At 42.0% G+C, this 40,566-nt stretch carries 40 protein-coding genes and 1 tRNA gene (1 of these 41 running past the window's edge); 22 read left to right on the top strand and 19 right to left on the bottom strand.

The genetic code is table 11. From position 1 onward, the window contains the following. From E3D00_RS10115 to rpmE, 6 genes are all read right to left on the bottom strand, one after another. Window positions 1-1,098, bottom strand: partial view of a 5-(carboxyamino)imidazole ribonucleotide synthase gene (locus E3D00_RS10115; protein WP_141462250.1) — the 5' portion only. The gene continues 27 nt to the left of window position 1, outside the view; the window shows 1,098 of its 1,125 coding nt (coding positions 1-1,098); its start codon is at window positions 1,096-1,098; its stop codon lies beyond the left edge, outside the window. After that, the gene (gene purE, locus E3D00_RS10120) at window positions 1,098-1,631 is read right to left on the bottom strand and encodes a 5-(carboxyamino)imidazole ribonucleotide mutase (RefSeq protein WP_141462252.1); all 534 of its coding nucleotides are present in this window, start codon (window positions 1,629-1,631) and stop codon (window positions 1,098-1,100) included. The genes E3D00_RS10115 and purE overlap by 1 nt, the downstream gene beginning before the upstream one ends. Continuing rightward, on the bottom strand, window positions 1,631-1,831 hold the full coding sequence (locus E3D00_RS10125; RefSeq protein ID WP_141462254.1) for a YdcH family protein: 201 nt from the start codon (window positions 1,829-1,831) through the stop codon (window positions 1,631-1,633). Before E3D00_RS10125 ends, purE begins: the two co-directional genes overlap by 1 nt. A 113-nt stretch (window positions 1,832-1,944) precedes the next feature. Continuing rightward, window positions 1,945-2,520: a DUF1013 domain-containing protein gene (locus E3D00_RS10130; RefSeq protein ID WP_141462256.1), complete on the bottom strand. Its 576-nt coding sequence runs from the start codon at window positions 2,518-2,520 to the stop codon at window positions 1,945-1,947. Window positions 2,521-2,745: 225 nt separating this feature from the next. Next, complete coding sequence (locus E3D00_RS10135; protein WP_141462258.1) at window positions 2,746-3,207, bottom strand: Hsp20 family protein; 462 nt, start codon at window positions 3,205-3,207, stop codon at window positions 2,746-2,748. Window positions 3,208-3,367: 160 nt separating this feature from the next. Next, window positions 3,368-3,595, bottom strand: coding sequence for a 50S ribosomal protein L31 (gene rpmE, locus E3D00_RS10140; protein ID WP_141462260.1), 228 nt, complete (start codon window positions 3,593-3,595; stop codon window positions 3,368-3,370). Between the two features lie 195 nt (window positions 3,596-3,790). Here rpmE and mscL point away from each other — a divergent pair, with 195 nt between their 5' ends. Together mscL and E3D00_RS10150 are read left to right on the top strand one after the other, a co-directional pair. Beyond that, entirely contained in the window at window positions 3,791-4,246 is a 456-nt protein-coding gene (mscL, locus tag E3D00_RS10145) for a large conductance mechanosensitive channel protein MscL (RefSeq protein ID WP_141462262.1), read from the top strand. 22 nt (window positions 4,247-4,268) lie between these two features. Further along, window positions 4,269-4,595, top strand: a complete 327-nt coding sequence (locus E3D00_RS10150) for a hypothetical protein (RefSeq protein ID WP_141462264.1) — start codon at window positions 4,269-4,271, stop codon at window positions 4,593-4,595. Between the two features lie 33 nt (window positions 4,596-4,628). Here E3D00_RS10150 and secF read toward each other — a convergent pair whose 3' ends face one another. Continuing rightward, entirely contained in the window at window positions 4,629-5,564 is a 936-nt protein-coding gene (gene secF, locus E3D00_RS10155; protein ID WP_141462467.1) for a protein translocase subunit SecF, read from the bottom strand. Between the two features lie 4 nt (window positions 5,565-5,568). After that, window positions 5,569-7,113: a protein translocase subunit SecD gene (gene secD, locus E3D00_RS10160; protein ID WP_456316389.1), complete on the bottom strand. Its 1,545-nt coding sequence runs from the start codon at window positions 7,111-7,113 to the stop codon at window positions 5,569-5,571. A gap of 143 nt (window positions 7,114-7,256) precedes the next feature. Between secD and E3D00_RS10165 the strand changes: the two genes are divergently transcribed. Further along, a complete protein-coding gene (locus E3D00_RS10165; protein WP_141462266.1) occupies window positions 7,257-8,240 on the top strand; it encodes a Gfo/Idh/MocA family protein in 984 nt (327 codons plus the stop codon). A 16-nt stretch (window positions 8,241-8,256) separates the two neighbouring features. Here E3D00_RS10165 and E3D00_RS10170 read toward each other — a convergent pair whose 3' ends face one another. Beyond that, a complete protein-coding gene (locus E3D00_RS10170) occupies window positions 8,257-10,065 on the bottom strand; it encodes an ABC-F family ATP-binding cassette domain-containing protein (RefSeq protein WP_141462268.1) in 1,809 nt (602 codons plus the stop codon). Between the two features lie 56 nt (window positions 10,066-10,121). After that, window positions 10,122-10,853 (bottom strand): PhyR family response regulator anti-anti-sigma factor, encoded by a 732-nt coding sequence (locus tag E3D00_RS10175; RefSeq protein WP_141462270.1) that lies wholly within the window; start codon window positions 10,851-10,853, stop codon window positions 10,122-10,124. A gap of 260 nt (window positions 10,854-11,113) precedes the next feature. On the opposite strand from E3D00_RS10175, the gene E3D00_RS10180 reads away from it, so the two are divergent. From E3D00_RS10180 to recQ, 8 genes are all read left to right on the top strand, one after another. After that, complete coding sequence (locus tag E3D00_RS10180) at window positions 11,114-11,566, top strand: sigma-70 family RNA polymerase sigma factor (RefSeq protein WP_246091436.1); 453 nt, start codon at window positions 11,114-11,116, stop codon at window positions 11,564-11,566. A gap of 86 nt (window positions 11,567-11,652) precedes the next feature. Then, window positions 11,653-12,228: a sigma-70 family RNA polymerase sigma factor gene (locus E3D00_RS10185; protein WP_141462274.1), complete on the top strand. Its 576-nt coding sequence runs from the start codon at window positions 11,653-11,655 to the stop codon at window positions 12,226-12,228. A 193-nt stretch (window positions 12,229-12,421) separates the two neighbouring features. Next, window positions 12,422-12,598: a NepR family anti-sigma factor gene (locus E3D00_RS10560; RefSeq protein ID WP_181441966.1), complete on the top strand. Its 177-nt coding sequence runs from the start codon at window positions 12,422-12,424 to the stop codon at window positions 12,596-12,598. An 89-nt stretch (window positions 12,599-12,687) separates the two neighbouring features. Continuing rightward, the gene (locus tag E3D00_RS10190) at window positions 12,688-14,445 is read left to right on the top strand and encodes a sensor histidine kinase (RefSeq protein ID WP_246091437.1); all 1,758 of its coding nucleotides are present in this window, start codon (window positions 12,688-12,690) and stop codon (window positions 14,443-14,445) included. Between the two features lie 99 nt (window positions 14,446-14,544). Continuing rightward, on the top strand, window positions 14,545-16,236 hold the full coding sequence (gene cydD, locus E3D00_RS10195; protein ID WP_246091438.1) for a thiol reductant ABC exporter subunit CydD: 1,692 nt from the start codon (window positions 14,545-14,547) through the stop codon (window positions 16,234-16,236). After that, entirely contained in the window at window positions 16,233-17,897 is a 1,665-nt protein-coding gene (cydC, locus tag E3D00_RS10200; RefSeq protein WP_141462278.1) for a thiol reductant ABC exporter subunit CydC, read from the top strand. The genes cydD and cydC overlap by 4 nt, the downstream gene beginning before the upstream one ends. A 55-nt stretch (window positions 17,898-17,952) precedes the next feature. Beyond that, window positions 17,953-18,366, top strand: a complete 414-nt coding sequence (locus tag E3D00_RS10205; RefSeq protein WP_141462280.1) for an OmpA family protein — start codon at window positions 17,953-17,955, stop codon at window positions 18,364-18,366. Between the two features lie 3 nt (window positions 18,367-18,369). After that, window positions 18,370-20,232: a DNA helicase RecQ gene (recQ, locus tag E3D00_RS10210; protein WP_141462282.1), complete on the top strand. Its 1,863-nt coding sequence runs from the start codon at window positions 18,370-18,372 to the stop codon at window positions 20,230-20,232. A gap of 12 nt (window positions 20,233-20,244) precedes the next feature. On the opposite strand, the gene E3D00_RS10215 is transcribed toward recQ, so the two are convergent. Then, complete coding sequence (locus E3D00_RS10215; protein ID WP_141462284.1) at window positions 20,245-20,694, bottom strand: copper chaperone PCu(A)C; 450 nt, start codon at window positions 20,692-20,694, stop codon at window positions 20,245-20,247. 102 nt (window positions 20,695-20,796) lie between these two features. Between E3D00_RS10215 and nrdR the strand changes: the two genes are divergently transcribed. The 3 genes from nrdR to thiL are packed head-to-tail and all read left to right on the top strand — an operon-like array spanning window position 20,797 to window position 22,738. Continuing rightward, window positions 20,797-21,252, top strand: a complete 456-nt coding sequence (gene nrdR / locus E3D00_RS10220) for a transcriptional regulator NrdR (protein WP_141462286.1) — start codon at window positions 20,797-20,799, stop codon at window positions 21,250-21,252. A gap of 40 nt (window positions 21,253-21,292) precedes the next feature. Then, window positions 21,293-21,775, top strand: a complete 483-nt coding sequence (nusB, locus tag E3D00_RS10225; protein ID WP_141462287.1) for a transcription antitermination factor NusB — start codon at window positions 21,293-21,295, stop codon at window positions 21,773-21,775. A gap of 3 nt (window positions 21,776-21,778) precedes the next feature. Further along, window positions 21,779-22,738: a thiamine-phosphate kinase gene (gene thiL, locus E3D00_RS10230; protein ID WP_141462288.1), complete on the top strand. Its 960-nt coding sequence runs from the start codon at window positions 21,779-21,781 to the stop codon at window positions 22,736-22,738. Here the strand turns inward: thiL and E3D00_RS10235 are convergent. Beyond that, complete coding sequence (locus E3D00_RS10235; protein WP_141462289.1) at window positions 22,735-23,904, bottom strand: hypothetical protein; 1,170 nt, start codon at window positions 23,902-23,904, stop codon at window positions 22,735-22,737. The two genes, thiL and E3D00_RS10235, sit on opposite strands and share 4 nt — an antisense overlap. A gap of 150 nt (window positions 23,905-24,054) precedes the next feature. Between E3D00_RS10235 and E3D00_RS10240 the strand changes: the two genes are divergently transcribed. Both E3D00_RS10240 and glk read left to right on the top strand, forming a co-directional pair. After that, window positions 24,055-24,864, top strand: a complete 810-nt coding sequence (locus tag E3D00_RS10240) for an SDR family NAD(P)-dependent oxidoreductase (RefSeq protein WP_181441967.1) — start codon at window positions 24,055-24,057, stop codon at window positions 24,862-24,864. 63 nt (window positions 24,865-24,927) lie between these two features. Beyond that, a complete protein-coding gene (glk, locus tag E3D00_RS10245; protein WP_141462291.1) occupies window positions 24,928-25,908 on the top strand; it encodes a glucokinase in 981 nt (326 codons plus the stop codon). A 22-nt stretch (window positions 25,909-25,930) separates the two neighbouring features. Here the strand turns inward: glk and E3D00_RS10250 are convergent. Further along, window positions 25,931-26,004: transfer RNA gene (locus E3D00_RS10250), tRNA-Cys, on the bottom strand. Window positions 26,005-26,158: 154 nt separating this feature from the next. On the opposite strand from E3D00_RS10250, the gene E3D00_RS10255 reads away from it, so the two are divergent. From E3D00_RS10255 to E3D00_RS10265, 3 genes are read left to right on the top strand one after another with little or no spacing between them, the layout of a single operon-like run. Further along, entirely contained in the window at window positions 26,159-27,649 is a 1,491-nt protein-coding gene (locus tag E3D00_RS10255) for a TolC family outer membrane protein (RefSeq protein WP_141462292.1), read from the top strand. Between the two features lie 35 nt (window positions 27,650-27,684). Next, entirely contained in the window at window positions 27,685-28,173 is a 489-nt protein-coding gene (locus E3D00_RS10260) for a DUF2497 domain-containing protein (RefSeq protein WP_141462293.1), read from the top strand. Window positions 28,174-28,220: 47 nt separating this feature from the next. Beyond that, a complete protein-coding gene (locus tag E3D00_RS10265) occupies window positions 28,221-30,887 on the top strand; it encodes a valine--tRNA ligase (RefSeq protein ID WP_141462294.1) in 2,667 nt (888 codons plus the stop codon). Window positions 30,888-30,944: 57 nt separating this feature from the next. On the opposite strand, the gene ilvD is transcribed toward E3D00_RS10265, so the two are convergent. Beyond that, the gene (ilvD, locus tag E3D00_RS10270; RefSeq protein ID WP_141462295.1) at window positions 30,945-32,801 is read right to left on the bottom strand and encodes a dihydroxy-acid dehydratase; all 1,857 of its coding nucleotides are present in this window, start codon (window positions 32,799-32,801) and stop codon (window positions 30,945-30,947) included. A gap of 144 nt (window positions 32,802-32,945) precedes the next feature. Here ilvD and msrA point away from each other — a divergent pair, with 144 nt between their 5' ends. After that, window positions 32,946-33,479, top strand: a complete 534-nt coding sequence (gene msrA, locus E3D00_RS10275) for a peptide-methionine (S)-S-oxide reductase MsrA (RefSeq protein ID WP_141462296.1) — start codon at window positions 32,946-32,948, stop codon at window positions 33,477-33,479. A gap of 21 nt (window positions 33,480-33,500) precedes the next feature. Here msrA and E3D00_RS10280 read toward each other — a convergent pair whose 3' ends face one another. The 5 genes from E3D00_RS10280 to E3D00_RS10300 form a co-directional block, all read right to left on the bottom strand. Then, complete coding sequence (locus E3D00_RS10280; RefSeq protein WP_141462297.1) at window positions 33,501-34,817, bottom strand: ABC transporter ATP-binding protein; 1,317 nt, start codon at window positions 34,815-34,817, stop codon at window positions 33,501-33,503. After that, window positions 34,814-36,445, bottom strand: a complete 1,632-nt coding sequence (locus E3D00_RS10285) for an ABC transporter permease subunit (protein ID WP_181441968.1) — start codon at window positions 36,443-36,445, stop codon at window positions 34,814-34,816. Before E3D00_RS10285 ends, E3D00_RS10280 begins: the two co-directional genes overlap by 4 nt. 80 nt (window positions 36,446-36,525) lie before the next feature. After that, window positions 36,526-36,978, bottom strand: a complete 453-nt coding sequence (dut, locus tag E3D00_RS10290) for a dUTP diphosphatase (RefSeq protein ID WP_141462299.1) — start codon at window positions 36,976-36,978, stop codon at window positions 36,526-36,528. A gap of 19 nt (window positions 36,979-36,997) precedes the next feature. Continuing rightward, a complete protein-coding gene (coaBC, locus tag E3D00_RS10295) occupies window positions 36,998-38,185 on the bottom strand; it encodes a bifunctional phosphopantothenoylcysteine decarboxylase/phosphopantothenate--cysteine ligase CoaBC (RefSeq protein ID WP_141462300.1) in 1,188 nt (395 codons plus the stop codon). A gap of 3 nt (window positions 38,186-38,188) precedes the next feature. Next, complete coding sequence (locus E3D00_RS10300; RefSeq protein WP_141462301.1) at window positions 38,189-38,977, bottom strand: class I SAM-dependent methyltransferase; 789 nt, start codon at window positions 38,975-38,977, stop codon at window positions 38,189-38,191. Window positions 38,978-39,007: 30 nt separating this feature from the next. Here E3D00_RS10300 and mutM point away from each other — a divergent pair, with 30 nt between their 5' ends. Both mutM and rpsT read left to right on the top strand, forming a co-directional pair. Next, complete coding sequence (mutM, locus tag E3D00_RS10305; RefSeq protein ID WP_141462469.1) at window positions 39,008-39,841, top strand: bifunctional DNA-formamidopyrimidine glycosylase/DNA-(apurinic or apyrimidinic site) lyase; 834 nt, start codon at window positions 39,008-39,010, stop codon at window positions 39,839-39,841. A 129-nt stretch (window positions 39,842-39,970) separates the two neighbouring features. Beyond that, on the top strand, window positions 39,971-40,240 hold the full coding sequence (rpsT, locus tag E3D00_RS10310) for a 30S ribosomal protein S20 (RefSeq protein ID WP_141462302.1): 270 nt from the start codon (window positions 39,971-39,973) through the stop codon (window positions 40,238-40,240). Window positions 40,241-40,566: the final 326 nt, after the last annotated feature.

A 40,566-nucleotide genomic window follows, 5' to 3' on the forward strand; every position in this document is an offset into this window, starting at 1 on the left:
AAGCCCTAATTCACCAGGGAGTGCCCCATACGGATAGATCGTATTAACGTGCCCCATCTTTCTTCTTGGACGCGCTTCTTTTTTCCCGTATAAATGAACCGAAACACCTTCTTTTTTAAGTAATGAAGGCACTTTTTCCATATCTTTGGGACCAATCAAATTATGCATAATCGCATCTGAATGACGGCGCGCTGTTGGTAAAAAAATGCCCGTTACTGCTCGAATGTGCATTTCAAATTGATCGATCAGGCAAGCATCCATGGTCCAATGACCAGAATTATGAGGCCGTGGAGCAATTTCATTTACTAATAAGTCACCCTTCGCGTCCTGAAAAAATTCAACCCCCAATATGCCAACAAGATCAAAACGTGTTGCAATCTTCGTAGCAATATCTTGAGCTCTCTGTGCGATCTCGGGTGTAACAGGCGCGGGGGCTAATGTAATATCTAATATTCCATCCCGATGCCTATTTTCAACAGCATCAAAACATCGAACGGTCCCGTCCACTCCACGCACAACCATAACACTTAACTCACGCTGAAAATCGATCTTTTTTTCAGCAATAAGTGGATAGGGTAAATCAGTTAACGCTCTTAACTCTTCAGCATTGTTAACGCGAAACTGTCCTTTCCCATCATAACCAAATCGTGTTGTTTTTAGAATAAGAGGAAATCCAATATCTTCCTCTAGTGCTAAAAGATTATGTGAAGAACTAACCTGTTTCCATGGAGCAACAGATACACCAATTCCCTCTAGTGACTGTTTCTCTAAAATACGATCTTGACTAATCTTCAAGACTTGCCCAGCCGGACGCACAGGCTTTAACCTCTCTAATAGCTCCAATCCTTGGGCACTAATATTCTCAAATTCAAATGTAATAACATCACACAAAGATGCAAACTCTTCTAGTGCAGCCTCATCATCAAAAGAGCCAACCGTAACAGATGCAGATACTTCAATAGCTGGACTTGAAGGAGCTGGATTTAAAATATGTACTCGATATCCTAATTTCGCAGCAGCCATGGCAGACATACGCCCAAGCTGACCGCCACCAATAATTCCAATAGTGCTACCAGGATAAAAAACTTGATTAGCCATTATGCTTCTTCACTCGGTCTATCTGCAACAGAAGCAGTTTGAGCTGCTCTCCAAGCTTCTAAACGTGTTGCTAGTTCCTTGTCATGCAGTGATAAGATAGAACCTGCTAAAAGAGCTGCATTCTTAGCACCAGCTTTGCCTATTGCTAACGTCCCTACTGGTACACCACCGGGCATCTGCACAATTGATAAGAGGCTATCTTGGCCTTTCAATGTCCGACTTTCTACAGGAACCCCTAAAACAGGTAATGTTGTCCAAGCCGCACACATCCCCGGAAGATGGGCCGCACCGCCAGCACCTGCAATAATAACATTTAATCCACGCGAACGCGCTGTCCGAGCATACTCCGCCAAGCGATCTGGTGTTCTGTGAGCGGAAACAATACGTTTTTCATAAGGGATACCTAGTTCATCTAGGATATCACAAGCATGCTTCATGGTTTGCCAGTCAGACTGACTACCCATAATAACACCTACACGCACAACAAAATCAGATTGAATCACATCAGAAGAAGTGGATAAAGTTTTGTTCATTAAGCTATGTCATCCGGAATAAGTTTTGTCTCGATTCGAGCAATCTCATCTTTCAACTGCAACTTCCTTTTTTTTAGTCGTTGCAATTGCAGCTGATTGATAGAATGGTTTGTTAAACGGCTAATTACCGTATCAAGATCACGATGCTCACTTCGTAACTCATGCAGACGTCTGAAGATAACATTATTATCAATCATCATTAGCGCATGCCCCAAAATGCTAGAAAGACATTATGGAAGAATGCAAACAGATCATCAATATAATTCAATGATCTGCTCCAAGCTTCGAGATTTTTACAACGACTGTTTAATTACTATGAGTTTTCTGCAACCACGAATGTACTCTCTGGTAAACTCTGCCCTTCACGAGCAAGTCTATCATTCGCCGCAGCAACAGCAGCATTTAAGTCAGTTTGTGTACACAATCCCAAAATAACTGGATCACGTGGCTTTATGTTTGCACTATTCCAATGCTGCCGATCCCGGACCTTAATAATAGTATCTTTAGTCGTCCCTAATAGCTTAACAATTTGTACTTCTGTTAATTGTGGATACTGCCGCAAAATAAAAGCGATCGCGTCAGGACGATCATTCCTTTTAGCAACAGGTGTGTAACGAGCACCCTTAGCACGTCGCTTAACCGGGCTAGGCGAGGGGGCTATCTTTAATTTTGCATTTGAATCAGCTTCACAACGCTTAATTTCAGCTTCAGAAAGCTGATGATTCTTTACCGGATCATAGCCATTAATTCCTGCAGCAACTTCACCGTCGGCAATAGCTTGTACTTCCAGTGGATGCATTCCACAGAATTCTGCGATTTGATTAAAAGTTAAGCCTGTTTTTTCAATCAACCAAACGGCTGTAGCTTTAGGCATTAGAGGCAGGGTCATATCAAATGCATTCCTTTGGGGGCGCAAAAGTGCCAACATACGCAGGCACCGATTGGCGTATCCAGAGAGGAAAATCCCACCGGGATATAATCGCAGCACCTGCTTGATGCTCGGCGATAATTAAATACGATATGAGGCAGAGCTTCTTCAAGGTCAAGATTAGAAACACCAAAGCTGCATAAAAAGCAGCTTCAATGCTTAGTTTATATCTAATTATTCCCTTAATTAGGCAGCTTGCTCGTTACTTGCTTGTCTTTGGCGATGTGACGCATCTGTTATAATAGGAATACGCCGAGGCTTTATCGCTTCAGGAAGGACTTGCTTCACAATAATAGTTAGCAAACCATTTAAAAGCTCTGCTTTTTCTATTTCAATATGATCTGCCAAAACAAAACGACGCTCAAAAGCGCGTGTTGCTATCCCTCGATAGAGCCACTCACGTGCACGAGCAGCTTCCGTTATATTCCCACGAATAACGAGCGTGTTATTTTCCTGCAAAACCTCAACTTCATCTGGAGAAAAACCAGCTAAAGCCATCGTTAAAGCATACTCAGTTTCTGCAGTTTTTTCTATATTATATGGTGGATAACTAGGAATAGCCTGTGCATTTGCCGCTTTTCCTGCAACATGCGCAAGACGATCAAATCCAATAGCACTCCGAAAAAGAGGAGTAAAATCATACCCCATAAGATACCTCCTTTAGGCAGGAATCATCTGTCTGGCTCCCAAATCTGGCGAACCCAATAAACAAAACTAAACACGACCCAAAGGCATCGTGTTATGTATTTACAGATGATTACTACCCGATGTTTTTTCAAGAGTTTGAAAAAACATCGGGAGGAGAAAACTACTTCTTGCGGCTACCAATACCGGCAAAACGTTTATTAAATTTAGCCACCTGACCACCAGTATCAAGCATCCGTTGAACACCTGTCCATGCTGGATGAGATTTTGGATCAACGTCAAGACGCAACGTTGCGCCAGGCTTTCCGTACGTCGAACGGGTTTTAAATTCCGTTCCATCCGTCATAACGACGGTAATTTCATGATATTCAGGATGAATTTCAGGCTTCATGAATAGTTCTCCAAAAAGAAGGCTCCGATACCGACCGGAGCGAATCATTACGCGGGGTATAAAGGAATACCTTAAATGATGAAAGGCCTAGACCTTAAATTACAAAGTGTTTTTTATATTTTTATCACTCAACAAAAAAGAAACATTTTTACTTCAAATTCGTTTTAAAGACTTCTAATACGAAAGGGAAACGAGATGAGCGGATCCAAACATACTCTTCACACCCCTACATGGGTTGGAGATTTCAAAAATTTCATCATGCGTGGCAATGTTATTGACCTTGCCGTCGGTGTCGTTATCGGTGCAGCTTTTACGGCAATCGTAAACAGCGCGGTAAAAGATCTTATTACCCCACTCATTGGACTTGTTACAGGCGGGGTTGATTTCTCAAATCTTTTTGTCACACTTAAAGGACCTCATCTTGCTACACTAGCTGAATCACAAAAAGCTGGTGCAGTCACTCTAAATGTGGGTATCTTCCTAAACGCCGTTATCCAGTTCTTAATTATTGCTTTCTTCATTTTCTGGGTCATTCGCTTAATCGGTAAATTACACCGCAAAGAAGAAGTCGTTGAAGCACCTCCAGCACCAACGAAAGAAGAAGTTCTTTTAACCGAGATCCGTGATCTGCTAGCAAGCAAACAGTCATAAAAATTATGAGGCTTCCTTTAAGATGCGCAGTTCTAATAAGAAAACAATACCTGCACTCATCTTAATAGGAAGCTTTCTCTCAGGGTGTATTACTCACCCTCAACGTACTGAAGGTGTACCACCTTCTCCAAATGCACGTTTATATACCTTCCTCATTGCACATGGGATGGTAAGAGGAGCCCTTATTACAGGGCGCATATCCCCTCAGAATATACAGAATGTCATTATCCTCGATCATGGTGCAGAACAGACTGCTCTTCAAGCAGCTCAAAAACAAACACCATCAGCCGTTAAAAAAGCAGATCTCAGTGTTGAGAAACTTTTAAATGTTATTTCAATCAATAAATAAAAAACCCGCCTAAAAGACGGGTCTTTCTTTATGTTAAACTTTTTCACTCTTTCTAAGGCGCTTATGCCCTAAAAGAAGCAATAACGGTGCTGCGATAAAAATAGACGAAGATGTCCCCACGACAATTCCAAACAGCATGACCGTAGCAAACCCAGTCAACGTACTTCCGCCAAATAACGCCAGTGGCAACGCAGCAAGAAATACGGTCATAGATGTACCCAATGTTCGGTTAAGTGTTTCATTAATCGATAAATTCAACAACTCTCTCAAAGGCATTGTCCGATATTTTCGTAAATTTTCACGAATTCTATCGTAAACAACAACTTTATCATTAGTAGAATACCCTAAAATAGTCAGTAGGGCTGCTACCATAACAAGGTCAAACTCAAATCGGGTTACAGCGAGAAATCCAACTGTCTTAGTCAAATCGAGTATTAAAGTTACAACAGCACTAATCGCAAACTCTCGTTCAAATCGTATCCAGATATAAACAAGAATCATTAAAAGGCTGCACCCAAGAGCCAGAACCCCATCCCGGAACAACTCAGACGATACAGAGGCGCCCACAGCATCTGCCCGCAGAACCTGTGTCCCTGGAAGCGCTTGAGCGATAGAACCTTTTACACCATCTACCAATTTTTGAGTTTGTGCTGCTTGGTTCACCCCTTCAGGAGCATTAATCGAAATACGTACATCTCGATCACTTCCAAAGGCTTGTATTGCATCAGGGTGAATATGAGCACGCTCTAACGCGGCTCGTATTACTCCAAAATCAGCTTTTTGAGGAGTTTGCGCTTCCACGACAACTCCCCCTCTAAAATCTAACCCAAGCTTCAAACCCGGATGAAAAAAAAGAATGATTGATGCAATCGACAAAACTGCCGAAACAATCAACCCCATGTAACGACCTCGCATAAAGTCAATGCGACTATCATCACGAACAAAACGAAAAAGAGGGCGAGACAACATGATGTTAAACCGGCAGTTTTTTAGGACGGGTACGGGCATACCACCTTACGATAAGCAACCGTGAAAGAAGCAAAGTCGTAAAAAGGGTAGTTACGATACCAATCGTGATTGTTAGAGCAAAATTACGAACGGGACCCGTTCCAAAAACGAACAGCATTACGTGCGCCAGAAAAGCTGTTGCATTACTATCAATAATCGTACCTGTTGCGCGCTCAAAGCCTGCTTGTAATGCTTGAAGAGGAGGGCGGCCTCTTTTCACTTCCTCGCGAATACGCTCGTTAATCAGAATGTTAGCATCCACCGCCATACCAAGGGTCAACAACATACCCGCCATACCAGGCAGCGTCAGAGTTGCTTGGAAAAGCGAAAGGATAGCTACCATAAGGATTAAGTTAGCAAACAAGGCTATATCAGCATATAAGCCAAAGCGCGCATAAAAGAGCGCCATAAACATTACGACCAGAACAAAACCAACTCCAAGGCTGATAATGCCTGCACGTATAGAAGCGGCCCCTAAACTTGGGCCAATTGTCCGCTGCTCTACTACAGCAAGCGGAGCGGGAAGGGCGCCGGCACGTAATAAGAGGGCTAAGTCAGATGCTGACCGGGCATTAAACCCTCCTGTAATCTGGCCACTCCCAGCTGTAATTGGATTGATAATGTTCGGCGCTTCAATCACTTTATTATCAAGAACAATTGCAAAGCGTTTATTAACATTCTCACGTGTCACATTTGCAAAAGCTGTTGCGCCTGTACTATTTAACTGAAATGTAACAGCCCACCCGCCTGTTTGTTGGTCGATTACAGCACCAGCATTTGTTAAGTCAGCACCATCAACATCAATATGATCCTGTACTGCAACTTGGGTATGAGTACTGATATCTTCCAGCATAGTAGAACCCATACTTGCTACATTTGGGTTCGGTGCCAATAAGCGGAATGTTAGCCGTGCTGTCGTTCCTAAAAGCGTTTTGATATGTTCTGGATCACTAACACCTGGCAACTCAACAACAATTTGGTCATCACCTTGACGAGCGATACTCGGATCTACCGCTCCAGTCGCATCAATACGTCGCCGAACAATCTCAATCGATTGGGAAACAGCTTCTCGTGCTCGTTGGAGTAACGCATCGTGTTGAAGCGTTATAAGGATACGTCCATCTTTTTCTGAAATAGAGAATTCATTTGGAACACTCTGCGGAATAGCTTCAACAGCTTTCATATCTGCTGTGCGTTCACTTTCAGAACGAGCCTCAAAGCTTAAAACGCCTGCCTGGTCATCTTTCTGAAAGTCTCTATATCCAAGAGACTTATCTAAAAGAGACTGACGAGCTTGGTCCTGTAAGGATTGTAATCTGTCATGCTGGAGAGATTTTAAATCCAATTGCAAAAGAAGGTATGACCCTCCACGCAAATCAAGCCCCAGATGAACCTGTCGCCATGGCAGCGCTGGCGAAGGTGATTTGATAAAGTTTGGCAGACAAAGCAGGGCACCAATTAGACAGACGCTAATGATACCCAACATTTTAAGCCGGCTGTAATACATCATAACGGTTCGAGATGTCCTCGGCGAAGGGTGGACTCACTACATGTATGCCGGAACATGCCGCTTTCACAACGCCGATGCAACCTATGAACAACAATCATTCATCATAGTCTTGCTAAAAATTACACGACTGATAGTGTTTTTCTATGAATATTCAAAAACAACTTCGTGTAGGCATTGTTGGCGCCGGACATTTTGGCAGATTCCATGCTCTCAAATCGGCATCCAATCCATCAGAACACCTGATTGCTCTTTATGATCCAGACATCAAGCGTGCTCAATCTGTTGCCCATGAAGTAAAATGTTCTATTGCCTCTGATTATCAGAGCCTTTTAAAACATGTTGATGCTATCATTATTGCTGCCCCCGCTGAATTTCATTTCACTTTAGCAAGCGAGGCTCTTCAGGCTGGCAAGCATGTCCTCGTGGAAAAGCCCATTTCTGCAACACTGGATGAAGCATATCAACTTGCCAAGATAGCAAAAGAAACCAACCAAGTTTTGCAAGTAGGCCATTTATTAAGATATTCAGCTGAACATAAAGCAATTACAGAACGCGTAAAAAGACCTCTTTATATTGAGGCAACACGTATTGCCCCTTTTAAACCAAGAGGGATCGACGTTTCTGTCATTCTTGACCTTATGATCCATGATATCGATCTTGTTCTTTCTATCGTTGATAGTCCCATTGCTGAAATTGATGCCCTTGGCGCTGCTGTTTCTAGTGAGCATGAAGATATTGCGAACGCACGCCTACGCTTTGAAAATGGCTGTGTGGCTACAATTACAGCAAGTCGAATTTCACTGAAAACAGAACGTCGCATGCGTCTCTTTTCTCAAGACGGCTATTTATCTGCTGATTTTATGGAGCGTAAACTTACTTTTATTGGTCGAGAAAAAGGAATTATTCTTCCAGGGACAGGGGGGTTTAAACGCGAATCAGTCAGTTGGAAAGAGCATGATAATTTAGCGGTGGAGCATCAAGCTTTTGTCGCTTCTTGCCTTGAAGGGGCTCCCGTTCTTGTTGATGCCCAAGCAGGGATTCGTGCTTTAGATACTGCAATACGAGTAACAGAGAGCATAAAAAACTCTCGTAAAATTATGGAAATTTCTGGCCTTATTACTCCTTAGAGAGCCCTAAGACTTATTACCCTTCAAGTTCCTCTTTTTTTACCTCCAACTCCAGCCACAACTCTTCACACTCCTGTAATTCTTTTTCTTTCTTCTCTAAAAGGTCGGTCGTTTTTTTAAATTTATCAGGTTCACGACTATAAAGCTCAGGATCAGACAAAATATCCTGAAAGGCTTGTATTTCCTTTTCTAGCTTAGCCATTTTTGCAGGGAGTAAATCTAACTCCCTCTTGTCTTTATAACTTAACTTTGTTTGTTTTTTTACGGTTTTTGCAGTCGCTTTAGTGCTGCCTATATCCTCATTTTTTTCATTATTGGTTCGCTCAGCCGGTGCTTGACCACGTCGCTGAACCAGCATATCGGAATATCCACCCGCATACTCCACCCAACGCCCATCACCTTCCGCAACCAACACTGAGCTAGCAACCCGGTCGAGAAAATCACGATCATGGCTCACCAGCAAAACGGTTCCCGCATAATCTGACAACATTTCCTGCAACAAATCTAAGGTCTCTAGATCCAAATCATTTGTTGGTTCATCCAGCACGATCAAGTTAGATGGCTTAGCCAAAGCGCAGGCCAAAGCTAGTCGCCCACGCTCTCCACCTGATAATTTAGCAACTGGTGTCCGTGCTTGTTCAGGGCGAAACAAAAACTCTTTCATGTACCCAATAACATGGCACTTTTCATTTCCAACCTGCACCATGTCTCCACTTCCACCCGTTAAAGTATCCGCTAGAGTTTTATTAGGATTTAAATCCTCACGTTGCTGATCTAAAGTCACCATAGAAACGGAAGGGCCGATATAAACACTTCCTTCTTGAGGTAATAACTTTCCCGTTAGCAATCGAATGAGCGTTGTCTTTCCAGCCCCGTTTGCGCCAACCAACCCTAATCGATCACCACGTAAAATTTTTAAGTCAAGATCCGCAACAATAGATCGGTCAGGATATGACCACGATATGTTTTCTGCACCAACTGTGATCTTTCCTCCACTTTCTGATTCTACAGCCTCCATCTTTAAAGTGCCGTTTGATCGAGCAGAAAATTCACGACGTTGATTCCGAAGTTGGGCTAATTCCGCAACGCGCCTCACATTTCGTTTTCGGCGTGCTGTGACGCCATAACGCATCCAATCTTCTTCACGAGCTATTTTACGATCTAGCTTATGTGCATCGCGTTCTTCATTTTCTAAAATTTCATCACGCCAGGCTTCATATCGAGCAAAGCCTTGGTCAAGCTGACGCGTTTTCCCATGCTCCAACCAGACGACACTTCGTGACAAAGTCTCTAAAAGACGACGATCATGGCTAATCACAATCATAGCCATCTGTGACGAAATAAGTTCTTTTTCGAGCCACGTTATTGTTGGAAGGTCAAGATGATTAGTTGGTTCATCAAGGAGAAGCAAATCTGCATTGGCGGCGAGGGCCCTGGCCAGCGCTGTACGACGCACTTCTCCGCCAGAAAGGTTTTGACAGTTTTCTTCCCCTGTCATACCTAATTCAGAAAGCATGGCACGGGCGCGATAATGCTCTGTCTCTTCTAAATCTTCTACAACATAATCAAATGTTGTCGGATATGCAGATAAATCAGGCTCTTGTGCAAGATAATGAACTTTTACGCCAGGCTGAACAAACCTTACACCATCATCAGGTAAAATCTCACCCGCAACAATTTTTAGGAGTGTTGACTTACCTGATCCATTCCGCCCGACAAGACAGATACGCTCTCCAGCAGAAACGGAAAGCTCTGCTTCGTCCAATAAGGGGCGCCCACCTAAAGTATAAGTAATATTCTGGAGTGTTAAAATGGGTGCTGACATACTTTTGTATGTATTCCTTAAAGGCAAACTTTAAAAATGATTTTCTCCTTTGCTTTTTACAAAGGAGAAACCCCTCCCGTCACAGCTTGATAGGTCGCAACAGCAAGGGCCATAGGCTCAAAAGGCTTTGTAATAATAAACGGAGGTTCATGGAGGCCGCCTTGAAGTAACCGCTCAGGATACGCTGTCACAAAAATGACAGGGGTTTTGTGGTTCTGTAAAATGCGGCCGACAGCACTCATACCGTCACCACCATTCCCAAGGTTTATATCTGCCAGAATTAAGCCAGGGTTTTTCTCTTCAGCTAGCTTCACTGCATCAGTTTCTGTATGAGCAATCCCCGCAATTGTATGCCCACAACGCTCAACCAAGTCTTGAATATCCAGAGCAATAATTGGTTCATCTTCAATAATTAAAACAGTTGTTTGCGCTATATCTTGTAAGGCTTTTCGAGCAACACACAACTCTTTAGCTGCATCATCTTCTGTTAGACCAACAACTTTTGCTGCTGATTCTAATCCTTGTTCCTCTAGGGAAGTGAGCAACAAAAGGGCTCTTTGTTGGAATGATATGCCTGTTTTAAAGCTGTAATCTTTTGCAAGATCCGTAAGAAGTTCTTTATACAGAAAGAGCCTAGCAGAAATTTCACGAGGTTCTTCGAAAGAAATTCTTTTTAAAACCTTTTCTAAAAGAAGATCTCCCTGCGCACGGTCTCCCGTCAAAGCACGCGCAAAACGACGAGCATAAGGAAGCGCCTTGATAAATTCCTGACGTACCTTATCAGTCATGAGAAAAACTATCCTTTAAATGCAATATCAACATCGTTAACGTATCGTTCAACAATAGCATAGCGTTATATACATAAACTCACGTCGCAAACATGTCATAGGTTTATCTAAAATCAAACCCTTTAAAAAACACCGATGATTCTGATATACTACATCTCAAGCAAAACCAACAACGCTTCCCTCTTTGTAGGATAAAAAATATTCCCTGCCTTCTTGATACCAATTCTTTTAAAAATGATCTTTTAAAAGAATTACCTCATTTGCGTGGTTTTGCTCGCTTTTTATGTAAAAATACCACTCTTGCAGACGATCTCGTTCAGGAAACAGTCGTTCGCGCTTTACGTGCTCAAGACCAATTCGTCGAAAATACTTCTCTAAAAGCATGGCTTTTTACCATTCAACGTAATATTTTTTACGAGCAAAAGCGCCGCTCATCACGAGAGGAAACTGTCTTTCAAGATTATGAAAAAAGTCAGTCTGAACCTACTCGAAACAACAATCAAAATGCGCGCGATGCTATTACTGATTTAAGTAGTTTTTTATGGGAACTTCCCGACACATTACGTGAGGCAATCATCTTAGTGGGCGCTCAAGAATTGTCATATGAAGATGCGGCCGCTGTATGCAATGTTCCCATCGGAACAATTAAAGCACGTGTTTCCAGAGCGCGAGCTCAGCTAGCTGAATTAGCCAAAGAGCACTCTATAATTTAGGAAAAAAATATTTTTTTTGAGATGCAACATTTAAGAAACTCCATTCATTCCTAACAATAAGGAACATTTTAATTGGAGTATTTCTCATGACGTTCCATGACCAAGTTATTGCTATTCTTCCTAAGCTACGCGTTCAGGCTTTATCATTGACTCGTAATCGCGCCGCCGCTGAGGACTTGGTCCAAGATGCTGTCTGCAATGCTCTTTCAGCTCAAGCTAGCTTTATTCCTGGAACAAACTTTTCCGCTTGGATGCATCGTATTTTAAGAAATCGCTTTATTTCTGACTTACGTAAACGTCGTGAAACAACAGACATTGATGATGTCCCAGCTGCAAATTTTTCTAGTTCAGCGACCCATGAAGACAATCTGGCTTTGAAAGACCTCTCCCTTGCCTTATCACGTCTTCCTGCTGACCAACGTGAAGCATTGGTTATGGTTGTCATGCAAGGTATGAGCTATGAAGCCTTAGCTGAGGCTACCGATTGCGCTGTTGGTACAGCAAAAAGCCGTGTGTTCCGTGCTCGTCGTCAATTAGAAGCATGGATGACAGGTGACTTACCAAGCAATGATAAATTACGCATTAAAGTCAAAGCGTTACGGGATGCTATTGATGCACGTCAACGCAAGGGAGAATCTTACGAAGACCTCTTGATCGATTAATCTTTAATCAATAAACCGTGTTAAATTATGGATACACACGGTTACATAAATTCTGGGACGTTGGGCACCATGATATGATTTTTGATTGAGTATAAGGTCTTTATTTGCGGAACTTAAAAACTTTTAAAAAGTTATATGAGGTATAATGTTTTTCTCAATTTCTTGTTGTTACAGAAAGGTTTAGGATGCGGCAATGACCGGAGGAGATCAGTCTAAACCCTCATCCGGAAAACCGGAAGACGATAATAAAGAATCGCCTTTTGCTATCTGGTTAAGTCGAGAATTACATCAACTTTTTGATGACGTAGCGAATGAACCTATTCCTGATTCGTTATTAAACCTCATTGAAAAAGATCGTAATAAAGAATGATTATTTACGATTAAAAGGAACTGGGTATTTTCTTTAGTTTATCTTTTCTTAAACATATTCGTATGCTTGATACAATTGGAGCTCGGGTTATGGCTCTTATTGTAGCAACTACTCTTCCTTTAGCCATTATTGCAAGCCTTTTAGCGTGGCACAGCTACGAAGCGAATAAAGATAATTCTATCTTTAGAGCTGAACGAAATGCACAGGCTACTCTTTCTGAAATTTCTAATGATATCGATCGCACGCATAGTGTTTTAGATATGCTGGCGGGAAATAATATTTCTACAAAAAATGCATTGCATGAATTTAATCTAATTCAAACACTTTCTCAATATCGCTATTGCTCTCTTATTTTAACCGATAAGGGGGGAGTGCCTATTACCGTACTTCCTCCACCCTCCATACAGGATCCAAAAATTTGTCAAACAAAGAAGATAAATCCTTTTTTCATTCATAACAAAAACTTTTATTCAAATGTTGGTATTGAAATCTTAGAAGGAGAGGTGGGGCCTTTATTAAGGTTTGTAGCCCCAATCATAAATAACAATTCAGTCAATGGATTTATAATTTCTACAAAAAATTTTGTCTGGCAAAGCAATCATATCCAAAGTGATTATATTCACCTCTATTCCAATAGTTATATAAGTAAATCAAACCATTATTTAATAACACAAAATGGGGATGCTTTTTCTTTTCTTCCTGATCATCCCGAAAAAGTAGAACTTCCTATACAAGTAAAAAATAGAATTAATTTAATTTTGAAGACCCATACTCAGCATGATGCTTTCACTATTGATGATATAGCTTACGTTTTCCAAAATGCATATGGGTCTATTAACTTACTCATTACAACTGAAAGAACTCCTGCAGAAAAAAAAGCTCTACATATTTTTGTAATAAGAGTTGGTCTTATTGTTCTTCTTTTAACTCTGGAACTTATTGTCGTTGCTTGGGCTGCCCGAACCTTTTTAGTCCAACCGATTGAACGCTTAGCTTTGGCCGTTTTTAACTGGAAAGAGGGAGATACTTTTATATCGCCTCAAAATCGATTTATTCCCCTTGAGAACCAACACCTAGAAAAGGCCTTTATAACCGCTACAAAACGATTATCGCGTCACGAAAAAGCTTTAGAAGAATCAGCTCGAAATCAGGATTTACTTATCAAAGAAATCCACCATCGCGTAAAAAACAATCTACAAATTGTTGCTTCTCTACTAAATTTGCAAGCAAATCGTATTCGTTCCCAAGAAGCACGTGAGGAGTTTCATCTTGTTAGAGACCGTGTTCGTGCCCTCGCAACTCTTCATAGATATTTATATTCAGATAAAGGTCTTTCAGGGTTAAATATTCATGACTTTCTTGAAGAGTTAAGCACGCTTCTTCTCGCTACGTACGATATGCATACACAAACTCGTATTCGTTTAAAGCTTGACGTTGATCATATATTAATTGCTCCAGACCAAGCCGTCCCCATAGCTCTCATTGTCACAGAAGTCATCAGCAATGCGTTGAGATTTGCTTTTCCAGAAAAACAATCAGGGTATATTCGAATATCCTTAAAGCAAAGTGAATTATCTAATGGAGAAAAAAATATTGAAATGATCTTAGGAGATAATGGTATTGGGTTTAGAGCAAATGATCCTGATACGAATACTCGAAGAGAAGGTATTGGTATTCAATTAATCCGTGGATTTTCTCGCCAAATAGATGCTGACCTAACCATTAATAATCAAGATGGCACTTGGTATATTATTAAATTCCAACCAAGCGATCCACTCCCATCAGCTATTTCTCTTGCGCAACAAACAATACAAAACGCTGAAAAAAACATACACAGTTCTCTGTAAAACTCTTTAAATAAAATTTATCTATTATTTTTATAAGCATAAAGAATTTAACAAGTGATAAAACTGTCCTATAAACCTCTCAACTCTTAATATAAGTTGATGATGATGGTTGATAAAAAAATTACTAAGGAATGGATAAAAGCACAGGGAAAAGCTAATCTTGTCCCAACAAGTGCTATAATATCCCTAGGATTTATCTCAACAATACTGGGTCTAGTTCAAGCTTGGGGACTTGCAGAAACGCTTTCTGCTGTTCTTTCTAATCACCCAAGCCATCTATTATCTTCAATATTTATTTTTATTTCGGCAAGTGTTTGCCGAGTTGTATTTAATATTTTTCAAGAAAATATTTCTTTTAAAGCTGGAAAAATAGCAAGGCGGCGCTTACGCTCTGAAGTAATATCGCGCATTATACAAGAGGGTCCAAGTCTTCTGCGCCGTCAGCATAGTTCATTGATTACAACGATGATCGTTGATCGTATTGAAATGCTTGATGGATATTTCGGCCGCTGGGTACCTGCATCAGCTTTATGGTTGATCTCCCAATGGACCGTTGTTCTTGCTGTTTTTTACATTAATCATAAAGCAGGTATTATCCTTGCGTTATGCTGCGCATCATTGCCTGTTTTTCAAGCGGTTTTCGGTATCGCCATCGCCGTTGCGTCAAGGCGACAATTTCTTGCCATGACACGTTTACAAACGCGTTTTTTAGACCGTGTAAAAGGTATCGCAACTATCGTCCTTTCCGGAAGTACAGAAAAAGAAGCCTCCGCCCTTTCTGAGAGCGCAGAAGATTTACGACTACGTACAATGAAAGTCTTAAAAATTGCATTCGTTGCTTCTGCCACAACTGACGTGGCTATGGTCATAGCCTTAGTTTTAATCGTGATTACTCAGGCCCATACTCTACATAACTCCATTTCTGAAAATACCCTATTTCAAGCTCTTTTTGCAATTCTTCTCGTTCCAGAAGCTTTTTCCTCTTTCAGGGCACTCTCAGCAGCCTATCAAGACAGAGCGCATGCCTCCGCAGCAGCAGAAGCAATGCATGACTTGTCCCCACTAACTTCACATATCCCCGAAAGGTCTTCTTCTTCCTTATTGGACCCCAAAAAAATCTCTATCACAGCACAAAACCTTACTTTTTCATGGGATAACAAACGCTCACCCGCTCTTTTTGAAATTAATTTTTACCTGCCTGCGGGCCAGACACTAATTCTGGAAGGCCCTTCAGGCGCAGGAAAATCTACGCTGATTGAACTTCTTCTTGGCTTTATTTCTCCAACGGAAGGGAAAATATTTTTTAACGATCAAGATATGGCATCTTTATCACCACAAGAAATTTCTTCTTACATTAGCTGGATCGGGCAAAAACCAATCATTTTTGCAGGTACAATCCGTGAAAATATTCTTTTTGCCAAACCTGACGCCTCAGAAGAAGAACTACAAGCAGCAATTTCCGCAGCCGCAATTAACGATTATCTACCCAACCTATCCAACGGTTTAGAAACACGTATAGGAGAGGGAGGCTTTGGTGTATCGGGGGGACAAGCCCAGCGGATTGCCATTGCCAGAACCTATCTCAAAAATACTCCCATCCTTCTTTTGGATGAACCAACGTCTCATTTAGACCCTGCAACAGAGCAAGATATCCTTGAAAGCCTCAAAAAATTATCGAAGGGAAAAACAGTTGTTTTGAGTTCTCACTCTTCCTTAGTAAAAACCTTCCAAGGGCAGCATCTTGTTTTGAACAAAGGCCACATATCTTCCTATAGCGAGGAAACGCTATGAGCAATTCAAACACTCCTTCTCATAAAAGCCCTTTATCCCAAGTTTTGAGCGTTTGGAGACCTCATTATAAACGTCTAGCATTGGGGATACTTTTGGCGGAAAGTACCGTTTGCGCCAGCTTGGCACTCATGGGGCAAACGGGTAGCCGAATTACTCATGCGGCTATAGGTGTAGCTGCAGGTTCAATTCTTCTGCAAATTATTGGCTCTTCTCAAATTATTCTACGTTACTCAGAGCGTCTTTATACGCATGATGCCATGTTCCGTGCGATTTCTGATTTGCGAGTATGGTTTTACCGTCGCTTAGCATACGGTGCAGCCGCAGGGTTAGGATTCCAGCGAACGGGTGACTTATTATCCAGAATAGTCTCTGACGTTCAACAATTGGATAATCTCTATTTAAGGATCATTATTCCATTAACTACGGCATTCATCACTCTGCCAGTGGTTTTCCTTGTTTGGATAAAAGAAGGGGGAATAACTTCTGCAATCCTCACACTTATCTTTTTAGTTTTAATCTTTATTATCCCTTTCATTGGGGCCAAAATATCTCTGCGTTATCAATCAGACATACTGGATGCGGAATCAGAGCTCAGAATAGCTGCGCTTGATTTTGCATCCGGCCTAAGGGAGGTCCGTGCATTTAGTGCTGAAAAAGTTTTATCGAACATAATTATTGATAAACAAGAAAAATTATTCTCTGTTCAAGCACGCCAAGCTTTACAAATGGCATTAGCGCACGGCGTAGCACAATTATTTGCCAAAATAGGCATTCTTGTCGCTCTATGCGCTGTTGTGGGTATACTCCTCCCTAAAACAGAAACGATATGGGGAATATCTACTTTATTCCTGACTATAGCAGCCATGGATGGTGTTACGGGTCTTGCTAGGGCCGGCCTCCTTTACGGGGAAACCTCCTACGCTGCAAAAAGAATAATTGATATTAACAATCAGGCCACCTTAACGCCAGAAGGAAATGCCACTTTACCACAAAGCTCTGATATCCGTTTAGAGCATGTTAACTTTCGATGGGATCCGAATAGACCTCTTATCTTCAACGACTTATCTCTTACCTTACGACAAGGCGAAAGAGTTGCTCTCATAGGTCCTTCTGGGGCTGGAAAATCAAGCCTTGCAGCACTTCTTCTTAAAGTCGTCGTTCCTGAAAAAGGAGAAATCTTTCTTGGGGAGACGAATATAAACTCCCTTAACAATGAAAAACTTCGCTCTCGTATTGCTTGGCTTTCACAAGCAAGCCACCTTTTTGATGACACTATCCGCTCTAATTTACTCCTAGGCCGAACCGATCTATCTGATGCTGAGTTATGGACAGCGCTTGAACAAGCTCAAATCGCTGACATGGTCCGCGATCTGCCTGATGGATTAGATACCTGGATTGGAGAACATGGCTCCAAACTATCTGGCGGGCAGGGACGTCGGATTGCGCTTGCTCGTGTGTTACTCTCAAACGCTCCTATTCTTATTCTTGATGAACCGACAACAGGTCTGGATGCAGATACCGAACGCGATTTTATTGCAACACTCAACACAATTAGTGCTGGCAAATCTATTCTTTTAATTTCGCATCGTTTAATTGGAATCGAAAAGCTTGACCGTATCTGGCAACTAGAGAATGGACGTATTGTTTCTTCCGCTGGTTGATTATACTTTACGGGAAAAGCCCAACACAGTTTTACTTTCTTAGGACGCTATTGCCATGGTTCGTTTTCTTTCTTCTCTTCGTTATACCGCTCCAGCCTTAGTCCTAACAACGGCAGCACTCGGTGGATGTGCACATCAGCAATCACGTGACAATTATGTCGTTTTCTTTGACCGTGATTCAGTATCTCTTAGCCCCACATCTGAAGATATTATTGCTAAGGCTGCAGCAGAAGCACAAAAAGAGAATGCTAAAACCATCCGGGTTGCAGGCTCAACCGGCCTAGACGGGGATTTGGATATTCTAAAAGAATTAGCCAACAGTCGTGCTAAAGCTGTTGCTGATCGCCTGACATCTGATGGCGTCGGTTCTGCAAAAATTGTGACTGTTCCTGTAAAGCCTTCACCTTTAGAAGACTCTCATGTAGCTCTTCGTCGTGTTGTTATTACAATCAACCCACAAGGTATGTAATCCATGAGGTCTGACACTACAGGTGATCCTTCTTCTTCTATCTGTAGTGTCAAGCCTCATTCCCCTAAAGAAATTTTAAGAACAACCTTTGGTTTCTCAGATTTTCGTGGCCATCAGGAATCTGCCGTCAACGCCCTCATAAATGGCGAAGACGCCCTTGTTCTCATGCCTACAGGTGGCGGAAAAAGTCTTTGTTATCAAATTCCAGCAATATGTAGAGCAGGGATGGGGATAGTTATTTCCCCTCTTATTGCCCTCATGAATGATCAAGTAGCAGGCTTGCAACAGCTTGGCATTAGGGCTGCCGCGCTTCATTCTGAATTATCTTCTTACGATAGACAGACCCTCTGGCAAAAATTACGCAATCATCAAATCGATATTCTATATATTTCTCCAGAAGGTTTACTCCAACCTGGATTTATATCCTTTTCACAAAAACAAAATATTTCTCTGATTGCTATTGATGAAGCACATTGCGTATCTGCGTGGGGACACGACTTCCGACCAGAGTATAGACAGTTAGCGAGCCTAACAGAACTTTTTCCTAAGGTTCCAAGAATTGCTCTCACAGCTACAGCAGATCAACGTACACGTGATGATATCCTCAATCTTTTAGGGATGAATGAAGCTCATATTTTTGTATCAAGCTTCCATCGTACTAATCTGTTTATTGAAGCGCGCCCTAAAGGTAGCGAAATCAAACAACTTCTCGAAACCTTAAGCACGCATACAGAAGGCGCTGCAATTGTCTATTGTGGAAGCCGGAATAAAACAGAACGAATTTCGAAATCTTTGCATAATCATGGCATTACAGCTCTTCCTTATCATGCGGGTCTATCTGCACTTGAGAAGAATGCTACTCTTCTGCGTTTTCGTTCTGGAGAAAAAATAGTTATCGTTGCAACGATTGCATTCGGGATGGGCATAGACCGCCCGGATGTTCGGCATGTTATTCATCTTGATATGCCGGCTTCTCCCGAAGCATATTATCAGCAAATAGGGCGCGCGGGCCGTGATGGTGAGCCCTCTAAAACATTGCTGCTTTATGGCGGGGAGGACATGGCCCGAGCACGCTTCTGGCTAGAACAGTCCAACGCACCAGAGCATGAAAAACGCACCATGCAATCCCGCCTAGAAAGTATGATTGCATTAACAGAAACAACCGGATGTCGAACGCGAGCTCTTTTATCCTGCTTCAATGAAGATTTATCTCATAATTGCGGGCATTGTGATAACTGTTTGACACCGGCATTTACTTTTGATGGAACCGAAGCCGCGCAAAAAGTTCTATCTGCAATATATCGTTCCGGACAAAAATTAGGCGCTGTACAACTCGCTAATATTCTACGTGGAAAAATTAACGATACCATTTCACGAAACGCCTACGACCAACTTTCTGTTTTTGGTATAGGGAAAGAGCATACGGAACGCTGGTGGCGAAGTGTTATTCGCCAATTAATTGCACGTGGCGCTATTCGAACACATGGTGAATATGGAAGCTTAGCCTTACATACAGAAAACGCTCGCCCCATATTGCGTGGAGACGAAAAAATTTTCTTAAGAAAAGATCTGACAGATACAATCCAAGTAAAAGCAACTCCTTCAAAAGCAAATGATGAGCTGTCAGCTGACGAAACGCTCGTTTTCAATGCTCTCAAACAATGGCGCTTATCTGAAGCAAAAGAACAGGAAATTCCGCCTTATATTATTTTTCATGATTCTGTTTTGAGGGAAATAGCCCAAGAGCATCCAGTCTCTCATAACGAACTTGCTCAAATCCGCGGTGTAGGCGCCTCTAAACTAGAGCGGTATGGAGACGCTGTACTCGCTGTTATGAAAGAGATATCCCTCAAAATTATGACGTAAAGATTCCTTACGTTATTTTTTCATATCAACATTAAAAGAAACTGTGACGCTAGGACCGTTTAATATATTAAACGTAAAAGGGATCTTTTGATTAGCAACCAAAGGCGCTTTTAAGCCAAGACAAATAAAATGGTAACTCCCATTTGGAAAGATCATCTCAGAGTTATGAGGCAACACTAGGTGTGTGAACAAATCATTTGTCAGAGACGTATCTTCCTGATTCGTATGGTGTGCTACAATTGATGTGCATTGAGGAGAAGAAATACCATTCAATAAATGATCAACTCCATCAGCATTTCGAATCGTAAAATACCCTTGCGCATGAGTTGCTTCATATTGAGAAGGGACTAAACTTGTTTGAACGATACTAATATGGTCAACAGCAGGTGGTGTGTCTGTATCTGCATAAGCAGCAGAGCAAGCCCCAAGTAAGGAAAAGAACATAAACAACGATTTCAACATCACTCTCCTGCTAAACTCCAAAATTTTGGGGTATACAAATTTTGTCTGGTAGAATGACTATATTACTTTCAAACGAACAAGACTAGATGATCGGAATATTTCATGCGCTGTCCTTTTTGTGGACATGAAGAGACACAAGTCAAAGATAGTAGAGCCAGTGAAGATGGTTCTGTTATCCGGAGGCGGCGAGCCTGCTCTTCTTGTACACAACGTTTTACAACTGTTGAACGGGTTCAATTAAGAGAATTCAGCGTTGTTAAAGCTGATGGACGACGCGTTGCTTTTGATCGTGATAAATTAGCACGCTCAATCCGAGTGGCTCTTCGAAAACGTCCTGTTGAAGAAGAGCATCAGGAAAGGCTTGTTAATCAACTTGTCCGACAGCTAGAGATTTCTGGTGAGCAGGAAGTTTCATCTCATCGTATTGGAGAGCTTGCGATGGATGCGTTACGTGAAGTAGATGGTGTAGCCTATGTCAGATTCGCAAGCGTATACCGAGATTTTCGAGAGGTAGAAGCTTTTTCGAAAATTCTGGCTGATATGAATACCCCTCCTTGAGAAGATCATCTTTTTTCAAGAAATTATTTTAGGAGACATTATGACCTCTTCCGAGGTGCAAAAAAAACGCCCAACCCGTCGTAGCCGAACAATCGCACGGGTTGCTGCCGTTCAAGCGTTATTCCAATGCGAGCAGTCTGAGGAAACAGCTGAAACTGTTATCAATCAATTTCTGCGTCACAGACAAATTAGTTCTTCTGCTTCATTTGAAGACGGTCATATTCCGGATGCTGATTTAAAACTCCTGCAAGAAATTGTAAAAGGTACCACCCTTGAGCAAGACAAAATTGATCATACTCTCAGTGACGTTTTACCAACCCAATGGCCTTTACCACGCCTAGACCCTGTTTTGCGTGCACTATTGCGCGCTGCTACCTATGAAATTATTAACACGAATACCGACAACCGAATTATTATTAATGAATACCTAGACGTTGCACATGGCTTCTTCTTTGGAGATGAGCCTAAACTCGTCAACGGCATTCTTGATACATTAAATCGTCGCCAGGAAGGCAACTCATAAATCATGAAGGGCGAGTTTGATTTTATCACCCGTCACTTTCGACCTCTAGCAGGGGAAGAAAGTTTAGATTTACGGGACGATTGTGCTCTTATCCCATTTGCCTCTAAATTTTCTGGGCAGGAAATAGCTGTCTCCACAGACACAATGGTCGAAAATGTCCATTTCCTACCATCCGATCCACCTTATACTCTTGGTAAAAAACTTCTTCGCTGTAATTTATCTGACCTAGCGGCTATGGGCGCTTCTCCATACGCTTACACCCTCAATGTTACTGTTCCAAAATTAGACAAATATAACGATGCATGGTTTCAAGATTTTAGTCGTGGTTTAAAAGAGGATCAGTCTTTCTACGACATTCACTTAATTGGTGGCGATACAACATCAACATCAGGCCCATTAGTCTTATCCGCAACAATTTTTGGCACTGTCCCTCAAGGCCAAGCTTTACGGCGCAACACCGCCCAAATAGGTGATTCATTATGGGTTACTGGTACGATCGGTGATGCAGCGTTAGGCCTTCTAGCCCTTCAAAGTAAAATACCAGACCCTACAGGTTTTTTAACCCAACGCTATCGTCTTCCAGAGCCTAAAACGACTTTAAAATTAAATACTATCGTAAATGCAGCTATGGATATATCAGACGGTCTTTTACAAGATAGCCAACATTTAAGCCATGAATCTGGAGTTTTTATTAGTATTTGGCCTCACAAAGTGCCTCGTTCGCAAGCTGCTCGAAAACTAGGCAACGAATGGTTGGAATTATGTTTAACTGGGGGTGATGATTATGAACTTCTTTTAGCGTGCTCTCCAAGTAATGAAAAAGCTCTTCAACACGAATGTTTAGAAAAAAACGTTCAAATCACTAAAATTGGGTATATGGCATCAGGGCAGGGTGTCCGCTTACTTAATGAAGCAGACCAAACAATCCCTTTTCCTAAACGCCTTGGATGGCAACACTTTTAAGCATCTATCGTTTTTTCATAAAGTCTATAACGCTTATAAGGATGAGGAACGACAGCTTCTGCCAGATTCTTCATACCTGTGTCTGATTCTAATATCCAACCTAGTTCTACCCAAGAATACGGCAAGCTTTCACCACGCCGTAAAAGTTCTGCAATGGCCAGAGAAGGTAACAATGCACCCAGCATTGTTCCACGCAATTTACTTGTGACCCCTAACAAAATAACACGTGCAGAATGGAAGCGGTGTTGAGCAATACGTGTTCCCAACTTTAGCCACCCTAAAAGGGAAGGAGAACCGCCAAGGTCTGAAACGATATCATACAGATTTGGCAAAACCAGCGCCATTGCCACCGGAACATCATCTTTATCAATCTGAACATAATGTTCTGGTTTTAATAAAATTTTAACCTGATCAATCAGAGCTTTCATTTCATAATCTTGCAGTGGAACAAAATTATACTTCTTACTCCACGCATCGTTATAAAGTGTCCGCAAAACTTCGCCTTGAGCTGCAATCTGCTTCTTGGACAAATGCTTTACAGCAATGGAGCCTAAACGCCCTTCACCTATTCTCATATCTCCTGGAACTTTAAATAATGATGCACTTTCTTTAGTCAAATTAAGTTTATAGCTCAGCAAATCTTCTGTTTTATGATAGCCTGCCGCTTCGACTAAACTCCCTAATATTTTGGGATGCCAAGGCATAGCGATCATCAAAGGTTGGTCTTGTCCCTCAATCATGAGACCACTCTCTCCATTACCACTAAGAGTAACAGGGCCCCGCATACGCTCCATGCCTTGTAAACGTAACCAACCGTAAGCAGCATCTAAAAGTGCAGAAATAATATTCTGTTCTGGAAGAGCATCTAACGCTCCAAAAGAACCTATTTTTTCTCCCCAAGCCTCTATAGCCCTATGGTCCACAATAGCAGCCACTCGACCTACAGGCGTTTTTCCGCGCCATGCTAAAAAATAGCGAACACTTGAATGCCGAAAAACAGGAGACTTCTTTGGGCTTAATAATTCTGTTTGTTCCATATCTAAAGGCGGAACAAAGCCTTTCATCCCTTTATATAAACGCCTAGGTAAAGTTATAAATAATTTTAAATGAGCCCGAGTAGTAACGGGACGAACGATTAAGTCATCTTGAGGGGCAGGCACAGTCATAAGTTTTGGCCTTGCCTTTTCGTTTGAAAAAAACATTCATCAATTAATAATGTCATATCATTACCATGTTGGGTCGTATTATCATGCTTGTAAAGGTTATACCTTCTTAATGGCAACCCGACTATACTTTTCAAAATGGATATTTTTCCCATGACGGCTCAATCCCGCTCCCACTCACATATTCAATCGCATATTTTAATCACAGGAGCATCAAGCGGCATAGGAGCTGCTCTAGCACTCAATTATGCAAGATCAGGAACTCATCTTATTCTTTGGGGACGAAATCAAGAGCGTTTAGAACAAATTGCCAAAAAAGCTCAACAACATGGGGCATCAACAGAAACACATGTTATTGATTTAAATAACACAAATCATGCTCTTGAATGCCTACAGCATATTGATAGTGACCATCCAATTGATATTTGCATTTTTGCCGCTGGGATCAGTGATATTCGACCTGAAACAGAGCTGACTGAACTCCCTCACATCGTTCAGAACATAGCCTGCGTTAATTTTTCAACCCCGATTACATTAGCCACCGAAATGGCAAAACGCATGGCTATACGAAAGAGTGGAAATATTGCGCTAATAGGCTCTGTCGCAGCTTTTCATGACCTCCCCATGGCAAGTGCCTACAGCGGATCTAAGGCAGGACTAGCGCGTTTTAGCACAGCACTTCATGCAGCTATGAAGCCCCATAATGTATTCGTTACCCTTATCTCACCTGGATATGTTGATACTCCCATGAGTCAAAGACTTGTGGGCGCACGACCTTTCCTTGTATCCCCTCAGAAAGCGGCTCGCCTTATATCTAAAGCAATAGGGCAGGGACGAGCGCATCTTCTCTTCCCCAGAATATTTTTTATTACTAAAGTTTTAGAATATTTGATGCCACGATCAATTACCCATAGACTCCTTAGAATCGCGAACGTAAAACAAAATCCCTCAACTTTAAAATAACTAAACGCAACTAATGCGGCAGAAAGTGCCTTTTAAATTTCAAGATTAGGTGTGGAGACAAACATGAGAGAAATTGTTGCAGTTGATATCGGTGGCACTCATGCTCGCTTTGCCATTGCTGGGATTAAAAATGGCAAAGTCGTTGAGCTTGGAGAAGCTGTTACTCTCAAATGCGCAGAACATGCGAGTCTAGCCCTTGCTTGGGAAGCTTTTGGCCGCATGCTCGATCATCCTCTTCCTAAGGAAGCAGGAATTGCAGTTGCTTGCCCTATCAAAGGCGAAATTTTGCAAATGACGAATAATCCTTGGATTATTCAGCCAAGCCAATTGGCAAAACGTTTACACCTCAATGATTTTATCCTTGTAAATGACTTTGGAGCCGTTGCACATGCCGTCGCTCAAGTTGATGCAAGCCATATGCAACATCTCTGTGGCCCTGAAGTTGACTTACCCTCTCAAGGGACAGTTTCCATTATTGGCCCAGGAACAGGTCTTGGGGCTGCCTGCCTTCTAAAACGAAATGATAAATATTTTGTTATGGAGACAGAAGGGGGACATCTTGATTATCCACCGTTGGATGACGTCGAGGATAAAATTCTAAAAGCTCTTCGCAGTCGTTTCCGTCGTGTTTCTGCAGAACGCATTGTTTCTGGCCCTGGCCTTACAAATCTCTACGAGGTTATTGCTGAACTACAAGGGCTTCCTATCACCCTAAGAGATAACAAAACTCTATGGATGAACGCGATGGAAGGTTCAGATAGTATTGCAGCCGCTGCTTTAGAACGATTCTGCCTAAGCTTAGGTGCTGTTTCTGGAGATTTGGCATTAGCCCATGGTGCACAAGGTGTTGTGATCGCTGGTGGCCTTGGTCTGCGTCTAGCCAACATCTTGGGCAAATCAGGCTTTTCAGAAAGATTCGTTGCGAAAGGTCGCTTTGAATCCATGATGAAAGAGATGCCTGTTAAAATCATCACTCATCCACAACCAGGCCTTTTTGGCGCAGCAGCTGCCTATGCAGAGGCGCATCCGAATGCAGGTGAGTAGCGATTTGAGGGGAATAACCTCCTGGAGGTCCGAGCGGGAATCGAACCCACATACACGGATTTGCAGTCCGCTACATAGCCATTCTGCCATCGGACCTCAAAGGAGTGAGTTCTATATCCTCTTTCATGGTCATTTGGTCAAGAGTGGATCTTCATGAAAATGAGGATTTTTCTTCTTCAACATAACGCGCTATATAAAAACAGCTTTTATTAAAACACTGCTCTATTCGGCAGACAGCAGGATTCTCTCAATGGTGAACTCAGGATATAATGGCTCAAAGATTGTAACTGTTCCTCTTGGAATAGGTCTTCTCTCATTTCTCCTGAGTGGAACATCATTAGCGCAAAAATATGATGGAAGCGGTTCGCCATCTTTTATTCCGCACACCCTTAAAGAAGCATTGGCAACAGCGTACCTCACCAACCCAACACTCAGAGAAGAACGCGCACGCTTGCGTGTCACCGACGAACAACTTCCCACAGCAATGGCTGGGTGGCACCCGACCATTCAAGGGACCATGAATCTAACCTACTATAATGGTCAGTCAGATTATGCGTCTGTAGGGTCAGGCAATTCAGCTTCTCCCAACGGATCAACCTTTGAAGGCAACAATCGGCGATACAAAACACCTGGATATAATGGGGGCGTCACAATAAGCCAGCCCCTCTACCAAGGTGGAAAAACAATCGCAGGGATCCATGCGGCCAAAAATCAAATTATGGCCGAGCGAGCCAAATTAATTTCTGCAGAACAAGAAGTCTTTTCAAAAGTTGTAGATGCTTACGTTGGGGTAGTTGAAGACCAGCTTCTCTTACAATTAGCGATTAATAACGAACACGTTCTTAAACAGCAGCTCGGTGCAACTGAAGAACGTTTCCATATTGGTGAAATTACGCGAACGGACGTAGCTCAGGCTCAGGCTGCTCTCGCCAGCGCGACAGCTCAACGTCAACAAGCAGAGGGAACACTTCAAACAGCCCAAGCAACCTATCTGCAAATCGTCGGTATTGCTGCCCCACCTAATTTAGAGCAACCTCAACCTCTGCATTTACCTGTGAAAAGTGAACAAGAAGCGGTCGCGGTCGCGGTAGAAAACAACCCCGATGTCATCAACGCACTTTTTACTGAAGCACAACAAAAAGATAATGTTTCAGTCCAGATTTCTGGCATTATGCCTAAAGTTTCTGCAGAGTTAGGCTATCAACGCTCCATTAATAACGCTTATAGTCACTCACTAAACGACAATAAATTTGGAGAAATTGAGTTTCAGGTTCCTATTTATCAGGGAGGTTCTGAATACTCAGCGATTCGTGGGGCTCGCCAACAAGTTCAAGCGGCACACCGGGAAGTCGATGTTCAAAGACGCTCTGCTCTTCAAAAAGCGGCGTCAAGTTGGCAACAAATGATCTCCTATAAACAGTCCATTGCCAGTGATCGTATAGCTATTTCTGCTAACGTGATCGCTCTGGATGGGGTAGAACGACAAGCTCTTGTTGGAACAAGTTCAACATTAGCCGTTCTCCAGCAGCAACAAACACTGCTACAATCCCAACAAGCTTTGGTGCAGCACCTATCAAATCTCGTAGTAGCTTCCTATGCCGTTGCTTCTTCTATGGGGAGATTAACGGCGGCAGATTTAAAGCTTGGCGTGCCTCTTTATGATGAAAAAGCTTATTATATGGCTGTTAAAAATAAACTATGGGGTATGAATGACTACGCCATTAATCAACCTGGGCGTTAATCATTTCTTTTGGATTTTAGATTACTCTCTCATTCATGAGCGATCCTAAAACCCCCATAGAAAATAAAGTCTCCAATGATGAACATTTTGGAGACTTTCTTCATTCCATTCGTCGTGCGTTAAACAATGACGAAACACTTCCATCACAAGCAGCAACAAATCATATGAATGAAACAGATATGAACAATTCTGAAGATTTTTTTTTAGAGCCATCAATGATGGTTTCCAAACCTGATTCTGTCCCCAACATAGAAGCTTCCAAAGAAGAGAAAAAAAATATCCACCTTATGGATAGCCTCACACAAGCTGCTGCAGAACAATCTCTCAATGCTCTTCATTCAGCATTTAACGCGCGTACGCTAGCACCAGATACAATTGTCAGTAATAATAATAGCATGACCATTGAAGAAATGGTCCGTACAGAAATTAGAGGGATGGTAAGAACGTGGCTTGATGCCCATCTACCTTCCTTAGTAGAAATTTTAGTCCGTGCGGAAATCGCTCGTTTGCGTCCCAAAGACTAATATTCTCTCTTTAGTCACCTTGTTTACCTTTAGCCTTCTGGATTCTCATGCTCGAAAAAAGCTTTATCCCTGCAGATCATGAAACATCTCTCTATCAAGAATGGGAAAAGAGTGGTGTATTTCACGCTCATCCAGAAGCTGATGGCAAACCTTTTTCTATTATGTTTCCTCCTCCCAATGTAACCGGGACGTTACATTTAGGACACGCATTAGATTTTACTCTTCAAGACATTTTAATCCGCTGGAAGCGTCAGCAAGGCTACAATGTCTTATGGCAACCAGGAACAGACCATGCTGGTATTGCGACCCAAATGGTTGTTGAACGAGCACTAGATAAAGAAGGGATAAGCCGTACCAGTCTTGGTCGAGAAGGTTTTCTTGAGCGCGTATGGGAATGGAAAAACCAATCTGGCGATACTATTGTAAAACAACTACGTAAATTAGGTGCATCTGCAGACTGGGAGCGTGAACGCTTTACCATGGACGCAGGATTATCTCGCGCTGTCCGTAAAGTTTTTGTTCAACTTTATGAAGAAGGAATTATCTCGCGAGATTACCGACTGGTTAACTGGGACCCTCACTTTAAATCAGCTATTTCTGACCTTGAAGTCGAAAATAAAGAAACAAACGGGTCCATGTGGTATATTCGCTATCCTTTAGATGATGGCCGTACCATTACTATAGCCACGACACGACCAGAAACCATGTTGGCAGATGCTGCCGTCGCTGTTCATCCAGAAGATGAACGATACACCGATATGATTGGTAAGTTTGTTACTCTCCCCATTACAGGGCGGCGTATTCCTATCATTGCAGATAATTATTCAGATCCAGAAAAAGGAACTGGCGCAGTAAAAATCACTCCTGCTCATGATTTCAATGATTTTGAGGTCGGCAAACGCCACAGTCTCTCAACATTGACTATTCTGGATGAAACAGCACATATTTGGCTTGAAGAAATACGAAACGAACTCAAAGACGTTCCAGGCATTGCTTCCATAGAATTTGCTACCTCTCTAGCAGGCCTATCCAGAGAAGATGGCCGTAAGCGTATTATTCAAGAACTCGAAAGACTTGAGTGGCTTGAAAAAATTGAACCTCATAAATTACAGGTTCCATATGCTGAGCGTGGAGGCGCAATCATTGAGCCACGCTTAACACTTCAATGGTATTGTGATGCAAAAAAACTATCTATTCCCGCCATTGAGGCTGTTGAAAGTGGAAAAATTAGTTTTGAACCTAAGCAATGGGAAAATACTTTCTTTGCTTGGATGAGAGATATTCAGCCTTGGTGCATTAGCCGACAACTTTGGTGGGGACATCGTATCCCAGCATGGTATGGTCCTGATGGGACTACTTATGTTGCGGAAAATGAAGCTGAAGCGCAGGTCCAAGCTGGAGAAAACGTCCCTCTTACTCAAGATGAAGATGTTTTAGACACATGGTTCAGTTCTAGTTTATGGCCTTTTACAACACTGGGTTGGCCAGATAGCACCAAAGAACTAGCACGTTATTATCCCACCAGTGTCCTCGTGACAGGATTTGATATCATTTTTTTCTGGGTCGCCAGAATGATGATGATGGGCCTTCACTTTATGGATGATGTGCCGTTTAAAACCGTTCTTATTCATGGGTTAGTACGCGATGAAAAAGGACAGAAAATGTCTAAATCACGCGGGAACGGAATTGATCCCATCGATCTAATCTCTGAGTTTGGCGCAGATGCTACCCGCCTCGCTATTTGCGCAGGAACAGGACCGGGCAGAGATATTAAACTTGGCCAGAAACGCGTCGAAGAGCATCGCGCTTTCATTACAAAACTTTGGAATGCTGCTCGTTTCTTAGAAATGAACGGGGTCCATCCATCAGAGACCTTTGATGCCACAAAGGTAAAAAGTTCTTTAGGACGATGGATTTTAACTGAAACAAATAATGCTATCCAAAATGCTGAGAAGGCACTCTCTATCTATCGTTTTGATGAGTATGCCAACTGTTGTTATCATTTCGTCTGGGGCTGCTTCTGTGATTGGTTTGTAGAATTTTCTAAACCTTTTCTTACAGAGAATAATGCAGAAGCCGAGGAAATCCGTAATGTCAGCGCGTATGTTCTCGGTATTATTTTAAGGTTAATGCAACCTGTTATTCCCTTTGCCACCGCTACACTTTGGAAGGAACTTGGGTATAAAGGTAAGTTCACAGATATTCACTGGCCAGAAAACTTCACTGTAACCAACCCCGATCAAGCATCAAGTGAATTGCAATGGGTTATAGATTTAATCAGCAGCATACGTGCCGTACGTGCAGAGATGAATATTCCTCCCGCGCAAAAAACCCCTTTGCTATTGAACGAAGCTTCTCCTGAAACCTTACAACGTGCACAAAACTGGTCTGAAGTTATAGGCCGAATGGCGCGAGTTTCTGAAATAAAAACAATTGAAACAGAGATTCCACGCTATGCCGCTCAAATTATTTTAAAAGAGGCAACCGCTTTTATTCCTCTTGAAGGCCTAATTGACTTAGATGCTGAACGAGCACGGCTATCAAAAGAAATCCAAAAAAACGAATCAGAAATTGTTAAGGTTCGTCGTAAATTAGATAATGCTGACTTTATTAGCCGCGCAAAACCAGAAGTGGTGGAAGAAAACCGTCAAAGACTGAAAACTTTTGAGCATGATTTAACACGATTTAAAGAAGCTTTAGACCGCATTTTATAAATCTCTAATTTAGATCTGTTGCCTTAAAAGCAACGGATCTAAATTAATTCTAAGACCCTATTCTCGGGTTTTTACTATGATCTGAGATAAGTCTCTCACAGCCCCATTTGCCGCACTCGTTGTCATTGCAGCATATGCTTGTAAAGCACGAGAAACAACACGCTCACGGTTAGGCTTCCAAGCTTGTTCACCTTTTTCGTGCATTTTTTCACGTCGAGAAGCTACTTCACTATCTTCAATATCTAAGTGTAATGATCTTTTGGGGATATCAATGTGTATTTGATCCCCATCTTCAACTAAACCAATCAACCCACCTTCAGCCGCTTCTGGCGATACATGTCCTATAGATAAGCCAGAACTTCCTCCAGAAAAGCGCCCATCCGTGACTAAAGCACACGTCTCTGCCAAACCTTTCGATTTTAAATAACTCGTCGGATATAACATTTCCTGCATCCCGGGGCCGCCTTTAGGGCCTTCATATCGAATAATAACGACGTCTCCGGCTTTAATTTTATTACCTAAAATGGCAGAAACAGCATCATCCTGACTTTCGAAAACACGTGCTGTTCCTGTGAAGGTCAAAATTTTATCTGCAACACCTGCTGTTTTAACAATAGCTCCATCTACAGCCATATTCCCATATAAAACAGCGAGGCCCCCATCCTGAGAGAAGGCATGTGCTCGATTACGAACAACACCTTTCTCACGATCCGTATCAACGTCCTTATAACGGCTTGATTGCGAAAAGGCATGCACTGTACGAACACCACCTGGTGCTGCCTGAAACAATTCAATCGCTTCAGAATTATGGTTGAGAATATCCCATTTTTCTAAAGCGTCTTTTAATGTTTTTGCATGAACCGTTCCAACGGATGTATCAATTAATCCTGCTCGATGAAGTTCTCCCAAAATAGCAGGAATACCTCCCGCTCTGTGTACATCTTCCATATGTACATTTGCTTTTGCTGGTGCGACCTTGCAAAGATTAGGCACTTTCCGAGAAAGACGATCAATATCAGCCATATGAAAATCAACTTCACCTTCTCGTGCAGCAGCAAGAAGATGCAAAACCGTATTCGTAGATCCTCCCATGGCAATATCGAGTGCCATAGCATTTTCAAACGCACTGCGTGTCGCAATATTTCTAGGTAAAACAGAAGCATCTTCCTGTTCATACCAACGGCGCGCCAACTCAACGACTAAGCGCCCTGCGTTTAAAAAGAGTTCTTTGCGTGCTGAATGTGTTGCTAACAGTGAGCCATTCCCGGGCAGCGACAACCCTAATGCTTCTGTTAAGCAGTTCATCGAATTGGCTGTAAACATACCGGAGCAAGAGCCGCATGTAGGACAGGCTGAGCGTTCAATCTGCTCTGATTCAGCATCACTGACGTTAGGATTAGCAGCTGCCACCATTGAATCAACCAGGTCTAACTTGCGATCAATTTCTGGTCCATCCAACTTTCCGGCTTCCATAGGCCCACCGGAAACAAACACAACTGGAATATTAAGCCGTAACGCAGCCATTAACATACCAGGAGTTATTTTATCACAATTACTAATGCAAACGATCGCATCGGCGCAGTGAGCATTCACCATATATTCAACAGAATCTGCAATCAGCTCACGTGAGGGTAGGGAGTACAGCATTCCTCCATGTCCCATCGCGATGCCGTCATCAACTGCAATCGTATTAAACTCTTTTGCTATGCCTCCAACTTCTTCAATAGCAGAAGCAACAAGTGCACCCATATCTTTTAAATGCACATGCCCCGGAACAAACTGGGTAAAGGAATTTGCGATTGCAATAATGGGTTTACCAAAGTCCCCATCTTTCATTCCTGTTGCTCGCCATAAAGCACGCGCGCCAGCCATATTACGACCATGAGTTGTGGTGCGGGAACGATAGGCTGGCATTTAATACACTTTCATTTCTAAAAAACTGTCTATTTTATAGCAAATGAAATACAGATAAGCCAGTCTATGAAAGATAAGTTCATCGGTTATATAATCTTTCTGCAATGCTTATATCTTAGATAATTTTAAAAGGAGGCTCTCAATATGAGCTCACATAATTCTATTATTCTTGGGGCTGGCTGCTTCTGGTGCGTTGAAGCCGTTTTTACAGGTTTAAAAGGCGTAATTTCTGCTCATCCTGGATATGCAGGCGGAACAGTAAACAATCCTACATATGAAGCTGTATGCGCAGATAAAACTGGACATGCTGAAGTTGTAGAATTGGTTTATGATCCAAATGAAATTTCTCTTAAAGATCTTTTACGTGTTTTCTTTACCACGCATGATCCAACACAACTGAACAAACAAGGGAACGACATTGGCTCACAATATCGATCAGTTATCTTTGGTGATGCTGAGCAACAAAAACTGGCACAAGAAGTAAAAGAGGAAATATCCGCTGAAAAAATATGGCCTGACCCTATTGTAACAAGGATCGAAGGCCCAACACAGTTTTGGTTAGCCGAAGAAAAGCACATGGATTATTTTGCTCGCAATCCAGAAACCGCTTACTGTGCCGCTGTTGTTGCCCCCAAAGTAGCTAAAGCACGAAAACTCTATCGTGACCGTTTAAAATAATATTTTTTACCTAGGAGATAATTACTCTTCATCTTCTAGGTAGAACCGATCTGCCTCTTCGTCATAATCAAATAACTCAGCATATCTGGCCCAATCCAACGCAGTTGTTAAAGTTTGATGTGCATAAGAAGAAGACATATTTTCTTCTAATATTTTACGAAAATAAGACGCATCTACGGTATGGTTATGCCTCTCATCTAACGTGCTGCGAATAACTTTGAGAAGGGGAATATGATGCAAAAAAGCTGTCCGCATAATATCTCTGCGGGCATCTCCATCTCCCTCAACAAACTTTTGACCTTCATCTGTCAGCAAAAGATCTCCATCTTCCAACTGTGCTAATTCGAGTAACTGCAAAGACTCACCTAAAGGGAGCAGATCATCCAAGGTCATTTGCAAACGTTGGGCCAAGTCTGGCAAATCAGCTCGACCAGCAAGAGAAGAAGATCCTAAAACCTCAATTAAACCGACCAGCATTTCAATAGAGAGATTAGGTAAAACAATTGAAAAAAGCGGAAGGTTGTTGTCTTCCAACGTCAAAACTTGCTCAGCTTCTGAGACTATTGGAGCCCGACGTGTCATCAAGGAATAGACTTGATCAACAAATCGTCGGAAATTTTCATCATTCCTATTTCTGGGATGAGGGAAGGGCACCGCAATTTCATGCGTTACTTTCCCCGGATGAGACGAGAAAAGAAGAATTCGGTCACACATTAGCACCGCCTCTTCAATACCATGCGTTGCTAAAATAATTGCTTTTAAATGAGAAAAACGTTTTTCAAACCATAACTCAATAATATCTGTCCTTAAATTTTCTGCACTTAACAGATCAAGAGACGAAAAAGGCTCATCTAGCAGCAAAAGGGTAGGGTGCAGCACAAGTGCGCGTGCAAAAGACACACGCTGCGCTACAGCTTCTGAAATCTCTTTAGGATATGCATTTTCATACCCCTCCAAGCCCATAGTCTCTAAAAGAGTGTCGGTTAAATCAGCTCGCTTTCCTCGTGGAACTCTTTGAGCTTCTAAGCCCAGTAAAATATTTTCTCGTACACTCAACCACGGCAATAAGGCGGCTGCCTGAAAAACAGTCGTAACTTTATCCAGTACACCATCATCTGGTTTTTTATACCAGATAACTTCTCCGGCTACAGGCTGATCCTGACCTGATATTATTTTCAGAAGAGATGATTTCCCAGACCCAGATCGTCCTAAAAGGCCTAAAATCTCACCCTCCTGAACGTTAAAACTCACATCTTCCAAGACCAATAAATCAGCATTTCGATCTTTTTTATAAATTTGCCGACAATTTTTAAGGCTTATCAAAGGTTGCTTTTTCATCGGATTGTATATTTCTGCGCTGTATAGGTAATAATGGGTTGAAGTATAAAGCGTTCTAAGAACATTAAAAGCGCCGTTAATGTCATCAACAAAATAATCTGATTCTCCATCGTCCCATGCAGCACACTCATAAATAACATCCTTCCAAGCCCATGATCCTTTGAAGCAAAAGATTCTGCTATCATCAAAAAATCCCACATCGGAACAGCAGCTAAAGATAGGCCAACAAGTAAATTACTAATGACCGAGGGGAAAATCAGTTTCTTCCATAGTAATAGGCCCTTTACGTGTAGATTTATGGCCATTTGACGCCAAGAATTTGGAATAGAATCAAGCGCTAAGAATATTTTCTCTCCTACCAACCAATATGTGCCAATAAAAAGAAACAATGATACAAAATAAAAACCGGAATATTTTAAGAATGGATAAAATATAATGACTGGAAATATAGAAAAAAACTTCAAAAACCTAAAAACAGAAACCCGATTTTTCAAACTGTACAAAACGAAAGCCGAAAGCATCCAAAACAAAAACAACAAAATAAATGTATTTAGAACCTCCCAATATGATATCAGAGAGCCCAATAAAATTTTCTCTAATTTTATTTTTCCTAAAAAATAAACAAGACAAACAAGGGATATATTTATAAAAAATATAATATTTAAATTTTTACTACCCTCATTTTCTAAATCTATTTTCCTATAAATTCTTCCAAAACGAATATTCCCCAGTCGACTTATCAAATTATGGAATTCAAGACTAATAATACTTAAAAAATTAGACCGCCGCCAAAAATGAAGAAACCAAGACTTACTGTGGTTTTTCTGAGGCCCTCTAATTTCCCCACTATACCGATTACCCCATATTTTCATGGGGCGAATAAAACACTGATCCACCAAAAGCACCAGTGTAACAAGAATAATCAATATTTCAGCAAGATTCCCAATATCTCTATGTTCTAGTGCAATAAGACCAATGCCACCACACCCAGAAATATGAGAATATTGCATAAGGGTTAAAATCCCCTCTGCACAAATTAAACGAAACCATACCCCCGGCATTGAGTGAGAGATGTTAGATACCATACTCGGAATAGCAGCTGGTATTTGGATCCGCCAAAAATACTGCCACTCCGTTAAACGAAAGCCTGTAGCAACCTCTTCAATGTCAGTCGAAATACGATCATTCACCTCTAAAATTGATGAAGTCACGGCCCAAATGACATTAAATGCCGCTATGAAAACGATCGTCAGATCAGAAGAGAAGAAATATAAACAAACCCCAATCAAACCTATCCCAGGGATAGATTTTGCAACAGATAATGCTGGGGCTAAAATACGCCGAAACCAAAAAAATTTGCAGGCCAAACCGCCCAAACCTAAAGAAAAAGCACCAATACTCAAAAGGGCTAAAATAATATGGCTAACGGTATAGCCTATATCGATCCATAGGGAATAATCGGGATAGGGCAAAAATGAAAAATCACCTACGTTAGGTAATCTTTTATTCCCGAACAGGAGCAAAAAGAAGATAGCTCCCACCAATAAAATAGAAAGCTCAAAACCGCTCATACGTTGGCGAACACCCCGTATGATACGATAGGGCATGACCGATGGACTGCCCGCCATAAAATCTTTCCTACTCATTCAATTATTTTTAAATTAAGGCAAACCTAGCGTATGCAATCAAGCTTTTTTTGACAAAATACTCATCGCCCTGTGCTCCCAAACCCTCCTGAGCCACGTGTCGTCGCATCCAGAGAAGCGACTTCCTCCCAATGAAGGTGCACAACAGGTGCCAAAACGCCTTGTGCAATACGCATCCCACGTTCAATCTCAAAGCTTTCCTGACCCGCATTCATCACAATAATTTTTATTTCACCCCGATAATCCTCATCAATTGTACCGGGTGTATTGGGCAACATTATTCCATGCTTAAGTGCCAACCCAGAACGAGGGCGCAACTGCAACTCATAGTTTTCAGGAAGAGCTATACACAAACCAGTTGGAACTAATACGCGCTCTCCCGGCTTGACCGTTATTGTTTCGGAAATTGCCGCCAGAAAATCCACTCCCGCTGCTCCAGTCGTTCCATAAGCTGGTAAAGACAGCCCTTCAGAATGAGGTAAACGAGAAACTTTCACGTTAATATGTTTTTGCATGTAATCTCTGCCTTATAATTTATGACGGTATGAAAAATTTCGAAACACGCTCAGCCAAGCGTTGCGCAACATCTGTTTTTTCCATGTCAGGCCACATCTCAACACCAGTCGAATCAATCAAACTAACCTGATTCCGTTCAGCTCCAAAAACACCAACCCGCACATCATTTGCGACGAGCCAGTCACATCCTTTCCGTAGACGCTTGGCAATAGCATTTTCCACAACATCATCAGTTTCAGCAGCAAACCCCACGACAAGCGAGGGACGTTTTTGATGATGCGACAAAGTTGCTAAAATATCAGGGTTCTCTACTAGTCGAAGGGTAGGTGGCTCATCAGAAGACTTTTTGATCTTACTTGATGCTAATTCCTTTGCTCTCCAATCGCTCACGGCAGCCGTACAAATAGCAGCATCAGCCGGCAACGCAGCCTCACAGGCAGCCAACATTTCTTGTGCGGTACTGACTTGAACAACATGCACAGACTTTGGCGCAGGAATTTTCACAGGGCCACTAATCAACGTTACTTTAGCACCTTTTTCCGCGATAGCCGCAGCAATTGCATACCCTTGTTTTCCGGATGAATGGTTCGATAAAAACCGAACAGGATCCAGTGCCTCTACCGTTGGGCCTGCTGTTACTAAAACATGCTTCCCTGTGAGGGAACGGTCTGGGGCGAGAATAGAAAAGATTGCGTCTCGGATCACTTCAGGTTGGCTTAAGCGACCAGGACCAAACTCTCCACACGCCATACTTCCTTCATCTGGACCAACAAAGGAAACTCCACGTTTTTTGAGTGTAACAACATTATTTCGTGTAGCTGGATGCTCCCACATATGAACATTCATTGCAGGCGCCACCAAAATTGGCGCAGAGGAGGCTAACAGCAAAGTAGTCGCTAAATCATCAGCTAAGCCGTATGCCATACGTGCCATTAAATGAGCCGTAGCTGGGCATACGACAATAATATCTGCACTTCGCGCTAAAGCGATATGCCCGATCTCACTTTCTTGAGTTGGAGAGAAAAGGGCATCATGCACTTTCTCTCCTGATAAAGCCTCCAAACTAAGAGGCGTAATAAACGCTTTAGCAGCTTCTGTCATAACAGGCGTCACAACACAATTTTCAGCCTTAAGCAGCCGAACCAGCTCTAAAGCACGGTATGCTGCTATCCCGCCACCTACAATCAGCAACACACGCTTTTTCATTATTTATAAACGCCAACCAGAATGAATCGCTGCAATCCCACCAGAAAGGTTACGATAGGTCACACGTTCCAAGCCTGCATTACGCATCATATCACATAATGTCTCTTGATCTGGAAACATACGAATACTTTCAGCAAGATACTGATAGCTTTCTGAATCTTTCGCAATAATTTCACCCATTTTAGGTAAAACCTTAAAAGACCAGACGTCATAAATCGGCGAAAGAGCCGCAATTTCAACCCGTGAAAACTCAAGGCAGAAGAAACGCCCACCTGGCTTTAACACACGCCGTGCTTCTCTCAAAACAGCATCTTTATCCGTACAGTTACGCAAGCCAAAAGCAATCGTAACACGGTCAACAGAAGCATCGGGAAGGGGAATTGCCTCTGCATCCACAACGCAGACTTCTGTCTTATCAATCAGGCCAGCTTTAATCGCACGGTTACGACCTACAGAAAGCATTGCGGCATTAATATCGGAGAGAACAGCGGTTCCTCCTCCCGCACGCAGCCATCCAAAAGTAATATCTCCCGTGCCTCCAGCCAGATCTAAAAGCTTCATATTCGGGCGGGGATTTAACATTCCCACAAAAATACGCTTCCAAATTCGGTGAATACCCAAAGACATGACATCATTCATGACATCATATTTTCCGGCGACACTCTCAAAAACCTCTCGCACCATTGTTTTCTTCTGGCTTCTCGGAACGCTGCGGTAGCCAAAATCAGTGGTATCTTCATGGTGAGATGAAGACGAAGAGGGACTATGTTTGTATTCTACGCTATCGGTCATAAGCCATTCGATATATCTTTGTTTCCTATCATGCCAGAACTTCCCGAAGTTGAAACCATTATGCAAGGCTTAAAATCTGCTTTTACAGGGCAGAAAATTAGTTTTGCCCAACCTTATCGACCAGACTTAAGGTGGCCTTTCCCTTTGAATTTAAAAGAAATAATGGAAAATCAAACCATTATTTCTTTTCACAGACGTGCAAAATATATCTTAATGCGCCTTAGTAATCAGTGGACCATGATTCTTCATCTGGGAATGTCAGGAAGACTTATAATCAGCTCCTCCACCGAAAAGACTCCAAGAGATAAGCATGAGCATTTCGTGTTTATCACCGAAAATGGGCAACGTGCAGGTTTAGTCGACCCGAGACGATTTGGCGCCATAGACCTCATTCCAACCCCACATGAAACTCAACACCATCTTTTATCTCACCTTGGTGTTGAACCTCTAACAGAGAGCTTCTCGAGTAAATTTTTTTATGCACACCTGCAAAAACGCAAAGCGCCAATAAAAAATACTCTTCTGGATCAAAGGATTGTTGTCGGCCTAGGAAATATTTACGTATGTGAAGCTTTATTCCGAAGTCATATTCACCCCGCAAGGCCATCTCACTCCCTTACCTCCAATGAAGTTAAAACTTTAGTTTCACAATGCAAATCCCTTTTAAAAACAGCCATAAACTCAGGTGGATCCACTCTTAGAGATTATGTGAACGTTAATGGCGAGAAAGGAGATTTCCAAAACTTACACCTTGTCTATGGCCGCGAAGGTGAGGGATGTCCCAATTGTGGAGAAAGCTTCAAAATTTCACGTATTATACAAGCAGGACGATCCACTTTTTTCTGTCAAAACTGCCAGAAATAGGGTAATCATCACGCATCAAAGATTTTCTCTCTGTGAAAAGCGTGTAAAAAGCTTGACGTTCCTGCCTTAAGTAAGGTAAACGGCGCCAATCATTTTCGCAAAAAGACACTTAACTGAACCGAAAGATCCATGGCAAACACAGCTTCCGCCCGTAAACGCATCCGTCAAAACGAACGTCGTCGTGCTCGTAACGTTGCCCGCATGTCCCGTATGCGTACGTTCGTAAAAAAAGTTGAACACGCGATTCAGGCGGGCGATAAATCTGCCGCTAATGAAGCTCTAAAATTAGCACAACCTGAAATGCAGCGTGCGGCTGGCAAGGGTGTTGTTGCAAGAAACACAATTGCTCGTAAATTATCACGTCTTTCTGCACGCATTAAGGCTATTGCAACAGCTTAAGTCCTTTTTTGCATGTTATACTATAAATAACGCGCTTTCCTTCGAAGGCGCGTTATTTTTTGACTAAAAAATGACATTTAAACTCCATAAAAGTTATTATTTAATCTTCAAACTTGCGTCTCTCTTGGGAGAAGATTATTGTTAACAACGTTACATTTTATTATGAATCTTTGATCACATCGGAAAAATTTCCGATCTAAAAAACTAGATTCGTATTGAAAAATGAATCTCCAATCCCTTGGCTTTATCTGCCTTGGGAATCACCATAAACTGTCTTTACCATACGCGATCGCGTTGGGTTTATTATTGAAAGGGGTACTCACAAG

Origin of the sequence: Swingsia samuiensis (genome assembly GCF_006542355.1) — a bacterium.
In the GTDB taxonomy this organism is placed as follows: domain Bacteria; phylum Pseudomonadota; class Alphaproteobacteria; order Acetobacterales; family Acetobacteraceae; genus Gluconobacter; species Gluconobacter samuiensis.

What these genes read in the sequence shown, in the direction of transcription:
- purE (WP_141462252.1), bottom strand. Translation starts at nt 1,631, where the DNA reads ATGAACAAAACTTTATCCACTTCTTCTGATGTGATTCAATCTGATTTT.
- E3D00_RS10125 (WP_141462254.1), bottom strand. Translation starts at nt 1,831, where the DNA reads ATGATGATTGATAATAATGTTATCTTCAGACGTCTGCATGAGTTACGA.
- E3D00_RS10130 (WP_141462256.1), bottom strand. Translation starts at nt 2,520, where the DNA reads ATGACCCTGCCTCTAATGCCTAAAGCTACAGCCGTTTGGTTGATTGAA.
- E3D00_RS10135 (WP_141462258.1), bottom strand. Translation starts at nt 3,207, where the DNA reads ATGGGGTATGATTTTACTCCTCTTTTTCGGAGTGCTATTGGATTTGAT.
- rpmE (WP_141462260.1), bottom strand. Translation starts at nt 3,595, where the DNA reads ATGAAGCCTGAAATTCATCCTGAATATCATGAAATTACCGTCGTTATG.
- mscL (WP_141462262.1), top strand. Translation starts at nt 3,791, where the DNA reads ATGAGCGGATCCAAACATACTCTTCACACCCCTACATGGGTTGGAGAT.
- E3D00_RS10150 (WP_141462264.1), top strand. Translation starts at nt 4,269, where the DNA reads ATGCGCAGTTCTAATAAGAAAACAATACCTGCACTCATCTTAATAGGA.
- secF (WP_141462467.1), bottom strand. Translation starts at nt 5,564, where the DNA reads ATGTTGTCTCGCCCTCTTTTTCGTTTTGTTCGTGATGATAGTCGCATT.
- secD (WP_456316389.1), bottom strand. Translation starts at nt 7,113, where the DNA reads ATGATGTATTACAGCCGGCTTAAAATGTTGGGTATCATTAGCGTCTGT.
- E3D00_RS10165 (WP_141462266.1), top strand. Translation starts at nt 7,257, where the DNA reads ATGAATATTCAAAAACAACTTCGTGTAGGCATTGTTGGCGCCGGACAT.
- E3D00_RS10170 (WP_141462268.1), bottom strand. Translation starts at nt 10,065, where the DNA reads ATGTCAGCACCCATTTTAACACTCCAGAATATTACTTATACTTTAGGT.
- E3D00_RS10175 (WP_141462270.1), bottom strand. Translation starts at nt 10,853, where the DNA reads ATGACTGATAAGGTACGTCAGGAATTTATCAAGGCGCTTCCTTATGCT.
- E3D00_RS10185 (WP_141462274.1), top strand. Translation starts at nt 11,653, where the DNA reads ATGACGTTCCATGACCAAGTTATTGCTATTCTTCCTAAGCTACGCGTT.
- E3D00_RS10560 (WP_181441966.1), top strand. Translation starts at nt 12,422, where the DNA reads ATGACCGGAGGAGATCAGTCTAAACCCTCATCCGGAAAACCGGAAGAC.
- E3D00_RS10190 (WP_246091437.1), top strand. Translation starts at nt 12,688, where the DNA reads ATGGCTCTTATTGTAGCAACTACTCTTCCTTTAGCCATTATTGCAAGC.
- cydD (WP_246091438.1), top strand. Translation starts at nt 14,545, where the DNA reads ATGATGATGGTTGATAAAAAAATTACTAAGGAATGGATAAAAGCACAG.
- cydC (WP_141462278.1), top strand. Translation starts at nt 16,233, where the DNA reads ATGAGCAATTCAAACACTCCTTCTCATAAAAGCCCTTTATCCCAAGTT.
- E3D00_RS10205 (WP_141462280.1), top strand. Translation starts at nt 17,953, where the DNA reads ATGGTTCGTTTTCTTTCTTCTCTTCGTTATACCGCTCCAGCCTTAGTC.
- recQ (WP_141462282.1), top strand. Translation starts at nt 18,370, where the DNA reads ATGAGGTCTGACACTACAGGTGATCCTTCTTCTTCTATCTGTAGTGTC.
- E3D00_RS10215 (WP_141462284.1), bottom strand. Translation starts at nt 20,694, where the DNA reads ATGTTGAAATCGTTGTTTATGTTCTTTTCCTTACTTGGGGCTTGCTCT.
- nrdR (WP_141462286.1), top strand. Translation starts at nt 20,797, where the DNA reads ATGCGCTGTCCTTTTTGTGGACATGAAGAGACACAAGTCAAAGATAGT.
- nusB (WP_141462287.1), top strand. Translation starts at nt 21,293, where the DNA reads ATGACCTCTTCCGAGGTGCAAAAAAAACGCCCAACCCGTCGTAGCCGA.
- thiL (WP_141462288.1), top strand. Translation starts at nt 21,779, where the DNA reads ATGAAGGGCGAGTTTGATTTTATCACCCGTCACTTTCGACCTCTAGCA.
- E3D00_RS10235 (WP_141462289.1), bottom strand. Translation starts at nt 23,904, where the DNA reads ATGACTGTGCCTGCCCCTCAAGATGACTTAATCGTTCGTCCCGTTACT.
- E3D00_RS10240 (WP_181441967.1), top strand. Translation starts at nt 24,055, where the DNA reads ATGACGGCTCAATCCCGCTCCCACTCACATATTCAATCGCATATTTTA.
- glk (WP_141462291.1), top strand. Translation starts at nt 24,928, where the DNA reads ATGAGAGAAATTGTTGCAGTTGATATCGGTGGCACTCATGCTCGCTTT.
- E3D00_RS10255 (WP_141462292.1), top strand. Translation starts at nt 26,159, where the DNA reads ATGGTGAACTCAGGATATAATGGCTCAAAGATTGTAACTGTTCCTCTT.
- E3D00_RS10260 (WP_141462293.1), top strand. Translation starts at nt 27,685, where the DNA reads ATGAGCGATCCTAAAACCCCCATAGAAAATAAAGTCTCCAATGATGAA.
- E3D00_RS10265 (WP_141462294.1), top strand. Translation starts at nt 28,221, where the DNA reads ATGCTCGAAAAAAGCTTTATCCCTGCAGATCATGAAACATCTCTCTAT.
- ilvD (WP_141462295.1), bottom strand. Translation starts at nt 32,801, where the DNA reads ATGCCAGCCTATCGTTCCCGCACCACAACTCATGGTCGTAATATGGCT.
- msrA (WP_141462296.1), top strand. Translation starts at nt 32,946, where the DNA reads ATGAGCTCACATAATTCTATTATTCTTGGGGCTGGCTGCTTCTGGTGC.
- E3D00_RS10280 (WP_141462297.1), bottom strand. Translation starts at nt 34,817, where the DNA reads ATGAAAAAGCAACCTTTGATAAGCCTTAAAAATTGTCGGCAAATTTAT.
- E3D00_RS10285 (WP_181441968.1), bottom strand. Translation starts at nt 36,445, where the DNA reads ATGGCGGGCAGTCCATCGGTCATGCCCTATCGTATCATACGGGGTGTT.
- dut (WP_141462299.1), bottom strand. Translation starts at nt 36,978, where the DNA reads ATGCAAAAACATATTAACGTGAAAGTTTCTCGTTTACCTCATTCTGAA.
- coaBC (WP_141462300.1), bottom strand. Translation starts at nt 38,185, where the DNA reads ATGAAAAAGCGTGTGTTGCTGATTGTAGGTGGCGGGATAGCAGCATAC.
- E3D00_RS10300 (WP_141462301.1), bottom strand. Translation starts at nt 38,977, where the DNA reads ATGACCGATAGCGTAGAATACAAACATAGTCCCTCTTCGTCTTCATCT.
- mutM (WP_141462469.1), top strand. Translation starts at nt 39,008, where the DNA reads ATGCCAGAACTTCCCGAAGTTGAAACCATTATGCAAGGCTTAAAATCT.
- rpsT (WP_141462302.1), top strand. Translation starts at nt 39,971, where the DNA reads ATGGCAAACACAGCTTCCGCCCGTAAACGCATCCGTCAAAACGAACGT.